Origin of the sequence: Marinomonas spartinae, assembly GCF_016461715.1 — a bacterium.
In the GTDB taxonomy this organism is placed as follows: Bacteria; Pseudomonadota; Gammaproteobacteria; order Pseudomonadales; family Marinomonadaceae; genus Marinomonas; species Marinomonas spartinae_A.
In genome coordinates this window covers 1-57,671 of sequence record NZ_JAEMUI010000004.1, presented here as the reverse complement: position 1 = coordinate 57,671, position 57,671 = coordinate 1, and the positions used below count along the sequence as shown (strand labels likewise).

Genomic DNA, 57,671 nt, shown 5'->3' with positions numbered 1-57,671 from the left:
TCAGGCCTAACAATCGATCCATGGACAACCTATCCAAATGGAAAACCAAAGACCTTGTATATGCGCCATCGTGCTGTTTTGGTCGGGCCAGATAAACATCGAGCCATCATTGCGTTCATCAATGAAGAAGTGAATTTAGGGGATACTCCAGAAAATCTGCTATTGGTTGAAGCCATGCGCTATACCAGTGTGTTAGTGACAAGCTTCAGTTTTGCTGGTGATCCAATCGTTGAAAACCCAGCTGCCACCGAAGCCTATAAGCATCTTTCTAGAGAAAATTTTCCTGAAGGACATTCTTTCTTTACCTCGCGCCTTGTCAGTTTAGAAGAAGGCCAAAGGCTATTAGCCCAGGCGATAGACGAAAAAGGCGGCCAATGGACCTGTGATGTGAACACCTCCATAGGTCCTCGTAAGCACAGTTTAGATATACGCATCACACGCCACCCTTTAACGGGGGAGTTTTTATTATTGATGTCTGAGTATGATGTTTCTGCTTTACATTCTGCGTTAGAAGCCGAGAAAACAGCACAAGATAAGTTACGGCAACTAGCGCATTATGATGCTGTGACAGGGGTTCCTTCATTGCATTATTTACTGGAAAAAGAAGCGGAACTGATCATCAAGGCCGAACAACAAAATCAATTATTGTCCATTCTGTATTTGGATTTAGATGGCTTTAAACAAGTGAATGATAATTATGGTCATGAAGCGGGTAATCAAGTGCTTACCAGCATTGCTGAAAGGCTTCATTCGCAAGTGAAAGAAGTTGGGCAAATCGTCAGAGTCGGCGGAGATGAGTTTATTATTTGGCTTGATCGCCTTGATGATCGTGATGAAGTGCTTAAATTAGCCAATATCATTTTAAATGTCGTATTGGAGCCAGTCCTGATCAGTGATACAAATAAAACAGTACAAGTGAGTACCAGTTTGGGTATTGCTCATTACCCTGAACACGGTAAAGATATGAAATCGCTTATACAAACGGCTGATAGCACTATGTACCGTGTTAAAAAACAGGGAAAATGTGATGTACAAGTGGCCATTTAAAAATGAAAGCCGACCAGAATAGGTCGGCTTTTTAGTGATTCATGTATTTTTAATTCAATTGAAAATACTATATCGACATGACAATACGCCCAGTAATTTCCCCTTTTTCCATATCAGCGAAGATGTCATTAATGTCTTCAAGAGATTTTTCTTTGATAATGGCTTTGACTTTGCCCCGAGCTGCGAACTCTAAACATTCTTCGAGGTCTTTACGAGTACCAACAATTGAACCGACAACGCTTACGCCGTTCAGTACGGTATTAAAAATAGGCAGTGGCATGTCTTCTGGAGGCAGACCAACTAAGACACACTTTCCGCCTCGGCGGACAACGTCATAGCTCTGTCTAAAGCCCGCTTTACTCACTGCCGTACAGACAGTTGCGTGGACACCATTGGTTTTTGCCAAAATATCTTCGACCACGTCATCGGTTTTAAAGTCAAAGAAACATTCGGCGCCGAGGGACATGGCTAATTCACGTTTAGCATCGCCCGTATCCACAGCAACCACTCGAAAGCCCATGGCAACGGCATACTGAACGGCCAAATGTCCTAATCCGCCCACACCAAATAGCGCGACCCAATCGCCTGGTTTTGCCCCTGATACCTTGAGGGCTTTATAAGTTGTTACGCCCGCACAAAATAGTGGTGCGGCTTCCACATAACCTAAGCCATCGGGCATTTTCACGACATATTCCGCATGAGCGGCGCAGTATTCCGCGTAACCGCCGTTGACAGAATAACCTGCGTTTTGTTGTGATAAACAAAGGTTTTCGTTACCCGTTAAACAGTATTCGCAGTGTCCGCAGGCACTGTATAACCAAGGAATACCTACACGGTCTCCTAGGGCAAGATGCGACACGGCACTGCCTACTTCGACGACTTCACCTACGCCTTCGTGACCAGGAATAAGAGGTAAGGTTGGTTTCACTGGCCAATCACCATGGCAAGCGTGTAAATCCGTATGGCACACACCACAAGCGTGTATTTTGACAAGGACCTGGTGTGGTTCAATTTTAGGTTTGACAACGTCTTCGATTTTTAGAATGGCACCAAATTTACTGGCTACAGCTGCTTTCATAACAAACTCCATCTTGTGCTTATTTTTATTAAATAGGGGTTAAGCGCACTTTCGTGGCTCACTTCTACTTTAAAAGCAAACAACAAAAAAGCTTGTCCAGTAGTCCAAAATATTTGCATCACAGTATTCTTTACCTAAAGAGAATGGCTGTTTTTTGATGGTTTCTGACTCGGTGGTTGCTACTTTTTCGTAATGGTTAAGTGTGTAAAAAATGATGAAAAAAATTCTATTTAATTATTTATATAATAAAAAATTAGGTGTAATGCCTTTATAAAGGTATTAACAAAATGTTTTTTTATTACCATTGTTATCTTTTGATTAAATTGATGGATAGATTAGAAGGTATGATGTGTTTTAAATATAGGTAATTTTTTGTTTTGTTTTGTAATATGTTGTTTTTTTTCTTGTGGTGTAAATTATTATTTTTTTCTTTTTGCCTTGTTATTTTTTTTGTAAATTAGTCTTTTTTTATGTTTTTATATTTAAATCAATGATATATGAATTTTTTGCTTTTTTACATTATAATTACATTTTTTTAGAATTAAGGAATAATATTTTCTTGTCTTGATTTTTTGTTGTGCTATTTTAGTCAATAACGGCCGTGTTAACTAAATGGAAAGAAATGGATTTTCAGTTTTAAGTGAAAGATAAAAGGTCAAATTTTAAATGGATTCAAGCGAATAAAAGGTGGTATATGAAAAATCTACTTGGTTATCTTAGAATAACCAATCTTTCCGTTAGATATAAACTGATGCTTGGTTTTGGTCTTGTTATTGTTAGTATTATAGCCTTAACGGCTCTTAATAACTATGGAAATACGGTCGTTCAGCAAAAGGTAACAGCGGCAGATACGGTGAATCGTATTGTTAAACGGTTACAAACGGCCCGTATTCAGGAAAAAAATTATGATGCCAGAGCACAAGATGAATACGTCGATAAGCTCAATAAGGCATTAGATGAGGCAGTTCGTGAGGCCCAATCCCTAAAACCTATATTTAAGGGAACAGAACATTATAAAGTAATGGATCAAATTATCCAGCAAATATCGGTTTATCGGAACAATTTCTCTGACTTTGTTCAGCTTGATAAGCAAAGCCAACAAGCGATGTTGGATATGCGAAAGGAGGCAGGAGATGCGGTCAATCAGATCTCGCAGATGGATCAAGAAAACACATCTAGTGCTAGTCAGGCTACCGATGTGGTGAGAATGCAAGGAGAATTGGCCCTCGAAATACTAAAAACACGTATTAATGAGAAAAACTTTATTATTACAAGTGACCCGTCAAATATTGCTCTCGCTAAAAAGGAACTTGAGAAAATTAAAAGTATTGCTTCTAAATTAAAAGAGATGCTTGATACACCCGAAGGAAAGTCACAATTAGTCAGTGCGATTCAGCAAGTGGGTCAGTATGAGAAAGCGCTGAATACTTATGAAGACATTAATAATAAGAAGTCGGCTGGACGAGAGGATATGATAAATGCAGCACAAGCTGCCATTTCTCTTGCTGAAGACAGCCGTGCGAAGCAAAAACAAGAAATGATTGTTTTGCAGAAAAACATCTCGACTTTATCGCTTATTATTAGTGCCATCGCCATCGTGATTTCAGTACTTGCTGCTTGGCTCATTAGTCATTTAATTGTTCCACCATTGCAAAGAGCGAAAGAAATGGCGGAGAGAGTCGCAAATGGTGATTTAACCGTTACCCTAGAAGGGAAAAACTCTGGTGATGAAGTGGGCCATCTGATGGCTTCTTTAGCGCAAATGATCGCTGGACTTCGTGATATTGTTTCCCAGCTTGGCTCAAGTGCTGATCAAGTGGCTTCTTCGTCGGAAGAGCTTTCTGTTGTGACAGGGCAAACCGCTGCGGGTGTTGAGAGTCAGCGGGAAGAGGTTGATCAAATGGCATCTGCACTGGAAGAAATGTCGTTAACCATAAATGACGTCGCCAAAAATGCAGAGAATGCCTCTAATTCTGCTAAAGAGGTGAGTGAGTTATCTGAAAAAGGCAGTGCGATTGTTATATCCAGTAAAGAAGCGGTTGCTGGATTGGCTCAGGAGATCGCCCAGTCCGCCATTCAAATTGAGGCATTGAGTGATGAGTCGAAAAATGCCGTCACGGTGATCAATGTGATTCAAAGCATTGCCGAGCAAACGAACTTACTGGCGCTTAATGCGGCTATTGAGGCAGCTAGAGCGGGCGAGCAAGGTCGAGGGTTCTCTGTTGTGGCGGATGAGGTTCGCAATTTGTCTCAGCGGACGCAAGATGCTACCGAAGAAATCTCGGTACTAATAGAAGGCTTGCAACAAAAAGCGTCTATTGCCGTTCAGGCAATGCAAAAAAATGAGAAAACCGCAGAAGAAACGGTGGTAAGGAGTGAGCAAGCAAACGACGCATTGCAACAAATTACCAGCTCTATTACCTATTTGTCTGATATGAATACGCAAATAGCCTCTGCAACCACCGAGCAAAACGTGGCAGCTGAGGAAATTAGTAAAAGCGTAGTGACCATTCGTGATATATCAAAACAAACCGCAAGTGGTGCACGAGAGACATCACAAGCTAGTGAAGAGTTATCTCGATTAAGTCAGACGCTGCAAGACTTAACGCTCCGCTTCAAACTATAAACTTGTTTTTATGCAGGGTGAAAAGTAGTTAGTCTCTGACAGATCTTATGCTGACATGGATGTTGGCTATTGGTTCTCCTCAATGGTGCCCACCTCCTCTATTTACTTCCCTAGTTTAAAAGAGCAACTGTCATAACCATCCTTTACCTTTTTGACACTATCCCTGAAAGTCTGTGATTAAGGTATAGATTAAAGGGAGTTTGTTGCTGCGATTTTTGATATATCAGGGCATGCAGTGCTTGACGTTTACAACAGCACAGCACTGTATCACGAATGATCTTTATGGAAGTTGGTATGAATGGAAGTCCAATTATCTTCTGGACATGATTGTGTTCGCAATGCGATATAGCCAGCTTCAATAATTTTTGTCTACCTCTTTGAGATCATAAATATTATAGAATATTAAATGTGACAGTTTTTTTACTATATTATCTTAAGATTAACTTAAATGAGGCTAAAAAATAAAAGCAAGTTTATTTTTTGGTTTTTTTGTAAGAAATTGTTTTCTGTAATTTGTTTTTTGCTTTGTTGGTTTTTTATTATGCTATTTTAGTTTTTAATGGCGTCTTAATTAAATGGAAAGAAATGGATTTTTATTTTCAAACGTAAGATGAAATCAACTTATAAATCGATTCATACAACTGAAATAAAAGGTGCTATATGAAAAATCTACTTGGCTATCTTGGAATAACCAATCTTTCCGTTAGATATAAGCTGATGCTTGGTTTTGGTCTAGTTATTGTTAGTGTTATAACCTTAACACTTCTTAATAACTATGGGTATCGCGTTGTCGATCAGAAAGTAACGGCAGCAGATAAGGCTAACCGTATTATAAAAATGTTACAGGCCGCTCGCATTGAGGAAAAAGATTATGATGTCAGCGGAAAAGATGAATACATCGATCGGTACAATAAAGCCATGAACGAGGCGCTTCTTCCAGCTCAATACCTTCAGAGAACGGAGCGTGATACAATAGCGGATCAAATTATCCAGCAAATATCACGTTATCAGAAAGACTTTTCTCAATTTGTTCAGCTTGATAAGCAAGGTCAGCAAGCCATATTGTCGATGCAAAAAGAGGCAGGAGATGCTGTGAATCGGCTATTAAGTATGGAACAGGAGGGTAATTCGTCTAGTGCCGCCAGTGATATTTTGAAACTTAAAGGACAATTGGCGACCCATATCCTAAATGCCCGTATTGAGGAAAAGAACTTTGTTCTTACTGGCGACCCAACGCACATTGCTCTTGCCAAAAAGCAAATTGAGATGCTTAAGAATCTTTTTACCAAGTTAAAAAACATGGTGGGTACGTCCGAAAGTTCACCCCAACTCCAGTCAGAATTAACGCAGGCGATGAAAGAAGTTAGAGAATATGAGACCGCGATGAATACTTATGTGGATCTGAATAATAGGAAATCAGCTGCGCGAAATAGTATGATTGAAGCGGCGAAATCGGTTCTTCCTCTGGCAGAAGAGAGTCGGGCAAAACAAAAACAAGAAATGATTGCCTTGCAGAAAAACGTCTCGACTTTATCCCTTATTATTAGTGCCATTGCTATTGTGATTTCAGTACTTGCTGCTTGGCTCATTAGTCATTTAATTGTTCCACCATTGCAAAGAGCGAAAGAAATGGCGGAGAGAGTCGCAAATGGTGATTTAACCGTTACCCTAGAAGGGAAAAACTCTGGTGATGAAGTGGGCCATCTGATGGCTTCTTTAGCGCAAATGATCGCTGGACTTCGTGATATTGTTTCCCAGCTTGGCTCAAGTGCTGATCAAGTGGCTTCTTCGTCGGAAGAGCTCTCTGTTGTGACGGGACAAACCGCTGCGGGTGTTGAGAGTCAGCGGGAAGAGGTTGATCAAATGGCATCTGCACTGGAAGAGATGTCGTTAACCATAAATGACGTCGCCAAAAATGCAGAGAATGCCTCTAATTCTGCTAAAGAGGTGAGTGAGTTATCTGAAAAAGGCAGTGCGATTGTTATATCCAGTAAAGAAGCGGTTGCTGGATTGGCTCAGGAGATCGCCCAGTCCGCCATTCAAATTGAGGCATTGAGTGATGAGTCGAAAAATGCCGTCACGGTGATCAATGTGATTCAAAGCATTGCCGAGCAAACGAACTTACTGGCGCTTAATGCGGCTATTGAGGCAGCTAGAGCGGGCGAGCAAGGTCGAGGGTTCTCTGTTGTGGCGGATGAGGTTCGCAATCTGTCTCAGCGGACGCAAGATGCTACCGAAGAAATATCGGTACTAATAGAAGGCTTGCAACAAAAAGCGTCTATTGCCGTTCAGGCAATGCAAAAAAATGAGAAAACCGCAGAAGAAACGGTGGTAAGGAGTGAGCAAGCAAACGACGCATTGCAACAAATTACCAGCTCTATTACCTATTTGTCTGATATGAATACGCAAATAGCCTCTGCAACCACCGAGCAAAACGTGGCAGCTGAGGAAATTAGTAAAAGCGTAGTGACCATTCGTGATATATCAAAACAAACCGCAAGTGGTGCACGAGAGACATCACAAGCTAGTGAAGAGTTATCTCGATTAAGTCAGACGCTGCAAGACTTAACGCTCCGCTTCAAACTCTAGCTATGCTCAAAGCCTGACTGACTCTACTCTATAAAGGCAATGTGCTTCTCACATTGCCTTTTGTTTGAACACCCAATTCTACGTTGTTAGCAATTCCACTGCCTTTACTTATATTGATCAACTAGAAGAACTCGACCATGCTCTAGAGAGAAACCAACCCCAAGACTGTGAGGTCACGTTGCGTCGTATTAAAGTTAAAATGCAAGAGTGCCATGATGAAATGAAAGCTCTGCAAAAAACGTCAGCTCAAGATTAAGGAAAGGTGTTAATAGGTCTAAAGGGCGATGACGAATGATACTAAACCAGTGCTAACTGATTATGTTAGCACTGGTTTTTTTGTATCTTATCGTAACAAGAGGCTCAGTTTGGGGGATCCATAAGGTTATGTACGTTACTATCCATATAAGCCTGTCAGGGCATATGGATAGGAGATCACTTTATGACCAACTCGCAGAAAACGTTATCGGGGGCAGTATTGCTGCCGGTATTTATTCCCACCGTTATTATCACTCTATTACTCATCGTCGGAACACTTAGTAACCCAGAGCTTGCTGGCGAGGCATTCAAAAGTGCGTTGTCATGGATAACAGAAACCTTTGGCTGGTTTTATATGTTGGCCACCGCGATTTTTCTCGTGTTTATGGTTTGTATTGGCTTCAGTAGCTGGGGCAATATTCGCTTAGGGCCAGATCACGCTGATCCGGAATACAGCTTTCCTGCTTGGTTTGCGATGCTTTTTTCCGCTGGCTACGGTATCGCTCTGTTGTTTTTTGGTGTTGCTGAGCCGGTATTACATTTCTCTCAACCACCTAATGCCACCGCTGAAACCATTGGGGCGGCTCGTGAAGCGATGCAAATTGCTTACTTCCACTGGGGGTTACATATTTGGGGCATATACGGTCTGATGGGGCTGGTACTTGCCTATTTTGCGTTTCGTCATGGTTTACCATTGTCCGTCCGCTCGGCACTTTATCCGCTGATTGGTGATCGTATTTATGGCCCTATTGGTCATACTGTTGATGTATTTGCCATTCTCGGTACTTTGTTTGGTTTAGCGACGACGCTTGGGTTATCGGTTACACAGATTAATGCTGGCTTACATTACCTTTGGGAAGGCATTCCTATTAGCACGACAGTACAAGTGATTGCGATTGGTTTGATTACCTTAGCGGCGATTGGTTCTGTGGTTGCTGGTATGGATAAAGGGGTGAAAAACCTATCGATTTTGAATATGGGATTAGCCGTATTCATTATGGTCATTGTCTTTTTTGTCGGTCCTAGCATTCATATTCTCGATGCCTTCGTGCAAAACACAGGGGCGTATTTGAGCAACATTGTAGAGCGTACCTTTAATCTACAGGCGTACACGCAAAGTGATTGGATTGGTAACTGGACACTGTTTATCTTCGCATGGACCATTGCCTGGGCTCCGTTTGTTGGCTTGTTTATTGCCAAAATTAGCCGTGGCCGTACCATCCGCCAGTTTATCTTTGGTGTGCTTGCTGTGCCGACCATATTTACTTTCCTATGGTTTTCTATCTTTGGCGACACCGCCTTGTATTTGATTATGGAGCAGGGCAAAGATGTGTTGATTGGTGAAGTACAGGCAGACCATTCAGTGGCCTTATTTCAGTTCTATGATTTGTTACCTTGGTCTACTTTTTTATCCGTCGTCACCGTTTTCTTGATCATCACTTTCTTTGTTACCTCATCGGATTCTGGATCCTTAGTCGTTGACTCATTGGCGTCTGGCGGTGCACTAGAAACTCCCATTTGGCAGCGTGTCTTCTGGGCTTCTCTTGAAGGTGTCATTGCTGCCACCTTGTTGTTAGCCGGCGGTTTAAGTGCATTACAAACCATGAGTATTCTAGCCGCATTGCCCTTTGCTATGATTATGCTGTTGGCGGCGCTTGGGTTATGGCGAGCACTGGTTATTGAAGGCCATCGTGAAGCCGCCGTAGAAGCGGCTGCGGCTCCTGGACGTGCGTTTAGTAATGAGGGCAACTGGCGCAAACGTCTTAGTACATTGTTTAAGTTTCCTGGACAGGCCAAGGTGAGCCACTTTATTAAAGAAGTGGTCGTGCCAGCGATGGAAGAAGTGCAAAAAGAACTGGCGATCCATGACTGGAAAGCCAACATTACCACGCAAGAGAATGGTGTTACCTTCCAACTTGAACATGACGATAAACTGGACTTTTTCTATCAAGTGTTGGCGACGGAACACCAAATACCTGAAGCCCATAGTGACAAATCAAACTATGACACCCATTGGCAAGCGGATGTGTACATTCGTAATGGGGCATTGGGTTACGAGCTTTATGGCTGTAGCAAAGATGAAGTGATTCGAGATCTTATTGATCAGTTAGAGCAGTACTTCAACTTTGTTGATGCCGCACCGGGACAACTGCCTTGGAATACCGTTTCTTAATAAAAATACTTTGCTAAACAGAGCTGTGAAAATACTGCTCCTTTAAAAAGCCAGCACCGCCTCACGGGGAGGGTGCTGGCTTTTTTGGTTTCCCGATAAAAATTGAAGCAAAGAGATTTTCCATTAAGGGCTCAATCTAGTGTAATAAGCTGTAATAGCCATCTTTTAATTTTCTCTGCATTATCCCTGAAAGCCTGTGAGTAAGGCATAGACTAAAGGGAGTAAAAGTAATGAATGCAAAATTAGATATAGCGGTGATCGGTGGTGGTGTATCAGGGGTATACAGTGCTTGGCGTTTGCAACAGGACTGTGGACACAGTGAAAAAATAGCTCTGTTTGAATACAGTAACCGGATTGGCGGTCGCTTGTATAGCCGAAAACTTCCTGGCTTGCCAAATGTGGTAGCTGAGTTAGGAGGAATGCGCTGGATTCCAGACCAACATGTGATGGTCAATAGTTTAGTAAAAACGCTAGATCTTGCCGAAAAAGATTTCCCCATGGGCTCCTCTCTTCCTCTATATCCTGAGTTAAGTGAAAAAACGGGTGACGACAAACCGTTAGCCGGGGCAGAAAATAATTTGTTTTACTTACGTGGTCAGTATTTCCGTTACCGTGATTTTGCTGAATGCCCTGACAAGATTCCCTATAACTTAGATTGGTCAGAGCGGGGTTACGGCCCGGAAAACCTTCAGGTCAAGGTGATGAACCTGATCTGTCCTGGTTTTGCTGATATGCCGCTTTGTGAACAAATGAAAGTGAAGGTATTCGGCAAAGAAATCTGGAAGTATGGTTTTTGGAATCTGCTAGAACGTGTTCTTAGCAACGAAGCTTATCAATTTATGAAAGACGCAGGTGGCTATGATGCCAATGTAGCGAATGCCAATGCGGTTACCCAACTACCGGCCACAGAATACAAAGACGATACCGTTTTTAAAACCTTGAAAGACGGTTTTCAAGCGTTACCTTTATGCTTATGCGAACAGTTTGTAACGGCTAAGGGAATGTTGCCAGAGGATGAGCGTGTGAAGATGAACATGCGCCTTGCGGAAATTAAAATACATTCTGGAAAAGAGTATCCCTATACCTTGGTCTTTCAGCCAACCACCACTTGCGGTTCAGGTAAAACGGAGGATGATGATACCCAGTCAAAGGTGAGTGTAGAAGCGAAGAAAATCATTTTAGCCATGCCTCGTCGTTCTCTTGAATTGATTAAATCAGACTTCTTTGAAAATGATTGGCTAAAAGACAATATCCCCTCTGTATTAATTCAAAAAGCCCTCAAAATGTTTTTGGCTTATGAGACGCCTTGGTGGAGAAGCCTTGGTTTAGTTGCCGGCCGTTCAGTAACCGACTTGCCTATTCGTCAAACCTATTATATGGGGACAGAATGCGAACAAGAGGGCGGCGAAAAAACCATGAACTCCTTATTGATGGCGTCCTATAACGACGTGGAGACCATTCCTTTTTGGAAAGGAATGGAAAAAGGTGCTCCATATAAGGGCTTTATGCCTAAATTTGGGTTGAAGAATACGGATAAGATTATATTGGATAATGAGTTTCCTATTACCCAAGAAATGGTCGAGTCCGCGCAGCGCCAAATAGAAGCAGTGCACAATCAAAAAGGCTTACCTATGCCGTATTCTGCTGTGTATCAAGAATGGGGTGATGATCCCTATGGCGGTGGTTGGCATGAATGGAAGTCCGGTTATCGTCTGGATGATATTATGTGCAGGATGCGACACCCTGTAGAAAGTGAGTCAATTTACATTGTGGGTGAAGCCTATTCCTATGAGCAAGGTTGGGTAGAAGGTGCCCTAAACACGGCAGAATCTACATTAGAAGAGTTTTTCGGACTAACAACGCCGACTTGGTTACGCGACAAAAATTATAGTTACCTACCTGTTCCTTGCCCTGGCGCTTGCGATCTGGAGCAACCTCAAGAGCCCGTAGAAGATGGTCATAAGACGCTAGATGAAGTGACTGTATTTGCCTATGAAGGAATCAACCATGTCCAACAATAAGGTGTTTACCGTTGCTGATTATTTGCTGACCCGCTTACAACAGCTTGGCCTAGATAAGGTGTTTCAGGTTCCAGGAGATTATGTCAGTCACTTTATGGAGGCCTTAGAGGCTTTTGATGGCATTGACGCTGTCGGTGATGTTAATGAGCTAGGTGCAGGTTATGCTGCAGATGGGTATGCGCGCTATAAAGGCATTGGCGCTGTGTCTGTACAGTATGGCGTTGGTACTTTGAGTGTGATCAACGCCACGGCAGGGTCTTATGTCGAACGGAATCCTGTCGTGGTGATCAGCGCCAGCCCTAGCCAAAGTGATCGAGAAATCATTGCCAATACAGGAGCGCTTTTTCATCACTCAACGGGTGATTTATTAGCAGACCAAAAAGTCTTTACCGCCGTAACGGTTGCGTCTGAAGTGTTAGACAGCGTGATGACGGCACCGGCAAAAATAGATGAGGCATTGCGTTTGGCGATGTTGCATAAACGGCCTATCTATTTAGAAGCTTGGTCTAATGTGTGGGGAGAGCCTTGTGTGGCGCCATTGGATCAATTGGATTTGAGGGGGCCTACTAGTAATCAAGATCAACTAGCGCATTTTGTTGATAATACCTATCTCAAACTACAGCAAGCCAAACAGCCCGTCATGATTCTGGGGATTGAAATCGCTCGTTTAGGTTTACAAGCCGATGTCATGGATTTGCTCAGCGCTTCAGGTTTGCCCTATACCACAACATCACTGGCGAAAAGTGTGTTAGATGAAGAGGCAGGGCTCCCTTTTATTGGTACCTATGCGGATGCGGCGTCATTGGAGGAGACCAATCGTTATGTGTCAGACAGTGATGTTATTTTGTCGTTAGGGGCCATTTTTACAGATGACTATTTGAATTTACTGACCAAACAATATAACCAAATGATATCGGTTGATATGGCATCCTCTCGAATAGGTAATATTGCGTATCATGATGTATTTTTAAAAGACGTTATAAGAGGTTTAACGGCGTGCTTTAAAAAGGCTCAAGGGATGTTAACGCCTCAAGATTTGCCAACTCTGGACAGCTATCCGTGGGACGATAAGGTCTTAAACGAACCATTAAGCTATGAGCACTTTTTTACCATACTCAATAAACACATTCACAATCATGCGTTGCATCCTAAATTAAACCTGATTTTAGGGGAAAGCTCCTCTTTATACATGGCGATTCGGATGAATGGTTTTGTCCAAGACAGCTTTATTTGCGATGCCGCATGGGGATCCTTAGGGCATGAAACGGGTTGTGCGACAGGGGTTAGTATGGTGAATGATCGTCGTGCCATGGTGGTCGCAGGGGATGGCGGTTTTATGATGATGTGTCAGGCACTATCCACAATAGCACGAAATAAGCTTAATTCCGTCGTGTTTGTAATGAGCAATCAGGTCTATGCCATTGAGCAGTCCTTTGTGGATATCTGTGCGTTTGCCCCTAATGGAAAATTTGCGCCGTTTGATGAATTAGCGAGTTGGAATTATGAAGGGTTAGCGACGGCTTATGGTGTGGGCTTTTTCAAAGTGGAGTTGGGAAAAGCGCTAATGGATTGTCTTAATGAGATTCACACTCATCAAGGAAAAGCCTATCTAGTGGAAGTCATTATACCGAAACAGGACCTTGCTCCCGCTGTCAAAAACCTAGCGGATTCGATCAATGAAAAGCCTTATGCAGACTGTCTGTGTCATTAATATTAAGCAAGTTTAAGGATTCAATATGCCCATGGAACCGAAAAAATTTAACCCAATGCATCAGGGAGAAAAAGGGGCTCACTTTTCTTTCTCCGTTTCATTTCTGTTCAATGTCAAATTCGATAGCTTGTTATATCAGTATAAAAAAGACGAGGTTATGACGCTGTCTTTGTTTGCGATTGACGGCGCACGCATTTCGATACGGTTGACATCGATGACAGACGATCAATTTTTCATCTCTCGACAAGGGGGACTAAAGGAAGGGGAAACACTAGCGGCAACCATTACCCATGATGGAGAAAAAATGTCTCTTTATATTAATGGTAAAGAGATTCCGTTGGACGCAAACCTGCCGATACAGGCACCTCAACCAGCCCCTCAGATAATGACTCTTCACCATCGTAAAGACCAGTTTAGTTCGCAAGAAAGTTTTTCGAACAGTGTCTTATCCCAAGAAAATGTTAATGTTCAACATGCTGATATGCTCACCAATATGGTGACCTCCGCCAGCATGTTAGACACTCGCCTGATGATTAATAATGAATCGGCTGTTGACTTGATATTGTGCCCGTCAGGGAACAACTTGCCTAGTTGCTTTCCCAACGTTATCCCAAAGGGCGAGAAGGTGTCTTTTTCTTTTAAATCCTCTACGGGCGAGTCGTCGATAGCGGCCCGTTATGAGGCGAAAGAGAATACTGACATATGGTTAGAGATAAGGCTCACCATTCCACAGGAGCGGAATAATACAACGCTGGACGTGGAGATATCTCCTTACCTTCAAAAAGATATTGATACGTCTCAATCAATCTATAAAAAGGGCGAATTAACGAGTTTTATTGCCAATCTCTATATAGCGGACAATTTGGTTATCAGCAACAGCTTGCTATTTAGGCGCTATATCGTGGAGCTAGGCAACAAAATAGGCAAAGAAAAGCTGCTAAGCCGAGGCTTGGGGTTGGATGCGAATCTGTCTGATCATCAGCAACTGACCCAGCAGGAGCAAGACTACCAGTTTGTCGCCTTTAGTGAGCAAGCACAAATCTTTAATCGCCGGATTCAAAAAGTGCCAGCCGTGATTGTTCTGTGTCAGACGGAAGACGATGTACGAGAGGCGTTTGCATTAGCCAAAGAGAAAAAACTGCCGATTAGTATTCGTTCTGGTGGTCATGATCATGAAGGGGAATGCAGTGGCACGAACACCGTGTTACTGGATTTAATGGGGTTAGACCGTTACGAGTTTGACCCTACCACAAAACGTGTCAAAGTCGGTCCGGGCAATCGTTTTGAAGTATTAACGACAAAGCTGGCTCGCGATGGGGTGATGATACCCCATGGAACTTGCGCCACTGTGGCTATCCCTGGCTTTATTATGGGAGGCGGCTGGGGGCCATGGACACGAGCGCATGGCATGTGCTGTGAAAGCTTGGTCGCAGCGAAAGTGATTTTAGGGGATGGTCAGGTGGAAACCGTTTCCTTACACAATAAGCCAGAATTATTATGGGCCTTAAAAGGCGGCGGGGGCTTAAGTTACGGTATTGTGATTGAATTCGAGATCCAAACCTTTGACTTGCCACCGTCTTTGATTAAATTTGAGTTGGAATGGAACCCTTATCAAACAGAATCCAATGGTACTGGCATTGAGCTTAGCGAACAGCACCCTACCTTGAAAATATTACAGTGCTGGGAGCAAGTGATTACGGGTCAGCATTGCGAACTGATTGGTACTAACCTGAAAATAAACGGTAAATATGGCGACGCTGAATCACCCAATTCCATGAAAACCAAAAACTTTAATGTATCGAACATTAAGCATAACTGCGTTATGTATGGTTATTGGGCAGGTACGAAAGCCGCTTTAGACGCATTCATTAAGGCGTGTTTCATACCACAGCCGGACGCGATTCGTATCGATGGTGTAGCCGGTCTTGGGCATGACTACGGTAAGCAACTAATGAGTGCCTGGGATAGAGAGTCGTTTGATCAAACCAAAGCGTTGCAAAATGGTCATCAGTCGGCCCCCTTGCCACCAGATTTAGATCAGCCAGCGCCCCATAAAATTACCTCTCGTCTAGTGGATCCTGATTGGTTAAGTGACAATAAAGCCCCTCATGCCGGCTATACTGAGCTTCTGCAGAGTTTGACTTCCCCATTGATCGGTACAAAAAACCGAGAAAAAGGCTTGTATTGTTATGTAACCCTTGGCGCGATTACAGGGCCTTATTATCAGGACAGTGACAACCAACAAAAAAGTGCCAATCTATTCTCTGGTAGTGCCTTTCCGTATGAAGACAAGCTCTATACCATCCAGTATCAAACGTGGTGGAATGAGAGTTTGGCTAACAAAGTGAAAGGCCAGGATAACTTCGTCTACACTAGGGTTAATCGTGCCATGGACTGGATTGAGGAAGCTCGTAAGTGTTTTATCCCCCACACTTCAGGTGCCTTTATCAGTTTTAAAGATGCGTCTATTCCGACGTCTGTGTACTTTGATAAAAACTATACTCAACTGGTTAACGTCAAAAAAGAGTATGTGCAAGATCCCTATAATTATTTACGAAAACGTAAAACCATTATTTAAGAGATCGACGGGAAGTAAGGAGACAAAAAAGCGCCAGCTCTGATTGAATTGGCGCTTTTTCATTTCTGTTAGCGGTGTTCTGCTTATTTGAGCCGTCTGATTGTGACTAGGCGGCTGGCATGGTTACAACAGGCTTAATGGTCACGCCTGATTCCGAGTCTTCAACGGCTTGGTTGATGTCTTGAAAATCGTACATCTTGATCAATTTATCAAAGGGAAACTTGCCAGCTTGATAGAGTCGAATCAGTTCAGGAATAAAGACATCAGGATTCGATTCCCCTTCCACGATTCCCATTAAGCGTCGACCGCCGCTCATAAAATGTGTTTCATTGAACGATATTTCCGTGTCTGGTCCAGAGGCACCGAGAATGCCACAGGTGCCTTTTGGTGCAAGGCTTTCTACTGCCCCTTTTATGACGGCAGGAATCCCTGTGGTGTCGAGGGCAAATTTCGCCCCATAACCAGTGATTTTGAGGATTTCTTCGGTACTGTTAACTTTGCCGGGGTTGATGGTGTGGGTGGCTCCTAAACTTTTCGCAAGTGCTAAGCGATCATCGTTCATATCCACCGCGATAATCGTGGTCGCAGAAACGGCATTTGCTGCCATGACAGCGGATAACCCTACTGAACCTGTACCGAATACCACAAAACTATCACCTTGAGAGACTTGCAAAGCATTTAGGACAGATCCCGCGCCAGTTTGAATACCGCAGGCTAGGGGGCCTAATAGCTCAAGTTTAATGTCGGTGGGGACTTTCACTACATTCAGCTCGTTACAAATGGCATAGCTAGCAAAGGATGATTGCCCAAAGAAGTTACTTGTAATGGGGGTGCCATCTTGGCTCAAAGCACTGGAACCGTCGCTGCGTGTTCCTTCAAAATTGCGTGGAAAGAATTCATGGCAATAGCTGATATCGTGATTTTTACAACTTGGGCAAGTACCGCATGAGTTGAATGTCATCACCACATGATCACCAGGTTTGACTTTGCTGATACCAGCTCCCACTTTTTCAACAATCCCCGCACCTTCGTGGCCTAATACTGCGGGCAGTGGTGTGGGCAGCATGCCGTCACGAACCACAAGGTCTGTATGACAAACCCCCGTAGCGACGACTTTAACAAGGATTTCGTCTTGTCTTGGTTCTTCAATATCAATGTGTTCGACACTGAAAGGTTTTCCCGTTTCACGTGCGATAGCGGCCAAAATTTTCATGATCATTTCCACCTTATTGTTGTTATTTGATGAGCAATCCAGACATGACATCTGGGGTTTTTTAATCGGTAAGGCAAACTGTATTGTTTATATATTAAACAATATGATATTAAACTATTTTTTACAACAAGTAGAAAACGAGTATCGTGGAAAAAATAAGATGATGGTTTGTCGATATGGGTCGATGGGTTCTGACCATGACAGAGCATGACATTCTTTAGCGCATATGTCGTTAGTCGTTAATGCTCATAAATGCACCAGTGCTAGGGCTTGTCGGGACAACAATGCCTCCACAAGTGACGTCGAATCTTCCACATACTGCAAGGGGATCTAGGTTCGCGCAGTCGCGTTAACTACTGACAATCAAATTGTTTATCGCGCTAGAAATCAGATCTTTTTTTACCTTAGTATGGGCAACGGGTTGGTCAAACCAAAAACTCATCGGCTGATCAAAGCCAATGCCATGCATATAATTATAGAGCGCTTTGCGCAGTCCATCCCCCAACATCTCATGGTCGGTGCCCGTTGGGTCGGTGAAATCGACGTCGTTTTCGGCAAACAAAATATTGGGTCGTTCGGCAAGGGTAATGCCATACGCATCGGGATTGATGCCAATAGGGCTATGGGCAGTGGCGGCAAAGCGGTGCCAAAAAGCAGACTGAAAACAGCCTTGCCCCATCATTTGTCGCACCATTTCTAGCGCATCAATGGTTTCTTGCTCGGTCTGCGTTGGGAAGCCATACATCAAATAAGCATGCACCAGAATACCAGCATCACTGAATGCTTTGGTCACTCGGGCTACTTGCTCGACACTCACGCCTTTTTTCATCAGTTTAAGCAATCGGTCGGACGCCACTTCCAAGCCGCCGCTCACGGCGATGCAGCCAGAATCCGCCAGTAATTGGCAGCGCTCTGGGGTGAAGGTTTTCTCAAAGCGAATATTACCCCACCAACTGATCACTACGCCCCGTTCGATCAAGCGCTTTGCCAGCGCAAATAAGGCCTTTGGTGGTGCCGCTTCATCGACAAAATGGAAACCTGTTTGCCCCGTTTCTTCTATCAATTCTTCAATACGATCCACCAGAATGTCGGCGCCAGCGGCATCGTAGCGGTCAATGTAATCCAGTGTCACATCACAGAAGCTGCACTTGCGCCAATAACAACCGTGGGCAATGGTCAACTTATTCCAGCGACCATCGCTCCAGATGCGGTGCATGGGGTTGAGCATTTCACACAGAGACAAGTATTCTGTTAACGGTAAGCCATCGTATATCGGCGTGCCGACATCGGTTTGAGGAATATCGTGCAACTCGGCGTTTTCGTTATAGTGCACGTAGGGCTCGCCGTTTTCGTTTTCTGCAAGAAAGTAAGTACGCACCAACTCATCAATTTCGCGTTTGCCATCAAAGAATTCCAGCAAAGTCATAAAAGGCCGCTCGCCATCGTCAACACAGATAAAATCGACAAATTCGAATACCCGTGGGTCTTTCAGTGCGCGAAGCTCTGTGTTCACAAAACCGCCGCCTAGTACCACAGGCAGGTCAGGGTTAATGTCTTTACAGGTTTGCGCAATGCGCAGTGCTCCCAGCATATTACCAGGGAAAGGTACGGTGAGCGCGACAACACTGGGTTGAGCTTCTTCTAGATATTGCTCAACGAGCTGTTCTAGAATCTCAGAACTAAAACTCGGCTCATCCATTAACGTGTTGTATAGATCGTCAAAACTTGGATTGGCTGCCGCCAACCGCTCACCATAACGGCTGACTTCAAAATAGGGATCAACCCCTTGAGTAATTACGGCAGACAAATCGTTGATAAACAAGGTTGCCAGATACTTGGCCTTATCTTGGACACCAAGATCACCAAAAGCGGTTTTGAGTATGTCCCCCGAGACGGCTTCCATCTGTGCGATCACATTGAAGGCTGGGCCTTCTGGTAAAAAGCGACGTGAGATAATGCGTAAAGCAAGGCTGGAATCTTTGCCTTGTAAAAAGCGAATAACCGGCTCGACACAAGTACGATAACGATCAAACTCGGCCAAAAAGGTAAAGATCACATCAGGTAGCTCATCATCCTCAAAAGACTCAAAATTGGCCTCCACATGCTGGCGGATAATATCCAACGCGGGGGCTGTCATCATCTCAAGAAACAATTCGATGGCAGGGTCTCGCTGCACCGCCTCATAGCCCCGAGAGCGCAAAAAACCAGTTAGATAGGCCGTCGCTGGATACGGAGTATTTAACTGGGTCATGGGTGGGGTCATCAGAAGAACGGTCATAGCTTGCCTTTAAAGTAAAACCTAATAGGAATGAAGTGGATTTTAGCAAATGGCCTGAATAAAAGTCTTATTAATTCGCAGGGGGACGAGAAATACACCCATAGTGAACCCCAATCTCTCCACAATTGCGCGTTGCTTTGCTGCTATTGCGTCGATATGGTAGTCAATGGGTCTTTATGTTTGTAAATATGATTGGATATCAGTATGAAAAAACAACTATTAGCCGTTTTATCTTCAACAGCTATCATGGCAACCACGACAATGGCATACGCTAGTGACAGCAGCTCTTTTTCAACAGATCAGCAAGAACAGATTGGCAAAATTGCCGCAGACTACTTAATAAAACACCCTGAAATTCTGGTTCAAGTGAGCCAAGAGCTCCAAAAGAAACAGCAGGAAGCAGAGCAGTCAGCGTTGACAATATCGGCTGTGAAAGCCCATGCCGCCTTAATGAAGCTGGACGGTATTCCGCACATTGGTCCGAAAGATGCCAAAGTGACTGTGACGGAGTTTTTTGATTATCAGTGCTTCTATTGCCATAAAATGGCTCCCGAAGTGGAACAGCTCATGAAAGCCAATCCGAATGTGAAGTTTATTTTCCGTGATTGGCCGATTTTTGCATCACGCTGGGAAACCTCCGCAACGGCCGCGTTTGCAGGCCTAGAAATTTGGCATCAAAAAGGAGCTAAAGCTTATCTTAGCTACCATAATGGCATTTTCGCAACGAATCATGATGAAGGCAAATTGACCAATGCCGATATTCAAAAAGTTGCAAAAGCCGCTCTCAAAGCGCCTTTGAAGAAAGTCTCTGACGAAGAGTATAAGAAAACCATTATGATCAACGATCAACTATCTCGTCAGGTGGGTTTCCAAGGGACACCTGGCTTTATTATTACACCCGCTAGTGGTGCCACAGTGAAAAATACCATCGTGATCGGCGGCGCAGTGGACGAGCAAACGTTGCAGCAGGCGATTGATCAAGCTAGCCAGGACTAAGCAAGCGTAAAATGAAAAAACAAAAAGAGATTTGCTAAACCAAATCTCTTTTTATTGTTTTGAATTATGGCCATTAGCATACGTAAACTGGCTTGATGTTAGTCAGATAATTCGTTACTGGCGACTAACTTAGCCGCTTGTTCCGTGGCGCTTTGTGTGCGCGAAGCAAGGTTTCTCACTTCATCAGCTACGACAGCAAATCCTCGGCCTTGCTCTCCGGCCCGAGCGGCTTCGATGGCGGCATTAAGGGCGAGTAGGTTCGTTTGCTTGGCAATATCGCTAATTATTTCTACAATTTCTCCAATTTTTAAGAAATTCTCCTTCATCTTATTTTGATATTCCATTTCTGTTTCGTGTATGTTGTCCTGATGAATTTGGGCATCAATATCTGTTAAGGCTCCGACAACACGTAGTGGGTTGCCCTGTGCATCTCGTTTTGTCTCCCCTCTTGCGTTGAACCAACGGTATTCCCCTGATTTCATCTTGAGTCGGTAATTAATCTCGTAAGGGGTTTTGCCAGTACGATCCTTGAGGTGTTTGGAAAAAGCATCCACCACGTCTTTGCTTTCATCTGGATGTAAACGAGAAGCCCAGCTATCAAGCACGTTGGGAAAGTCGTTTTCATTTTCAAAACCTAAAAGATGACGGAATTGGTCTGACCACCAGAATGGGTTATCAGGGTTCACAGGGTCGCCAGCGATAACTTCCATGTCCCATAACCCGTCAGAAAGCATTTTATTGGCCAGTTCAAAACGATCAATAAATTTACGTCTTTCTTTTTGTCCTAGCTTCTCTTCATGTACGTCCGTAAGCGCACCGGCCACGCGTAATGGGTTACCTTGACTGTCTCTAAGGGTTGCTCCTCGAGCGCGGAACCAACGATACTCACCGCTTTTTAATTTGAGACGGTATTCAATGTCATAACCTGTGCGACCTGATTTGTCGTTTAGATGTGCTGTAAAAGCATCGAATGTCGCGTTTTTATCGTCAGGATGCAATCTGTCTGACCAGCTCCTAGCAATATTTGGAAAATCATTCTCATCATGGTAACCCAGCATATTGCGGAACGCTTGTGACCACCAAAATGGGTAATTCTCATCAAACTCTCTTCCAGGAATAAACGTAAGATCCCAAAGGCCATCTGCCGTCGCTTCACACATTAAATTAAACCGTTGCTCATAATTGTTGATGGCTTCTTCAGCGGAGATGAGCTGTTGGTTAGCTGATTCGAGTTCTTTTCTTAGGGTTTGCTCGGTGCTATAGGCGGCTTGTAGCTTATCGGTTACGATTTTGGATATATGGGATATGACATCAAAACGGTCTTCCAAGTCTATTTTTGTTTCTGGAAGTACGTTCATAATAGACTGAATGGTATCATCAATTTTTTGTTTATGTTTTTTGCTCAGTAGCATAAGACTTTCCTTCACACAGGATCAGTTGATAACGTAAGGTCCGTGCAAACGTTCTGTATCAAGGAATATAACAAGGAATCATGTATAAATTAATTTCATAAGCGTTATGATTTTTAGTTAAATGTGTGTGTTATGTTGTTTGAATAGATGAGATTTGTTGCATTTATGTACTCGGTTCAGGTTCTATACAGTGGCTGGTGGCTAAGGTAGTGAGAGGATAGAGGGGTAGTCAGAGTGATTAGGGGGCATTCCCTTACCCCTAGTCATTCAGAAATTAACGAACGAGCATAATAGACTTGTCCGTATGGGACGTTAAATAGCTGCCGTGGGGATGGAAAAAGTGGTCTTTAAAACTGGGAACATGGGAGGCCATGACGATCAAATCGATAGGATTGTCATGTAGCCAGTGATTTAACACGTGATCCATATCGGCGGCAGGGTCTGTGCAAGGAACCACCACGCCAACAAACTCAACGCCAAACTCCTGTTTTTTCATTTCAGCAAAAGCATCCAGCCTACTTTTGAACTCCTCAGGATCATGGGAAACTTCATTTGCTGCAGACGTTGACACGGCAAGTAGAAACACCTTGGCTGAATACAGCTTGGCAAGATCTCCAGTGACTTTTAGCGCTTTTTCTAATTTGTCTGCGTGGGCTAAGTCCACGGGTACAGCGATATGGTCATACATAACAAGCCTCCTTTTAGTTTTTGGCTTCCTTTGAGTATAGAGCAATCAGAGTCAAGACTATGGAGTTAAGGTGGAAGGTAATAGGAGACGAGCTAATAAGGAGCTGTTATAGAGATGCTTCTATATAACGGCTCCTTGAGACGGTGAGCGTCTAGCGCCCTAAAATAGATTTAAGATAGCCCGCACCGAGCTGCTGCATTTGTTGCTCTACCCAATTGACCCTGTCGCGAAGATACGGCGTTAAATGGTTAGGATTGCGTTCACGAGGGTCGGGTAATAGCACCGCCAACCGTGCGGCTTCATCTTTGGTTAGCTTACTTGCAGACTTGCCAAAATAGTGCTGGCTAGCCGCTTCAATACCATAAATGCCTTTACCAAATTCCGCTATGTTTAAGTACACCTCTAAGATACGCTTTCTGCCCCAAATGGCCTCAAGACTGACGGCTAATATGGCTCCGAGGCCTTTACGAATAAAACTGCGCGCAGGCCATAAGAAAAGGTTCTTTGCCGTTTGCTGGGTGATGGTACTGGCGCCACGCAGACCGTCACCATCGTCATATTGGCTGATGGCATGACCAATGGCGGTAAAATCAATGCCAAAATGATATGGAAACCGTTGATCTTCTGAGGCAACGAAAGCGAGCGGCACGTAGGGTGGCAGCTTATCGATGTTTATCCACTGTTGAGTCACTGGATAAGGACTTTGTAGCATAAAGGATGTGGTCGGTGGCGGCACAAACCGAAAGACCAATAAAACGAGAAGCAGAACCAGATAAAAACGCCATACAACAAACCATACTTTACCTAAAATACTACGTTTACGCTTTGCCATTCATTGTCTCTTATCAGCTTGGATGAGGCCCATGTTGAGCAAGAGTATAAACAAAAAAGTTATCCATCTCCTGTCATTTTGCTAAGAGGGCGCTCAACGAAAGCGACAAGCGGCAAGCTGGCAGCTTAGATGTTTATGATTCCTTTACATTTTGTCGTCTTTAATTCTGAAGTCTGATTCCTGTAGTATGCGCTCACTAACGATATATCTTCTTTAAACCAATATCCCGCCTTACATCTGCGTAATAAGGAACCATCAAAATGGCTGACTTCAAAACTCATGTGACTGTGGCTGCCATACTCAGTGCGCCACTCGCCGCAAGCGCCTTTATTATGGGATTTGCGACTATGAGTGACGCTATTCTGTATGCCTTAGCTGGAACACTTGGCGGGATGTTGCCTGATATCGATTCCGATGAGTCCATTGCCATTCGGATCGTCTTTCGCTTGCTTGGCGCCTTGGTCGCAGGACTTACCGTTGTTCTATGTGTGAACCAGTTGCCCCATTGGCAAGTGCTGGCTTTAGCGCTAGTCGGCTACCTAGTGGTACGCTTCCCGATACAGTGGGGGTTTGAACAACTCACCATTCACCGAGGAACACTACACAGCTTGCTAGCCAACCTGATGTTTACCGTGATCTCGGTCGTAATCTCGTTTCATGTCTTCGATCTGAGTGCGAAAACCGCATGGGGCGTAGGAGTATTTATCTTCTTAGGGGCGACCATACACCTCATTCTCGACGAACTATACAGCATTGAATTGTCTGGAATGCGCGTTAAGCGCTCCTTTGGTAGCGCTCTGAAACTCACAGACTGGAGCGAACCTTGGACATCGCTTTTGCTCGTTCTCTGTTGTGCTTTGGGGTACTGGCTAAGTCCCAATCCAGATGTATGGCATAAGACGTTTACTTGGTTGCCTACGTTTGCTTAATAACATCACAGGGCTATCTTTAATGTGTTGCTCTTCTTGGCGATAGACTCAATGGCTATCTCAAAATCCAAATTGGTTAGCATATAAATAATTGTGTATTTCATCTATTCTGTGTTCTTATCAAAACATGATTCACAATAATAAAAATAGGAATACATCATGAATGCTAGACAGAACGTGTGGTTTACTGGGTTGATGACTGCTGAAATACTCATTGCCATTGCTTTGACAATGCCGCTCACTCTGACCGATAGTATGCCAACGCTTGCCAGCCTAATATTGGTTTGGCTACTCGCCGCCATTGCTATGTTTTCCACGTTTAACGCCCTAAAAAAAGGGCGCCAACAACATCAGGCTCTGTTGTTGGTTGCTGACAGACTGGCGAAACATATGCCTGATCACCCTCAATTTACCTTGCCTGCGGAGGTCGACGATTTCCTACTTTGGGTCGACCAAGCTATTCAGGAACTGACGCAACCGAAACAGGAAGAACGGCATGTCACAACAGCGAATACAGCACCACAGAGTAAACTTGACGCGCTACTTCAGATTGTTAATAAACAAGAGCAAGATTTGTCTGATATTCTCAAGCACCGCCAGCATAGCGCGCCGCTTATTCAAGGGGTGGCAGCCAATACTGAAATTATCACGCAAAAGGTTGGTGTCTTGGTGAGCGATGCCAATCAAGGACAGCACAATTTGCAATTGGCGGAAGGTGTCTTGAAAGAACTGACTCAGCAAGTGTCCTCTACAGCCGATGTAATCAATCTGCTTTCTAACAACTCGGAACAAATTTCCTCTGTGCTGGACGTCATTCGTAGTATTGCCGACCAAACCAACTTGTTAGCTCTTAATGCAGCCATTGAAGCCGCCCGTGCGGGCGAACAAGGTCGAGGCTTTGCTGTGGTTGCCGATGAAGTGCGTAACCTTGCCAGCAAAACCCAACAATCCACTCACGACATTCAAGTCATGATAGAAAGCCTGCAAAAGGGTGTTTCAGAAGCCGTGAACAACATTGATGGTAGTGTCCACTCCGTGCAGGATACCGTTGAGCTAACCAACAAAGCGGGTGAATCTCTGGCCGAAATCTGCACCGAAGTGAATGAAATTAACCGACTGGTTAATGAAAATTCCACTAAGCAAATCAATATTGGCAAATTGGCGGTGGAAGTGAACGAACGATTACAACACCTCAATGAACGAACCCTAGAAGCAAAAGCCCTCTCAACACAGCTTCAAGAAACCATTGTTTAGTAAAGGCAGAGGCTTAATAAACAAAGAGGCGAACGAATCCGTCTCTTGTTGTATGCCTGTTATCCTGCTATTAAGAAGCCGTCTAATCATTTAGACTGGCGATATTTCTGGAAAGCAAAGGGATGTAAAGGACATGAAGTTCATTTTTGTGATTGCTGTGTTAACTTTGATCGTTGGTTGCAACGACCCCGATGCCTCTGCCGACAGTGGTTTGGAGTTTGAGCAGCACACTATTGAGGTAGATGGAGAAAGCGTTGTTATTAATACAACTAAAGGATCAGAATTAACGGATGAAGATTTAAAAGAAATGTTCTCAAGTGAAGATATGAAGGCATTTCTAAAGGATGAACCAGTAGAGTAAAGCGCGAATTCTACTCCTTTAATGATGGAAAATAAGGAGTCATGGCTTGCTATACTCTTTATTCGTAGCGCACGTTTTTAAAAAATAGTGACGATACAGCTGATAGAAGCGTGAGACATGCAGTGGTTTCTCCCCCTTATATTGATGTAAAAAATAAAAGTGCCAATCCTTGCCGCGACATTCGGGGAGTACCCTTTGTAAACCGCCGTCTTGCAAATGCTTTTGCACTAAAAATTCGGGCAGCAGGGCTATTCCCATGTCCAGTAATGTCGCTTCAAGTCCTGTGGCTAGGCTATTTATTTTGACACAGTGGTCAAGAGAGATCATTTGTTTATTATCGAGGTGGTTATCAAACACCTCGATTTTGGGTCTATGCCATGCCGTCGCTATGAATTTGTGTTGTGCGAGTTCTTCTAAGTTTTTGGGGAAGCCGTATTGGGCCGTGTAGCGCGGTGAGGCACAGAATATCTCTGATACGGTGCTGACCGATAAAGCGCGATAGTCACAGTCTTTAATATCCCCACCAAAAATGGCGGCGTCGAGTTGATGTTCTATCAGATCTTGCCATTTGGCGGTCACCACAATCTCAGGGGTGATCAGCGGAAACTCGAGACACAATTGCCGGATGGCAGGCATCACAACTTCTTTTTCGGAAAAAGGCGGAACGGACACTTTAAAGAGCCCGCTAGGTTGCTCCTTAATTTGGTTTAATTCCGTGAAGGCCATATTAAGCTGCTCATCTAATAACTCACTGCGAGCGAGCAAGGTTTCCCCCGCTGCGGTTAGCAAGACGCCTCGTGTGCTGCGTATTAGAAGTTGCTGACCAATGGCCTCCTCTAAACGTTTGATTTGTTGACTAATGGCCGACTTGCTAATGCCTAGCTTTTTAGCGGCGGCAGTATAGGAACGTTTGGAGGCGACTTCCGCAAAGGTGAGAGCTTTATGTTGTTCATTTATATAAACACTATGTTAATTATATCGATATTGTTAAATAAACAACACAATCTTAAGCTAAGTCAACCTATTCACTTGTCTTAAGGAGACAGAAACATGACTAGCTTTGTGATTGTCGATTCAACAGTAATTGATCAAGATAAATTGGCAGAGTACAGCGCTCAAGCAAAGGCCACTATAGAGCCCTATGGCGGCCGATTTATCGCCAAGGGAGAAGCAGAAATACTGCATGGGGAATCCGAACATAGTAAAAAAGCCATTATTGAATTCCCCGATAAAGAAAGTGCTAGAAACTGGTACAACAGCGACGCCTATCAAGCATTAGCGCCGCTTCGTGAAGCTGGTATTCGCAGTACTTTCCAGCTGTTATAGTCGTCAGTAATGACCGCAAGAGAGATAACTTTCTGAAATAGGGGTAATTGTCACCTGGAGCCAATTACCCCCTAATTTAGCGTCAATGAGATTAAGCCGCTTGCTGGGTTAGCGCACTACGACGCAGCTGCAGGATGATCAATAAAATCAAAAAGCCCACCGCTAAGCAGAATGGAAACAGCACCGTGGTAATGGAGTAGGCTTGCAGCGCCACCACCGAGCAAACATTACGTAAAATCATGATAATGAAAAAAATTCGGCTTTCTTCAAAGGGACGATAGTAGGCCTTGCGAAAGGTAGGTCCAAAGCCGATCATATCGATAGTGGTCAGAATGACCACCGTCCATAATGGATCATTGGTAATGTACCACAGTGGTAGTGAAGCCAAGGCCACGATCAAAAAGCTCCAATCCAATTTGCTGATAGTGGCATCGCCGCGTTTGGTATAGGCCAATATGGCAATCAGAATCGTTACAACCCCTGATAACCCAATAGGCCATGCTCCTATGCCGCCCTCGGCTTCCAGTTGGGCAAAGAAAACAGTGGTAGTGGTAATACCCCAAATCACCCACGAAAACACATGGGGCTTCACTAGGCCTCGTAAGATCAACACAATGTAAGGCACAAATCCAATAATCGCTAATACAATGGCGATGCCACTAAAAATAAGCTTGATATTGAATTCCATGTGTCCTCTCTACACTTACGATCATAGTAAAACTCGATTCTACCGACTTCGTTCTAAAACAGACGGACAAAATACGTCAGATTTGCACCAAAATAGGTCGTTTAAGGTGAATCGCTCAGATATCCATAGTACTCGATAAAATGCTCCCAACAACCCAGTCCGCTGTAGGGTTGAGAATCAAGCCGACAATCGAGATTCTCAACGCTATTGAGATACACTACAATCCGAGCATCCCCATTATTAAACCAACGATAAAAGGCGAATAACCACATGAGCCCATTAGACATGGAAGCGGAGCGTACCCTAGTGGGAAAAGGTGTGTTGTTATGTTTAGCCGCGATGTTGGTATTCGCCTCACAAGATGCCGTGACGAAAATCCTCGTGCAGGAGATGTCGGTGGCGCAAGTGGTACTTGTGCGCTATTGGGTGTTTGCATTGTTTGCGATCATTTGGGTGTCACGTCACAGCACGGTTCGTCATGCATTACGTTCGGTGCGCCCTAAGTTGCAGGTGTTACGTTCCTTATTGTCCATTGCTGAGATTGCGATTTTCAATTTGGCATTGCGTTATCTTGGCTTAGCAGAAGCGCATTCCCTGATGGCGGTGTTTCCATTAATGGCAATTGCCTTGGCGGCACCCATCTTAGGGGAACGGGTAAGTCTGAAATGTTGGTTGGCGGTGTGCGTCGGTTTTATCGGAACACTGATTATTTTACGACCCGGGCTGGAAGTCTTTAAACCTGAGTCGCTGATACCTTTAACTGCTGCTTTGTGTTTTGCTGGTTATCATGTGGTGACCCGTCAGGTGAGTTCCGCTGGGGATGGTTTTAATACCAACATACTCTATATGGCCTTGGTCGGTTGTGTGTGTGCAACGGTTTTTGGTGTGACGGTATGGCGTGAGCCAAGCATGCAGGAATGGATTCTATTGGCCGTGATCTCTATTATGAGTGTTGCTGCACAGCTTTTACTAGTGAAAGCCCTAGAGTATGCCCCCGCCTCGATACTACAACCTTTCAATTACAGCTTATTAGTGTTTGCCACCATTATTGGCTTCTTAGTGTTTAGAGAACTGCCAGACAGATGGACCATTGTGGGAGCAGGCATTGTTATTGCCAGTGGCTTATATGTGATCTACTTACAGCATAAACGCGAGTAGATTTTTAATCTGATACAGAACTACTGATTAATCATTCTCCTGAAACCATTGCACGATCAAATCGAAGACTTTGCGAATGCGAGGGTTGGTGTGCAGCTCACGGTGTGTGACAAGCCATAAAGGCACAGTGATGGGGCAGCCAAAGTGTTCAAAGGCACGGACGAAGCTAGGTTCTTTGTCACCTATGGATTGCGGAAATAATCCCAAGCCTAATCCCTTTTTGACCAGTTCCCATTGTAATCCTTGAAACGGCGTCACGATGGGGAAGTGATGCTCTGTCAGTGGCCAGCCCAACACATTCAAGCGACGGATCAGCTCACCCTCTCTCTCAAAACCAATGATTTCAACCGCTCCAAGGTCGTTTGGTTGTTTGGGGGAGCCATAGTGCGCGATTGTCTCAGGTAAGCCGTAAAACCAAATGGGTTCGTCAATCAAACGACGTGCGGTCAAATCCAGCTCGGTTGGTTGAAAGCTTCGGATGGCGATGTCGGCGTCTCGGCGCTTGAGGTCACTGACTTTGTTGTTTACATGAATAGTGAGTCGAATGGTGGGAGCGTGTTCTCTTAAAAAGGCAGTGATCGATGGCAGTCGAAACAGCGCATCTATTTCGCTGACCGAAATGCTGACTTCCCCCTCTAAATTAGATGATAACCCTGATACGGCCAAACTCACCTGTTGCGCGGCCATGCCCATGGGCGCTGCGAAATCCAGTAAATGTTGTCCTGCTTCGGTGAGCACTAACCCCGTGCTAAGGCGTTCAAATAGGGTGACCTTGAGGGTACTTTCAAGGTTATAAATCTGTCGGCTCAAGGTGGGTTGAGTCACGCCAATGTGCTTGGCGGCTTGAGAAAAAGAGCCTTCTCGCGCAGCGACAAGAAAGGCTTTAAGGGCATTCCAATCTAATTGCTCGTATTGATTTGCCATACAAATACGCATATCCGTTCTTTAATTTTTGGTAATTTTAACAGCATATCGACCTAGCTAGACTTTATCCATACAAAAACGAACAGGTGGATAAAATGACGGTAACCAAACACATTGCCATTATTGGTGGCTCGGGCAAGCTGGGAAGATACATGATCGAAGAAGCACTCTTGCTAGGTTACCAAGTAACCGCAGTGTGTCGCCCACAAAGTGTCAAAAAACTGGAGCCATGGAAAGATACAATTCACATAGTACCCGCGTACACGGATGACCGAGAAGTATTGGGGGTTTTATTGCCCAATGTTGATGCCATATTAACCGTATTGGCACCTTGGGGCATTAAAGGCTACGCAACGAATACCGCCAAGGCTGTGCTGGATTTCGCCCCAGCCAATGCACGTTTGATCTTCTCATGTGGTTGGCACATTAGCCGTGATGGCAAAGATCAGTACTCCTTCAAGCTAAAATGTTTCGTCGCCATCTTTGATAAATTGGCGCGCTGGCTACGCATCGCCGACATTGCCGATCAAGTACGCGCGACTAATGCCATATTTGCCTCAAAGCCCCCTTGGACCGTCGTGCGCGGCTGTGATTTAGAAGAAGGCGATAGCGAAGGAATGCCTATTTGGGCAGAACATGTAGGAGATGAACGCATTGCACATAACCGAGTGCGTCGCGTCGACTTTGCTAAATTTATGGTCACTGCTATCGAGAAAGACGAACTGATACAAACTGCACCAGCGATTGCGAGTTGTATTAGAGGTTATAAAATGAGTCAGATCACTTAAAAATAACGCTAATGTAAATTACAACCTCATTTAGTGTTTAAGGGATCTGACCCTGAGGTATCCCCACAAAATCTCAATATAGATCAAAAAGTTAGTACAAGAAGGGAACGTTCATAGCCCTTGGTGATCAATTATTTCGCCAAAAACAAACTTTCACTGAGAGCTATGAGCGCAACCGCTATATTGAACAAAATCCTCCCCATTGTCAGCCCTAACATGCATAAATCTCGGCTTAAAGCCTTATCCGCTTGTGTGCTTAGCCTTGCCGAAGGGAGTTTTTGCTCTGTCACCAACATTGGCAGAGGAATTCGATCAAAGGCCTTTGAGAAGCATCGAATTAAACGTTCAGACAGGCTGTTATCCAATCATTCATTACGCCAAGAGGCCCTGACAATATATGCCTCAATGTGTCAAATATTTATCCCTCAAAAACAGCCAATCATAAGTGTCGATTGGTCAGATCTTGATGCTCGTGGAGAACATTTTTTAATTCGTGCGACAACCGCTTTTGAAGGTCGTCCTATTACGCTCTATGAAGAAGTACACGACAGGCTCACGAAAGAAAAATCAAAGACACATAAGTATTTTTTGAAAAGGCTGAAAGCCCTAATACCAGACACGGCAAAGCCCGTTATTGTTACCGATGCAGGTTTTAAGACACCTTGGCTGGATGCCGTCGCTGATTTGGGGTGGGACTATGTAGGACGAGTGCGTAAGCCACGAAAATACTATGATCAAAAGAAGCAATCGTGGCGTTGCATCTCGACACTTTATCCTAAAGCAAGCTCTCGCCCAAAAAGAATATCACTGATTCATCGCCAAACGAACCCAATCACTAACAAGTTTGTGCTCTATAAAAGTCAGCCAAAAGGGCGTCATTCAACGAATCAAAAAGGCAAAATTAGAACCTCGAAAACGTCTCTCACAGCAGCGAGAGGTGCTAAAGATCCGTGGTTATTGGTATCTTCTCTTCCTGTGAATCGACATTTTTCTAAGCGTTGTGTCAACGCATACAAAACTCGGATGCAAATAGAAGAAGGTTTTCGGGATATGAAAAGCTGTCGTTTTGGTTTGGGATTTGAGCAGAACAATACTCGCAAAATGGATCGGTTGAAAAACCTTATTTTACTGACCACATTGGCGTCGATGATACTCATTCTTATAGGAAGTGTTGTTGCTTCGATAGGCTATTCCTACCGATTTCAAAGCAACAGCACGCGAAGTCGCCGAGTTCTGTCTTACTTTTATTTAGGAAAGCGAGCGATCCATACAGACTTAAATATCCCCCAAGCAGACTGGAATACGACAGTTTGCAGATCAACTTGGGGTCTTGGAATGCTAATTAAATTTGTGGGGATACCTCAGCATCTGACCCCAATTGCTCGGATAGGCTAAATAAATTATTTATTCGGGTCTCGGTAGATACTTATCCGTTAGCATTTTTAGTCGCTCCTTAATCTGTGGCCATTCATGATCAAGGATAGAAAAATAAACCATATCTCTAGCTCTACCTGAAGTTGCAATCAAATGCTTCCTAAATGTTCCCTCTTCAATTGCTCCTAACCGCAATAGTGCATTACGTGATTTCTCATTTAAAACCTCGGTCTTAAAAACAATTCGCTGTACGCCTAAACTTTCAAATGCATAGGTAAGTAGAAGCGATTTTGTTTCAGTATTAGCGCCCGTTCGCTGATGTGATGGCGACAACCATGTTGCTCCAATCTCGAGTCTGCGATTTTGTGGTGATATGTCCATATATCGTGTAGTGCCAATTATTTTTTCATCTGCAATACTGACGATGACAAAAGGTAACGCTTCACCAGCCTGAAATTGGTTGAGTGCTTTAGCTACGTAAAGATGCATTTCTTCTTGTGAGGATATAGGTGCAGGTTGTAAATGCCACAGTTCAGGAGCTACCCCGACTAAGCTAAGTGCCTCCACATGCTCAAGTTTCATCGGTTCTAAGCGTATAATTTTACCAGTGAGAGTAATTTGCTGAACTTTCAATTTTACACCTATCGATCATGGAAGGAATCTGATCCCCTAAGACTTGACGAGGCTTAATGCGCCTCGTCCCAGTTGTTACCAACCCCAGCCTCAACAAGCAAAGGTACGTCGATTTGGCTGCTGTTCTGCATAATATCGACGATTTTCTCTTTCCTTGCGTCGAGGTCGGTGGTCTGTAGCCAGTAGTGCAAGTTGATCACGATGTATTTGATAATAATTTGGCACTTATATCTAGCCCAATTATTTTGGTATTGCGAAGAGTGAACGACTGATACATAATTAATCCCAACATGGCTCCTTCCAATGAGGCTACTTGAGGCTGATTTGCTTAGGAGTTTTTTATGCTTAAAAAAGCTTTCTAGCAGACTATTTTGGTTATTTTACACCCTCCCTGAATGTTCTTTATCACGGACTGTTTGTTGTCGGTTGCGATGCGTTAGCGTCAGTACTAAAATTGACCATGTAGAAGGGCTTAACATATGACTCATTACTGGATTGTTCATATGTTCTCGCGCTACCAATGATTCGCCAGTGACATCGTTGATGGTTAGACTAAACATTGTTTAGTCACCCTGATCCCAAAGAGCTAAAGGGCTGCCACGAACTATCATTTTTCATTATAAAAAAGAGCATTTGTCGTGCTCTTTTTTTATGTCTGTTCTATATCATTGCGATGACTGTCCCTGGGTGGGATTTTCTATCGTAGGCGCTTACAATGCCGTAAAAGGTTCTGAGAACATGTCTCAATGTGTTTATAACATTGCACAAAGCTAGCGAGTGTTTTAGTATTGCAATTAACACGGCCCCTGCCTCTTGGCTCTTCGGAGTTTACGCGGGGGTTTTTTGTGTCCACCATTCTTGCCAGTTTTCTGGTGCGCCCATGTCTTTAATCGAGCAGGTTTTCTCTGATTTTAGTTCAGGAAAGCCCTCTAGCATCTGCTTTAGTCTGGTATGCCAGTGAGTATTTGGACAAATCACTAAAATAAGGTGTCTTACAATCGCGATAAGTAGAAATGGCTTAGCGATCAAGTCTTGCTTTCCAATAAAGTTGTCGCACCATTTGATCTGACCAAGGTTCGGTAGTTTAGGCTGATCAATGATGTTGCGGTTCCAAAGCCTGCTGTGATGAGCAACAATATTCCTCAAGTAGTTTAGTGACCTTAGCCAACTGGCGAATACAGAGAAATCTTGTACTCCATATTTCTGAGCAATTTGTGTCTGATCTTTAGTTTGCATCATAGAAAAAAGCTGAGACATAGCGCCAAAATCCCAAATTTCGATCGCTATCCATATTGGTAGGTCTTCGCCTGGGTACCGTCTATGGAAGTGTTTTACGAAGTCTTCTTTAGAGCGTTTTAGTAATCCCGAGTACTTCTCTTGCCATGTCTCAAAGGCAGGTTTACCACGAAACTTTTTATTGGCAAATGTGGGGTGAAAGCGCGTTTTGTCTCGATATGCAAAAGCATCTTTAGTGCCAAGTAAGTAGGCCATATCGACCCTAAGCGCGATTTCGATTCTTTCTAGTGCATCGGTGAGGCTCAAACGCAAAGATTTATCAAATAGATATAGATTTACGACATCTAAAAAGTGGGTGTTTGGATGAAATTCATCTTGCGCTTTCAGAATGAGTTTATTGTTCTGTTTATTCGTCTCTAATTGGAAGGTGCGAAATGGGTACCAATATGCACTTAATCGATAATAGCCAATTCGCTCTAGGTATGAGCGAGCCTGATTAGGCTCGCCAATTTTCATTCCACGAACTTTGAGCAATTGCAGTTGCTCTTCAAAGGATTTCCAAGGTTTTTGGTATTTCATAAAGCATCCTTGCTTTTAAATGTTATTTTTAATGCGCCTCGTCCCAGTTATCCCCAACTCCCGCTTCGACAAGTAATGGCACATCAATCTGACTACTATTCTGCATGATGTCGACGATTTTTTCTTTGGCGGCGTCGAGGTCTTTTTCAGCCACTTCGAAGATGAGTTCATCGTGTACTTGCATGATCATTTTCACGTCTAGGTCGGTATCGGCGAGCCAGTCGTGCATCTTGATCATGGCGCGTTTGATGATGTCGGCGGCGGAGCCTTGCATCGGGGCGTTGATCGCGGTGCGTTCGGCGGCTTGGCGCATCATGGCGTTTTTCGCTTTGATGTCTGGCAGGTACAAGCGGCGGCCGTAGATGGTTTCCACGTAGCCTTTTTCTTTCGCGCCTTCGCGGGTGTTTTCCATGTATTGCTGTACGCCTGGGTAACGTTCGAAGTAGCGTTTTATGTATTTGCCTGCTTCTGGGCGACCAATACCCAGTTGTTTCGCTAGACCAAAGGCGGACATGCCGTAGATCAATCCAAAGTTGATGGCTTTGGCGCGGCGGCGTTGTTCAGTGGTGACTTCTTCTAAGCTAACGTCGAAGACTTCCGAGGCGGTAGCTTTGTGCACGTCGGCGTCTTTGGCGAAGGCATCTAATAGCCCTTTATCTTGGGACAAGTGGGCCATGATGCGCAGTTCGATTTGCGAGTAATCGGCGGCGACCAGTTTGTAACCTTTCGGTGCCACAAAGGCTTGGCGAATGCGACGACCTTCGGTAGTACGAATGGGGATGTTCTGCAAGTTCGGATCAGTTGATGACAAACGGCCTGTCGCGGTGACGGCTTGGTGGTAAGAGGTATGAATGCGGCCCGTTTTCTGGAGCATCTCTGGCAATTTGTCGGTATAAGTGGATTTCAACTTAGACAGACTGCGGTGTTCCATGATCAAACGCGGCAATTCGTACTCTTGCGCTAGTTCTTGCAAGATCGGCTCCGCTGTGGATGGCTGGCCTTTGGGGGTTTTCTTGATAACGGGCAAGCCTTGTTTTTCGAACAGGATCACTTGTAGTTGTTTCGGCGAGCTAAGGTTAAAGCTTTCGCCCGCTTCTTCGTGGGCTTTGATCTCGATCTCTTGCAGTTTGCCGGCGATCTCACCACTTTGGATATGCAAAAGCTCTGGGTCGATTAAGGCGCCAGTTTGTTCCATTTTCGCCAAGACGGGAATCAATGGGCATTCGATGTCTTTAAAAATGCTGACCAATTCGGGTGTGGTTTCGATTTTTGGCCAAATGGCTTGATGCAAGCGCAAGGTGATGTCAGCGTCTTCAGCGGCGTAGAAAGCGGCTACTTCTAAATCGATTTGGTTGAAGGTTTTTTGTTTCGCGCCTTTGCCGGCGATGTCTTCAAAGCTGACGTTGGTGTGGCCGAGGAACTTGCTGGCAAGGGTGTCCATGTCATGACGGGAACTCACGGAGTTGTAGACGTAGGATTCCAACATGGTGTCGTAAGCGATGCCGCGTAAGGTGATGCCATAGTTATTGAGGACGTTGGCGTCGTATTTTAGGTGTTGGCCGACTTTGGCTTGGCTGTCGTCTTCGAGCCAAGGTTTGAGTTGTTCTAACACCCAATCGCGATCCAGTTGTTCGGGGGCGCCTTCGTAGTCGTGGGCGACGGGAACGTAAGCGGCTTCGCCCGCTTCTACTGAAAAAGACAAGCCCACCAGTTCGGCGGCCATGTAGTTCAGCGAGGTGGTTTCGGTGTCGAAGGCAACCAGTTCGGCGGTTTGGATTTTCTTTAGCCAAACGGCAAAGGTCTCTTTATCCAATACCGTGGTGTAGTTGGCTTCGAGGTCGGACTTAACGGGTGTGTCCACTTGGCCGTCTTTTTGTTCAGAAGAAATATTACCAACCGTATCGCTGGCGGTTTCGACGCTCGGCGCTTTGTCCAGATCAGATAGCCAGGTTTTGAATTCCAGCTTGGTATACCACTCGCGCAGTTTTTCTTTGTCCGTTTCGCCATTTTTCAGGTCTTGCGGATCAAAGGGCAGTTCCACGTCGCATTTGATGGTCGCCAGAGTGTAAGACAGCTCCGCCATTTCTTTGTTGTCTTCCATCTTTTTCGCCATGGTTTTGGAGCCACGGAAGCCCAAAGCGGCAATCTCGTCTAAGCGGTTGTAGATGTCTTTGATGCTGCCTAACCCTTGTAGCAAGGCTAGGGCGGTTTTTTCTCCAACCCCTGGTACGCCAGGGATATTATCGACTTTGTCGCCCATCAGTGCGAGGTAATCGATGATAAGTTCAGGTGGAATGCCGAATTTGTCTTTGACGCCTTGGATGTCCATGACGGTATTGTTCATAGTGTTCACTAGGGTGACTTTTTCGGTGACCAGCTGGGCCATGTCTTTATCCCCCGTGGAAACAACAACCTCACGGCCTTGCTCGCCCACTTGCTTGGCAATGGTGCCGATGACGTCGTCGGCTTCGACGCCATCAATAATGACGAGTGGCAAGCCCATGGCTTCCACCATACGGTGAATGGGCTCGATTTGCGGGCGAAGGTCATCAGGCATGGGCGGACGGTGTGCTTTGTAGTCGCTGTAGATCTCGTCGCGGAAGGTTTTGCCCTTGGCATCAAAGATGATCACCATGGGGGAATCAGGGTAGGTTTTGATAAGGCTGCGGATCATGCTGATTACACCGCGGGTGGCGTTGGTCGGATGACCATCGCTGGTATGCATCGGTGGAATCGCGTGGAATGCTCGATAAAGGTAGGATGAACCGTCTACCAAAACCATAGGTGGTGTGTTTGTTTTAGAATCCGTAGCCAAAATAGAACCTCTTTGTGAATCGGCAAATATGAGGTCTATTCTAAGCGGTTGAGATGATTTTTACAGTCCAAACTGGAATTAAGTGCTTTAGCTAGGCCGTGTCTTGGGTGAGACACAATCTAAGAGAGCGTGTTATTGTAAATAATGGCCTGATTTCGACCGTTATTTTTGGCGTAGTAGAGGGCTTTATCGGCTTGTTCAAGTAAATCCATAAAGTGTTCACAGGAGTGAATTTCGGATTGACCTACACTAACGGTTAATTTTCCGACCGTTTTATAGGGCAGGTTACTCAGGGCGACCTGGAACATGGAGCCAATATTGGAGGCAGACTGCTTCTTTGGGTTCACCATGATGACGATAAACTCTTCTCCACCCCAACGAGCAATGGCGTGTTTTTCAAAATAGATGGAGCGCATTCTGGACGCGACTTCGATTAGAACTTTGTCGCCAGTCGTATGCCCGTAGCGGTCATTGATGCTTTTAAAATGATCCACATCGATCAGTATCACACAGATTTGATCGTTTTTTGTGAGTTGTTCCAGCCAATGTTGTAATCCGCGACGGTTGAATACGTCGGTTAAAAAATCACGATCGGCTTCTGCTTCCGAGCGTCGTAAATTAAAGGTAATTTCATCCATATGATGACGGATGCCACTTTGATAAGGGTAGATGACATAGAGTATCAAGCAGGCAGGGCCAAACAATGAAACGAGTTCGTAGCCCCGTTCGGTATGCAGTTCAGCCGGATGGTAAATAAGGTAATGAAACGTCGGGATGGCGATCACTGACCATGAGAGCACGACGTATTTTTTTTGTTTTCTTGGTAGCATCATTAATCCTAGAATTAACAAGGATAAGGTAATGCCGGATGTTGGGGGAAGCCTTTCTATTAACAGCCATTTGCCTTGCCATGCCATGACAATAAAATAAAGACTCGGTGGAACAAAGGACATTATCACTAGGGCAATGAAGGCTCTAACCGTATTTTTGAAGTGTGCCCTAGGGTTGACATAAAAATAGATCAATAGCGCTAGGCAGGACAACATAATGAGCCGCGGAGCGATGGTATCGAATAGGTATTTAGAAGGAAAATAAAAAAAGAAAACGTTATAGAATAGACAGCACACAAGGGAGGCTCCAAGAACCCTATATAAAGCGGCGATGGCTAGTTTGCTTTCCTCTGCTTTTAGTCTCAAAGGGTGACTCCGAGTGTTGCTTATTGAATTGGATAAAAAAGACCGTGTTTATATGGACTGATTTGATTAATTGACACTTCTGCTTCCTGTTTTCACCTAATCTATAGTGAGCGTTAACCTTTAGCTTTGCTTCTTTATGGTGTCTTTATTGACGCCGTCCTCTTGATTTTGTTCATAAGGTTGTCTCTTTAGTATAAGAAGGTTCTATTGGAATTGCTATTTTGTTTGGGCTAAGCCGCTCTAGCCCGTTTAGTCGCTAAACCTGAAAAGTAAGTTTAGATGCCAAATCGACAAATTGCTCAGATAAGAAAAATTTTTTAGGCAAACGACAGAATTACATAGAACAAATTGACCTTTTGATGCTTATTGTGGAGCATAGGCGTGTTGAGACCTTTGCTCTGTAACCGTGTTGGTAAAAACGGGGCGAACAATGGATTTGAGCAACGTATTCATCGAGTCGGACATGGCTCTAATAGGATAAAAAGGTCTCTTTATGATGTTCTTCGACTTCTTTTTAACGATTTATAGGTAGAAACTTGGCTGTTTACACTTCCCTCTCGGACTCTGACATGCGCGGCCTTGTGGCTGATTATTATTTAGGTGAACTGGTTTCCTTTAAAGGAATTGCTGGTGGTGTAGAAAACACCAATTACTTTCTTACAACCACCACAGGAAAGTATGTGGTGACTTTGTTTGAAGAGTTCGAATTTGAAGAGGTGCCGTATTTCTTGAATGTGGTGGCGCATTTAAAGCATAAAGGCTTTAACGTACCAGCGGCATTGATCGATATTCATGGGGAACGTTTGCGTGTGGTGAAGGGGCGCCCCACTATTATTGTTGATTGCTTCCCCGGGAGTGAATTAAAAGAAACGGATGTGGATTCGTGCCGCTTGATGGGGGCGGCGTTGGCCAAGCTGCATGTGGCCGGAGAAGATTTTGCCGAGCATCGTGAAAGTCATCGTGGTATCAACTGGTGGCGCGAAACGAGCAAAGCCATTGAACATGAGTTAGAGCCTGAACAAGCCACGCTGTTGATGGCGCAAGTGGCGGAGTTTGACGTGTTTATTGCTCAGCATGACCATTTACCGAAGACGACCATTCACGGCGACCTTTTCTACAACAACACATTATTTGAGAATGGGCAGTTATCCGCGATTATTGATTTTTATAATGCCTGCTATGCTTGGACCATGTACGATTTTGCGATTGTAGTGAATGATTGGTGTTCTGACATGGCTACCGGTGAGCTGGATATGGAAAAGTATCGCTCATTAGTGAACGCTTACATACATGAGCGAGAGCCGAGTGCTGAGGAGATTGCCGCTTGGCCTTATATGCTACGCATTGCCGCATTGCGTTTCTGGTTATCTCGTTTGGAAGCTTGGCATAAGGCAAAGCATGATCCTGAACGCTTGGCTCAGCAACACGATCCGCGCGAATTTCAACGTATTTTAGAGGCGCGAGTGCGCTATGCACCTGCCTTGATGGAGTAGTAACCTTGTCTTCATTGTCGGTGTTGCGCGGTATAGTGCTTGTTTTAGGGACGCTGTTAGGGGCGAGTCAGGCACTGGCTCATCCCCATATCTGGGTGGATTCTCAATATCAAATCACGGTGGATACTCCAACGATCCAAACGTTTAACGCGACCTGGTCAATGGATGCGTTTACCTCTGTTAGTTTGCTGGAAAACTACGATACGAATGGCGATGGTCAGTTAACGGGTGAGGAGCGCCAGGAGTTATTAAAAGGCTTGCAGAACCTTAAGAAAAACGACTATTTTGTCCATCTCAAAGTGAACAAAAAAGACGTGAAGCCAAAAGAAGTAAAGATCACTGATTTTGGTTTTAAGAATAAGCTGCTCTGGGTGAATCTCAAAGTGACGTTAAAGACGCCAGTGAATCTCAATCAGTCCACCTTGAGTATCGCTTTTGGTGATCCAGAATATTACTTTGCCATGGTGCCGTTGGAAGAAGGATTACTGCGTCTTTCTGGCAAATTGGCAGAGAGTTGTACGCCCATTAGTCACGATGGCAAAGAGCGAGGCATTGAGACTTGGGTGGATTTAACCTGTGAACCGTCGCAGTAACATTCTATACGATCATCCTATTGTACGTTGTCTGAAGGGCTTGTCTTGATGTTAGAACATTTCCAATGGTTGCCTTTTCTGGTCGCAATCACACTGCTGACCTTAAGTCCTGGTGTGGATACGATTTTGGTGATGCGTAATGCCGCATCCGGGGGTTGGCGTTTAGGATTTTTGACAAGCTTAGGTATTTGTATGGGATTGTTTGCCCATGCGACGGTATCTGCATTGGGGTTGTCGGTCATTCTACTGGGGTCGGCTGAGCTGTTTACCGTCTTTAAACTGCTTGGCGCAGCTTATCTTGTGTACTTGGGGGTACAAGCCATCCGCAGTGCGTTGGCTCCGAAGGGCATGACGTTTAAGGAAGTAAAATCCCCTAGAGCTCTGACGCGCTGGGGATGTTTTCGCCAAGGCATTCTGTCGAATGTATTGAATCCGAAACCGATTATTTTTTACATGGCATTTTTGCCGCAATTTATTGACCCGGCTCATTCAGCCTTGGTTCAATCGCTTTTTATGGCCTCCCTTCACTTTATCATAGCGATGGTGTGGCAAACGTTTCTCGCGCTTATGGTTCATCGAGCGCGAGTGTGGCTGGCGCGACCAAAAGTGGCGCAAGTCTTGGATAGTCTAACGGGAGTATTGCTGTTGGGCTTTGGTGTGAAACTCGCATTGTTTCAAAGGTGATCCCTTTCTAAGCAATGCCGATCTTGGACAACTCTCTTGATAAGCTTATTAATTACGACTTGGATTAAATTCTTTTTCCTGTTTGCTCCCTTTTTTGTGCTGTCTATGTTTCTCGCGTTAACGCGAGGTGAGTCTGCGGCCTCACGACGACAAGTGGCTAATAAGGCACTGATTGCCTCATTAGTCATTGCTATGGTGCTGCTATTTTTTGGTGGGGCGTTATTTAATGTACTAGGCATTACTTTGGATGCATTCCGCATTGGCTCCGGTGTGTTGCTATTTTTGTCCGCTTTAAGCTTGGTCAAAGATGGCACACGTAACCACGCCGTGGGCATGCCGAGTGAAGAGCGTGACGATGTATCAGTCGTTCCTTTGGCAGTGCCTATTATTATTGGTCCGGCCACCATCGGTACTATTTTGGTATACGGTGCTGAACTCCATGGTTGGCAATTAGTCATGGGGATCATGGGGTTGCTGCTCGCCCTCTTATCTTTGGCGGTGATTTTGTATTCTGGCTCGTTAATCGAAAAGATGCTTGGGCGAACAGGATTAAATGTCTTGTCTAAAATTACGGGCTTGATTCTGGCGGCAATGGCATCGCAAATTTTAATGAGTGGCGTGATGGGCTTTTTGCATCCGGCTTAACCGTCAGTATTATTGTGCCTCCTAGGGCCTGTTTTACAGCGAAAAGTCATTTTTTGAAACGGCGTATTGGTGCGTCGACTTCTTCTTGTCTCCGTCCTGTTATAGTATAACGGGATTGTGGTGACTAAGTGAGAAGTTGATGGCTAAGAACGCCGTTTTTTTGTTGATGTCCTGTGTATGTCTGTCGATGCCGATTGATGCCTATGCTGCTTGGGATTGGAGCGATTTTGGTTATACACGCTTTCTTAACTGGGTGGTCTACGAGCAGGTGGATTTACACCGTCAGTTGGTGATGGCGGTGCAAAAGCTAAGTTGTCACGATAGCCCAGCGCTGCTGTGGTCTTTAGTCTCAGGAAGCTTTATTTATGGCATTTTCCATGCGGCGGGGCCGGGCCATGGTAAAGCCGTCATTTCTTCTTATATGTTAGCCAGTCGCGCGCCACTGCGCCGAGCCATTAGCCTGTCTTTTTTGTGTGCGGCCGTACAAGGCTTGATGGCGGTGGCCTTGATTGTGGTGTTGGGGCAGATATTTTCCCTAGTTGGTAAGGCCATGCGCATCAGCCAATTTTTCGAGATCGCCAGTTTTGCTGCCGTGGGCTTAATTGGTGTCTGGATGTTGGTGCGTTTACTACGAGGTAAGTCCAGCTGTGGGCACGATCATTCCCATGATCACAAGCACATAGAGGCTCATCACACTCATACTCATACTCATACCCATGATCATGGTGGTGAGCATAAAGATTGTGACCACTCGGTTTGCCAACATCATCAGGGTGAAGTCAAGTCTACCGAGCAGGTTGTGTTGGATGACCAAAAAGCGGACCGTCGTAGTATTTGGGCTATGGTGGGAGCCGTGGGGATACGTCCCTGTACTGGCGCCGTGCTGGTTTTGGTGTTTTCCATGAGTGCCGGTATTTTTCATTGGGGACTCGTGGCGACAGCAGCGATGTCTCTGGGGACAGCCATCACGGTGGCAGGGTTGGCGATCATTAGTGTTATGATACGCGACAGCAGTTTTGCAATCACAGGTACACAAGGCGTCTGGCAGAGACGGCTATCCGTTGGCTTTGGGTATTTTGCAGCGATTGCTCTAATTATTATCAGTATTTCCATGATTTGGACGTACGCAAGCTATGCAGGAAGGCCTTTTTAATGAGTGAAAAACACAATCATCCTAAGGATGAAGAGCATCACGATCATGACCATTGTGTTGAATCGGCGCTGCAGACGGCGGAAGCATTGTGTCTGGAACAAGGGCAGCGTTTAACCAAGGTACGTCGTCGGGCATTGGAATTGATCTGGGAAAGCCACCGTCCACTAGGGGCGTATCAGTTATTGGCAAAATTGGCGGAAGAAGGATTTAATTCGGCTCCTCCGACGGTTTATCGTGCACTGGACTTTTTACTCGGTGCTGGCTTAATCCACAAGGTGGAGTCCATGAATGCCTATTTGGGGTGTGCCCATGCGGACAGAGCCCATAAAGGGTATTTTTTGATTTGCGACGAATGCCACAATGTGATGGAGTTCGATTATCAAGACATTCATGCCTCTTTGATCGATAAAGCGAAAAAACAAGGCTTTGAATTGCGTGCGGAAACCATCGAGTTAACGGGGTTGTGCGCCACCTGTAAAAGTGCGGGTGAAGCTGCCAAAAAAGCCGCTAAGGATAAGTCGTGAGCACCCGTTTAGTCACGTTCGAAAACATCGGCATTACGTTCGACCGTCGTATTTTATTGTCCAGTATTGATATGACCATAGACGAGGGGGAGATTGTCACCCTGATCGGTCCAAATGGTAGTGGCAAAAGTACCTTGATTCGTACTTTGTTGGGGCTGCAAGAACCGACCTCCGGTAAAGTAATACGCAATAAAGCATTACGCATTGGTTATATGCCGCAGAAATTGCACATTGATCCCACCTTGCCGCTGACGGTGAAGCATTTTTTGGCGCTGGTTCGTAACGTCAATAAACGTGATATTTTACCGACACTGGAAAAGGTTGGTGTTGAGCATCTGTTGAATTCACAAGTACATGTGCTGTCAGGAGGAGAAACGCAACGGGTATTGTTAGCTCGTGCTTTGTTGAATCGTCCGAATTTATTGGTTCTGGATGAGCCAGTACAAGGTGTGGATGTGAATGGCCAGGTGGCGCTCTATAATCTGATAGAAAATATTCGCAATGAGTTGCATTGCGCGGTGCTGATGGTGTCTCACGATTTGCATTTAGTCATGGCCAAAACCGATACGGTAGTGTGCATTAATCAGCATGTGTGCTGCTCGGGTACCCCCCAGCAGGTGACTGGACACCCTGCTTATCAGGCTTTATTTGGCATTCCTGGCGCAGATGAGTCCATCGCCATTTACGCCCATCAACACGATCATGTTCATGATAAGCATGGCGACGTGCTCGACGCTGATACCCCGCAGGATGGTGATCATCACGATCACACCCATTGCTCCCACCATTAATGTCGTTATATCTATGTGTCGTTTTCTACGTGCCAGTTTGGAGTATTCTGTAATATGATGGATTTTTTAATCAGAGCCTTAATCGGGGGGCTGGGCGTCGCGGCGGTAGCAGGGCCATTAGGCTCCTTTGTTGTATGGCGACGTATGGCGTATTTTGGCGATACGCTTGCCCATTCGGCCTTGCTCGGGGTGGCATTGGGCTTTTTGCTGAATGTTAATTTGAACCTTGCCATTATCGTTTTGTGTGTGGGCTTGGCCGCTGTTTTGGTGACGTTGCAAAAGAAGCATATTATCGCTACGGATACCTTGTTGGGCATTCTCGCCCACTCTTCTCTTTCTCTTGGTTTGGTGGCCGTGAGTTTTCTCGATAATATCCGCATCGATTTAATGGCGTATTTATTTGGCGATTTGCTGGCGATTAGTCAAACCGATTTGTATTGGGTATATGGTGGCGGTTTGCTCGTTATTGCTTTACTGGTGGCTTTTTGGAAGCCATTATTGGCCATGACGGTGAACGAAGAGTTAGCAAAAGTGGAAGGCTATCCAGTGGAATCGATCCGGTTGCTTTTGATGTTGCTAGTGGCGCTGGTTATTGCGGTGGCGATGAAAATCGTTGGGGTGTTGCTGATTACCTCTTTGATGATCATTCCTGCTGCGACCGCTCGCAAGGTGTCTGCTACGCCGATTCAAATGGCGGTAATGGCTAGCTTTATTGGTTGTTTGTCCGTATGCGGTGGCTTGTGGGCATCTTATCATTGGGATACCCCAACCGGACCCAGTGTGGTGGTGTGTGCTGCCATGTTGTTTTTGATTACTTATAGTTTACCGTTTAGGCGGCGTTAGCGAGTGGTATACTTTTTTCATCGATAAAAAAATGGCGTTAAAAAATGAAAGATCTAAAAGACACTGTCTGTGTCGACCCAGTAACACCTCCGCAGATGGGGCGTACAAAAAGATTGGCTTTTCAGATCATCGCCGTCTTGAGCTTGATTATGGCGTTTGTCGGTATTTTGGTGCCTGGGATTCCTGCCACTGAGTTTATTTTGTTGTGTGCTTGGTCTTCTTCTAAAGCATCGCCGCGTATTTATCGATTTTTACATGAAAACCGTTTTACGGGCCCTCTGTTATATAACTGGCATCATGGACGTGTCGTCTCTCGAAAAAGTAAAATCGCTGCCACCATCAGTATGCTGGTCTGCGCGATTTTATTGTTACTAAGTGCCTTGCATACTTTACTGATTGCTCTGTGTATCGGGTGCATGTTGTGCGCCAATATATGGATATGGTCTCGCCCCGAATCCGTAAAAAAGGCGACTGTTTAGCTTGGCGGTTATTTCGTATTGTTTCTACCATTAATGACATTAAATACTGAATGAGACAAAAAATGGCCGTTACCTTGGATGAAAAAGATCAACACTCCCTCGCTAAATTTTTAAAACTGTCTACCCGAGGAGACCACGATGGGGTAGACCAGATGGTGATGTCCTCTAAACCCTTCGCCAGTCAAGAAAATTATGCGAAGTTTCTAACGCTGCAGTATCTTTTTCATCTTAGTGTTGCTCCCTTGTATCACCATGAACCATTGCAAGCTATGCTACCAGGGCTTAGTACATTATCGCGTTTGGCTGCAGTCGAAGCGGATTTGGCGGATCTTGGGTTAACGCCACAGGTTGATGCCAGTATGGTGGCGAGAGTGGATGATGTATACGAGGCCATTGGTTGGTTATATTGCAGCGAAGGGTCGAACATCGGCGCCGCTTTTTTGTATAAAGAAACGCAAAAACTCTACTATGATAAAGATCATGGTGCATGGCATTTAGCGTCGCCCATTGAAGGACGAGCGCTCCATTGGCGTCAATTTGTTGCGCAGTTGGATGCTCTGGAACTGACTGATGAGCAATCCCATCGCGTGTTAAAAGGCGCTGTTGACGCCTTTGAATTTTATAAAACCACATTGCGACGTATTTTCTAATAGGTCGGCTCAAATTGGGCTGGAAAATGTAAAGTATCTCAGTCGGTTTGTTCATCGCCAAACGTAAGAATCGACCTTCATTCCATGTTTACCCTTCCTGTGTCTAAGCATTAACCTTTGTTAATCCAATGATCCAAAGAGAGTTTGCCTGCCCCTTTTACCATCAGCAGTAAGGTAATAGCTAACCAAGTAGCATGGGTTGGGTAAGCATCCGGGTAGACGAAAATCTCAATCACCAGGGTCATAAAGGCTAAGCCAAATGCCGCTAAACGCGTAAATAAGCCAAATAAAATCAAGGTCGATAAAATATGCTCAGCCAAGGCCGCCATCACAGCGGCAACCACAGGGGTGAGGAGTGGCAGCTTGTAATCGTTCTCGAATAAATAAATCGCGGTGTCTGACAGGTGCGGCCAGCCTAGATGCATATGTCTGCTGATAATGTCTAGAGAGAATCCTTCGATTTTAGTCTGACCGGATTTCCAAAATACCGCAGCGATACCAAAGCGGGCTATGAACAAAATCACGGACTCCGGAATCAGATGAAACAGACTCTCACTTCTAGATAGTATGAAACGCACCATAGTGTTTTCCTTATTTTTCTTGTTGGTGAATGGCTGGTGGTTGGTTCGAAATACGGCTAATCAGCTGCCATTTCATCAATTTGGCCAGCATGCTGCCTAGATCAAAATCGGCTTCATCTGGAATGGCGTCTTCCAGTGATTTGTGTTGTAAGAGGTTCTTTAAAAAACAGGCTTCGCTAAAGCGGATAACATGCAGTTGTGCATAAAGAAAAGACTTACATAAAAGTAAATACTCACTTCCATAAATATCCACCTCGTCTAAGCGTAATTTTCCATCACTCTGATGGGCCTGATACAAAGAGCCAATGGCAAAGGGTGAGGCTAATAGTTGCGTATTAGGCGGTAGACTCAGATACAAAGTACTTGGATCTTCAACCTTGGCAAACACCGTAGCAACGTCTTCTCGGGTCAGTGTGTCGTGTTCTCTCTCATGAGTCAGAGTAAGCAAATTACGCTCCAACGCGGCAAGGTCGGCTAAAAAAGGCAGACTGTTAGCGGCTTCAAAACCACGAATAAAGTCTGAAAAGTGTTGTCCGTACTCGCGCAAAATAGGTGAACTTGGTGGATGCTCAACAATGTAAGCCCGAGCCATAGCACGAAAAAAATCATCCCCTACTACAGAATGGGTAACCGGAAAAATGTCACTCAGTGCTTCAATCAAAGAGACAAATACATTATTGCGATAGACGTTTAGACGAGTTTCTTTTTCTGCTAAAGAGCCTGCTTTAATCTCGTTATAGAAGCGTGAGTCTTGGGAGAAAAGGGCGGATTTAAAGTGCGAGTTCATGATGTCTCTCCTGAATCACCGCTTGTCGAATCTCATCTGCAAACTGAGCTTCTTTCAACAATTCGGTAATGGACGGCAAGTTGCCGTCGCGCTCAATCAAGGTTGGAACATCGCCTGCCAGTCTCAGGGTGTGCTGATAAAGCCCCCAAACATTTTGGCTCACCGTGTCATCGTGACTGTCGATTTTCAGCGGAAGTTCTTGATTCGTATCCATGGTGTGGCCCGCTAAGTGAATTTGCCCCACAGCGTCCATCGGAAATGCGTTCAAATACTCGTAAGGATTTCCTCTACGATTAAAACAAGACACTTCCACGTTATTCACATCTAGCAAGAGGCCGCAGCCTGTACGTTTAGCGATGGTGCTCAAAAACTCGACTTCACTCATATTACTGCGAGCGAATTCAAAGTAGGTGGAAGGATTCTCCAACAGCATAGGGCGCTGTAAGCGCTCTTGAACTTGATCTATGTGCCGGCAAACGCGATCCAGTGTAGCTTGATCGTACGGTACAGGAAGTAAGTCATTCAAATACTGCGAATAATGGGACGACCACGCAAGATGTTCGGAGAACACCTCTGGTTGTACCGTCTCAACCAGTGTTGCGACGCGTTCTAAATGGTCTACATCCAAAGGTGATTCTCCACCAATGGATAATCCCACACCATGTACGGTAATCGGGTAATGTTCACGAATTTGCGCTAAAAAGTAGGGCGCAGGGCCGCCTTTACTCAGATAGTTCTCAGCGTGAATTTCAAAGAAACCTATCTCAGGAAAATCGGTCAAGATGGTCTGATAATACACGGGTTTTAGGCTGATACCAGTGCGAGATAAAAAGCCCGAAGATGCGCTAAGCGCACCTTCGGCTTTGTTTGCTAAACAAGACATGAGAAGGCTCCAAATGTCTGCTTAGAAGGCTTTTAACTGGCCGTGGCCAGTGGGAGAGGTAGACGATTTCATGTCCATGCAAGTGCCAGCTGGAACGAGTTTGAAGGCATTGCCTTGATCGTCCACTTTTGATGTTCCTGCGCAGGTTGTGCCTGGGCCTGCTTTACAATCATTTTGGCCTGCCATAGCAACACCAAAGCATTTTTCTTTGCTAGCCGCTTGCGCTGGCATCGCAACAGCAGATAGGGCAACGGCAGTACCAAGGGCTAGTGCTAGAGTCGCTTTTGTGTTTTTCATGGGTGTATCCTCTTTTTTCGTTATTGGATTGTATAAACAAGGTGGGCCAACGGCCTTTCCTTGTAGTGACATTCCTTTGTCGAAGTGAGGAAGGGATTTCTTACACAAAAACAGGAAAAAATTTTAAAAAATTATTCGCTTTTTGATTCTTCAACATAACGCTTTGAAATTGTTCGCAATTCTTCTACTTGATGAGAGAAGCGTCGGCATGACACACAGATGGTGGTATGCACACCTAAGGACACTTTTTCTTTGGCGTTCAGTGGACGATCAAGTTTTTCAGAAAGTAGTTGTGTGGCTTGTTTGCAATTCATGATGTTGGCTCCGCTGCGTACCAGTTGTCTTCTAAGCATTCACGTAAACGCAAACGTGCGCGGTAAAGGGTGACGTTGAGGTTAGTGATGGTGAGTTCTTCGTTATAGCAGATCTCGCTGGTTTCCATTTCCAGAAACTCACGCATCATAAACAATCGACCATATTTTTCTGGCAAAGCGTTTAGGCAGGCATCAAACACGCGCCAGAAATGTTCGTTTTCCACGCCGTGGTCTGGGTCATCCCATTTTCGTGGTCGTTCACTTTTCTGCCAATGGCCATTTTCAGTAAATAGTGCATCGATCAACGCTTCGCCATTGATATTCGGGCCCTCTTCTAATTGGCTGGCGGCAGTATGGCGTTTTTCTTTGCGCAGTAAGTCGATCACCTTGTTTTTCAGGATAGAGAAAACCCAGGTCTTCAGTGCCGCTTGGCGTGCGAAGCGATCAATATTTTGATAGGCGGAGATCATGGCTTCTTGTACAGCGTCTTCAGCAAGTTGCTCGTCGCGCACTTGCAGAAGGGCGAATTTCAACATTTGCTGACGCAGTTCTTGGGTGAATTCGACGTCAAAAAACACGCCCATATTGGGCGACGGCGATGAGCCAGGTGAGGTGCTAGCGTTTGTCATGTAAGCCTCTGCTTGTCGTTTTTTCATAGTTTAGACGTCAATAGCAGAGTTTTTCTTACAAAATTTAGGAATATTTTTTTTAAATGAAAAAGCCCTTATTTATTAAGGGCTTTAAACGCTTCTTCAATTTTTTGTTGGCTGTAAGGTGGTGCAATGCTACCAGCAAATTGACCTTTGGGGTTCACCAATAAGAGCAGTCCTTGGCTCTCGTGATAACCTTCTTTTTCCATAATAAGGGCTATTTGTTTATACAAAGGAGACGAAGGGCGAATTACCACCTGACCACTTTGTTCGAAGGCCATGGACTCACCTTGGCAAATGGCATCACAAATCGTCGGTTGCAGTAGCAAGCCAAACCAGCTGCCAATATTCGCACCAGACTTACCCTCTAAAGAAGGCAAGGCTTGTGGGTTTGAGAGCAAAGTAATATCAAGGGCCGCTTGCTGTGGTTTGGATAAATGTGGCTCTTCTGAATAAAACTGATAATGTGCGCTGATTCCCCAAATAATGAAGATACCGAGACACAGAGAACCTAGCCAGATGAGATTAGACCGTTTCATTCTTGAGGACCTGATGCTAATGGTGAGGTCTCGGCTAAGTACTCATCTTTGAGTTTGACATAGTTCAGGCCAGCGTATTGGAAGTATTCAATTTCTTTTGCTGTTAATGGGCGAGCTTGTTTGACTGGCGAACCCATATACAAAAAGCCAGATACCAAACGTTTGCCAGGGGGTACCAAAGAGCCAGCACCAATGATCACTTCCTCTTCGATCACCGCACCATCCAAAATGGTGGTGCCCATTCCCACTAAAACCTTGTTGCCGATTTCGCAGCCGTGGAGCATCGACATATGACCCACAGTAACATCATCGCCAATGGTTAAAGGATGGCCTTCTGGTTTATAGGAGCTGGCATGGGTAATGTGCAGACAGGAGTTGTCTTGAATGCTGGTTCTGGCACCGATGCGAATACGATGCATGTCACCACGAATAGCCACCAAAGGCCAAACGGAGCTGTCTTCGCCAATTTCCACATCGCCAATGATAACGGCGCTCTCGTCGACCCAAACGCGTTCCCCTAGTTGTGGTGTGTGACCACGGAAAGATTTCATCACCATACAGACTCTCTTCTCATCATTTCGGTATTAGTGTGTAGTAAACAAGAACTATCGCTATGATAGCGATTCCAGCATTGAAAAAACACAAACACCACATATCTTATAGGCATACATGAGCTTTTTCATTAGGCAGTCTTAGTTCTGCTTAATCCACTTACATGAAGTCAGACAAGGTGCCGTAATATGGCAGATTGCCTGTCTATTTTGCGTAGAAGGATAACACGATATGCCACAGTCCGTATGGGATGCGACCCGCTTACCTACCTTTTCCTCGATTGATGTTTCGTCGATTGAGTCGGAATTAGAGCAAAGACTAAAAGACACCACAGCCGCGATTGAAGCTTGCGTCAGTCAAAATGCCCAACCAACTTGGGAAAGCTTAGTTCTGCCATTAGACCAGCTTCACGACGACTTAAATAATTTTTGGTCTCCGATTAGCCACTTAAACTCAGTGAAAAATACGCCCGAGTTACGTCAGGCCTATAATGCCTGTTTGCCTAAGTTGACTCAGTTTTATACGGATTTAGGGCAAAACAAGGGTCTTTACCAAGCCTATAAACGCTTAGCAGAAAGTGATGCGGCAAAAGAGTTAACACAAGCGCAGAGCGAAGCGCTCAAGCAAACCATCCGAGACTTTGAGTTGTCTGGCGTGGCTCTCGAGGGTGAGGCCAAAAAGCGCTATGGCGAGATCAGTCAACGCTTGTCTGAGCTGAGCAGCCAGTTTGGCGAAAACGTTTTAGATGCGACGCAGGCGTGGAGCAAACTGATCACTGATGAAAGTGAGCTAGCGGGGCTACCAGAGTCGGCACTAGCGCAAGCGAAACAAATGGCTGAAGCCAAAGAAAAAGACGGATGGTTATTCACTTTGGATTTCCCATCTTACATGCCTGTGATGAGTTACGCTGATAATGCCGCTTTGCGCGAGGAAATGTATCGCGCTTTTGCGACTCGAGCATCAGATCAAGGAGGCGACATTAAGTTCGATAACGCTCCTTTAATTGACGAGATTTTGGCGTTACGCCATGAGATGGCCCACATTCTTGGGTTTGATAACTACGCTGAATTGTCAGTTGCGACCAAAATGGCTGATAACGGGCAACAGGTTATCGACTTCTTAGAAGATCTAGCCAAAAAATCAAAAAGCTCGGCAGAACAAGATCTTGCGCAATTAAAAGCCTTTGCTAAAGATCAAAATGGCGTGGAAGAGTTGAACGCTTGGGACATGATGTACTATGGGGAAAAATTGCGTCAGCACCAGTACAGTATATCTCAAGAGGCACTGCGTCCTTACTTCCCAATAGATAAGGTATTGTCAGGATTGTTTCACGTGGCACAAACCTTATTTGGCGTCGATATTCGTGAAGAAAAAGAATTTGATAGTTATAACAAAGACTTACAGCTATTTACTATCAGTAAGGATGGTGAAGACATTGCACGCTTTTATTTAGATCCTTATGCTCGCGAAGCAAAACGCGGTGGCGCTTGGATGGATGCTTGTCGTACGCGTCGTCGTTTGAGTGATAATCGTTTGCAGTTACCAGTAGCCTATTTAGTGTGTAACTTTACGCCACCGATTGGCGATAAACCTGCGTTGTTAACTCATGACGAAGTCACGACTTTGTTCCATGAGTTTGGTCACGGCTTGCACCATATGTTGACTCAAGTAGATGTGTCATCCGTTTCTGGTATTAACGGTGTGGTGTGGGATGCTGTCGAGTTACCCAGTCAATTTATGGAAAACTGGTGTTATGAACCCGAAGCGCTCGCGCACATTGCGGGTCATTTTGAAACGGGTGAACCGTTACCGCAGGACTTGTTAGATAAAATGTTGGCCGCGAAAAATTTCCAATCGGGTATGCAGATGGTGCGCCAGCTAGAGTTCTCGTTATTCGACTTCCGCTTGCATAGGGAATATCAAAAAGGCATTTCGGTTCAGTCCGTTATTGACGATGTGCGCAGCAAAGTGGCAGTAACGACGCCGCCGGACTTTAACCGCTTCCAAAATGGTTTTTCGCATATTTTTGCTGGTGGTTACGCTGCAGGTTACTACAGCTATAAATGGGCAGAAGTCTTATCGGCCGATGCCTTTTCGAAATTCGAAGAGGATGGCATCTTTAATCAAGACACTGGTGCACGCTTCCGTGATACCATATTAGCCAATGGTGGTTCGCGTCCAGCGGCAGAGTTATTTGCTGAATTTCGCGGTCGTGAGCCAAGTACCGATGCCTTATTAAGACACAGCGGCATCGCGGCATAAACTTTCGTTCTGCAAGGAAACAGCGCCTTGCTTGACGATGGTCAGCACAAGACGCTGTTTTTTTTATAACGTTGTTTGCAGACGTTACTTTTAAAGGTATTAGGGTTATGACAGTAAAACGCTTTATCGCAGGGGCAGTGTGTCCTCGTTGTAATGAAATGGATAAGATTCGTGCTTGGCGCGATGATGACGCAGAAAAGCAATATCGTGAGTGCATTGCTTGTGGGTACACGGATGAGCAATCCACCTCAATACAGGCACAGCCAACAGAGATTCCTACTCGTGTAAATACGCCCCATAGCAGCGCCCCACAAGCGGATGAAATGGTGATTAACTTTATACCAAACCCTGGCTCGACGAAGCATTAATCAAGAATACAAAAAAGCGGATCGACTATAAAATAACGTCGATACGCTTTTTTGTGGCGATTTTCATCTCAATGTTAATGATGAGACGAAACTAACTAAGCCTTGGTTAACCACAGCAAATCCAATGGTTCAATCAGACTGAAAGACGATAAATCAATCTGTTCATTGTTTAGCAAGTTCATTGCGGTTTGGTTGCCGATAAGTTCACCGAGTGTGGAGGTAATCGGTACGTAATGTTCGCTAATATTGGCGATGACCAACAGAACCTTATCACCGCTTTGTCGTTTGAAGGCGAAGAGATGTTCGCTGCCTAGGGAAATCAGTTCGAATGCCTTCGCGGCAAAAATGTCATTGGCCTTACGAATCTGAATCATTTCGCGAATCAACTGAGCGACTTTTCCTTGTGGTGTGGTGAGGTCTTCAGCTAATACAAAATCGGCTCTGGTGAGTTTTTTACGATGCACCCAGCGGCTATCGTCTGCTTTTGTCGGGTCGTTCAGATAATCGTTGTTATTAAGTACGCCAAGGTCGTCCCCTTGATACAACAAGGGAATGCCTGGCATGGCAAAGTTGATGCCATTGAGCACTCGTATACGCTTGATGGCGTGATCAAGCAGCAGTGGATCGTCAGCCGCAATGGCTTTTTCAACGCCTGCTAAAGACGCCAATGTGCCACACACGCGACAGTCGCCATTGACTGGGTTTTCTTGAAACGGTACTCCAGCAGCAAAAGAGCCGGCAAATTGTCCTGTATAGAATTGATTTAAAAAGTGACGATGACCGATGCCATCAATGCCAAGACGGTCTGAAATGGTGTCATCCCATAACCAGCCAATGTCGTCATGGCAACGAATATAATTGACCCAGCTGGTGTGCTCTGGAATCTGAAAACTGCGCTCAAGGGATTGATATAACAAATTCGTTTGGCGTGTCGCTAAACTTTCCCATAACAAGGCCATCATAAGTGGGTTGTAAGAGAGCGTACACTCGTCGGTCGCAATGTATTTGTTTACTTCATCAGGGTGGACAATGGCTTCCGATTTAAACACAACATGCGGTGCTGCAATGTCTAAGCAGGCTTTAAAGGCTTTGATCAGGTTATGTGCTTTGGGGAGATTTTCACATACGGTGCCTTTTTCTTTCCACACAAAGGCTAAGGCATCAAGCCGTAGCACATCACAGCCGTTTAGAATCAAGTGCAGCATTTCTTCTACGACCGCGACAAAAACGGCAGGATTGGAATAGTTAAGATCCCATTGAAATGAATTAAAGGTTGTCCAAACGTGGCGATCTAATTCTGGTAAATAGGTGAAACTCCCGCGTCGAATTTGTGGGAATATTTCGCGTACGGTTTGGTTGTATTCTATGGCGTCTTGTTCATCCATAAAATAGTAATAGCCTTGGTATTCTTGATCGCCTGCTTTTGCTGCTTGTGCCCAGCGATGCTCATCTGACGTGTGATTAAATACAAAGTCCAGCACCATACGAATGCCTTTTTTATGCAGTGCTGACGCTAGGTCTTTTAAATCTTTGTTCGTGCCAAGCTTAGGGGACACCGTACGGTAATCCGAAATGGCATAACCACCGTCACTGTTTCCTTCTGGTGATAAATAAAGCGGCATGAGATGCAGATAATTTACCCCCAAAGCTTCAAAGTAAGGGATCTTTTCGATCAGAGAACTCAGATCATCCGCCAGTAAATCCACATAGACGGCAATGCCAATATTTTGATTGGACTCGAACCAGAATGCAGATTTATTTTTGATTTGAGCAGGGCACTTTTTTTTATGAAAATCGATAACGGATTGCAGTAATACCTTTAAGTGGTAATGCAGGTCAAAGCGTTGCCCATAGAGTGGAAAAAGCTGGTTGAACAGGGGCTGAAACCCATTTGTTAAACGCTGAATAAGGATGGATTTTTTTTGCGGCGTGAGTTGGCTGAAATCGAGTTCAGCCAATAAACGTTGCAGGGTTTTTTGTGCTTCAAACGTGATGTCCATATTAATGCCTTATAAAGACGTGCTCGTAACAATGGCGAGAATAGATTTGTATGAATTAAATTAAAAGGTTTGGCGAGAGAGGGTTCGCTTCCACGAAAAAACAGCGCTCTACGTTTTCCAAACAGAAAACGTAGCCTAAAGGGATAGGAAGGGTCAATATGGGAGCTTTCTAAATACTGACTTAATTTTTTTAGGGATCTGGTGGCTATTTATTCTGCTTTATCGGCGTAGCCACTACCAATGGCACGAAATGGCATGTCTAGTTCAAGCTCAGGCACCTGTAAACCTATCCAAGCGGGAAATGTATTACTGTTTGGACCAGGGAAGACGACGTATTCATTGGCCCAAGGATAGCGTTTGACGGCAGCGGTTATTTTCGGGATAAGGCGTTGGGCTTTTTCTCCTTGAATAGATAAGATTTTCTCAGGCTTGGCGCCAAACCAATAACGGTCAGGAGTGGTGGTCTGGTACGTCTCTAAGGCAGGTAGCCCTCGCTTTACCCGCCATCCTACGACCTCATAGACGGTATATTCTTGGGCATTTTCTTCTTTTACTGCGATCCAGGTATGAACGGCAAACCAACCTCGCCAACTGAATGCATCAGCGGCGTAAAACTCTATGATCGCTTCTCTGTTTTTCTGGGGATCGGCGGCAAGACCCGCTGGTTCACGGCTGGCAGTGCGCCAATTATCGCTAGAACAGGCACTAATCAATAACGCGAATAATGTAATAGTGAATAACCTCATGCAGGCTCCATGTATTTTTGAGACATCTAGCGACTGAGTATAGATCGTTTATGAAAGATTGCGTTCGAGTTATTTCCTTAATATCACAGGGAAGTAACAAATATAAACATCTCGTTCATATTGTTTGATTTTTTAAAGGGTGATAAGGGAGCATTTTGCTCTGATTTGATTGTTTATCTGGCGATTCTTCTTTTATGCATAATATGTGTTTAATTAAATTAAAGGTGCGCTTTTTTATTCAAAAATGAATAGAAAGAGATACTGTAAGCGATTCTATTTTATTTTTTTAAATGAGTGTTATTATTTAAAACATGACATGAACAGGCGATCTTTTAAATTTATTTGATGTTCTTTTTAAAAACTATCGCCTCTTAAATACGGAATACCTTAGGAGGTAAATATGAATTTGGTAACTAAAAGCGCATTAGCATTGTTTGCAGCGGTCTCTATTTCTTCTGTTGCGATGGCAGCACCTGGAGACGCTTCATACGGCTCTAAAGTAAAAGCACAAGCGGATGTACAACAGCTAGAAAGTGAAATTCAACAGTTAGGTGCAACGCCAAATCTTGGTGTGAATCTGAGCACAGCGAAAACCGTTAATACGCAAGCTAAACTATTGAACACAGCAGCTGAAAACCTACAACTACAACTTAATGAACTGAAAAGCCAAAACTCTTAAGTTGTCGTGAATCCGTGACCGTTGCATCGATTTTTTGAGTAGATGCAACTCTTTTATCAATGGGCTGACTTAATCAGGTTAGTCCAATATAAAGTTCAAGCAGGTCATAAATCTGTTGGAACTCGCTACAAAGGAGATGTTTTATGAATACTTTAACAAAAGTAGCACTGACTCTATTAGCAACGACTTCTTTTGCTTCTGCGGCGTTTGCAGCCCCAGGTGATGGTACATACGGTTCTGTTGTCAGAGCCCAAGAGAAAGTCAACAATCTTGAGCAACAGCTTGAAAGCAGAGGTGTTAACGTTAATACCAGCATTGATATGAGTACTGTTCACACGTTTCAAGATAAAGCAGCGGTATTAAATGCAAAAGCACAAGACCTGCAATTGAAACTGAATGA

Annotated in this window: 53 protein-coding genes (1 of these 53 running past the window's edge); 29 read left to right on the top strand and 24 right to left on the bottom strand. The window is 44.7% G+C overall.

Annotated features, from left to right (window positions below; genetic code table 11):
• A protein-coding gene (locus tag JHD45_RS05570) for a GGDEF domain-containing protein (RefSeq protein ID WP_199475522.1) crosses the window boundary here: on the top strand, positions 1–1,047 show its 3' portion. The gene continues 243 nt to the left of window position 1, outside the view; only the last 1,047 of its 1,290 coding nucleotides appear in the window; its start codon lies off the left edge, out of view; it ends in the stop codon at positions 1,045–1,047.
• Between the two features lie 67 nt (positions 1,048–1,114).
• On the opposite strand, the gene adhP is transcribed toward JHD45_RS05570, so the two are convergent.
• Entirely contained in the window at positions 1,115–2,125 is a 1,011-nt protein-coding gene (adhP, locus tag JHD45_RS05565; protein ID WP_199475521.1) for an alcohol dehydrogenase AdhP, read from the bottom strand.
• A 694-nt stretch (positions 2,126–2,819) separates the two neighbouring features.
• Here adhP and JHD45_RS05560 point away from each other — a divergent pair.
• The 6 genes from JHD45_RS05560 (at position 2,820) to JHD45_RS05535 (ending at position 16,078) form a co-directional block, all read left to right on the top strand.
• A complete protein-coding gene (locus JHD45_RS05560; protein WP_199475520.1) occupies positions 2,820–4,751 on the top strand; it encodes a methyl-accepting chemotaxis protein in 1,932 nt (643 codons plus the stop codon).
• Between the two features lie 660 nt (positions 4,752–5,411).
• Entirely contained in the window at positions 5,412–7,340 is a 1,929-nt protein-coding gene (locus JHD45_RS05555; protein ID WP_199475519.1) for a methyl-accepting chemotaxis protein, read from the top strand.
• Between the two features lie 439 nt (positions 7,341–7,779).
• Positions 7,780–9,768 (top strand): BCCT family transporter, encoded by a 1,989-nt coding sequence (locus tag JHD45_RS05550; RefSeq protein ID WP_199475518.1) that lies wholly within the window; start codon positions 7,780–7,782, stop codon positions 9,766–9,768.
• 230 nt (positions 9,769–9,998) lie between these two features.
• Positions 9,999–11,789, top strand: coding sequence for a flavin monoamine oxidase family protein (locus JHD45_RS05545; protein ID WP_199475517.1), 1,791 nt, complete (start codon positions 9,999–10,001; stop codon positions 11,787–11,789).
• Positions 11,776–13,500 (top strand): alpha-keto acid decarboxylase family protein, encoded by a 1,725-nt coding sequence (locus tag JHD45_RS05540; protein WP_199475516.1) that lies wholly within the window; start codon positions 11,776–11,778, stop codon positions 13,498–13,500. The genes JHD45_RS05545 and JHD45_RS05540 overlap by 14 nt, the downstream gene beginning before the upstream one ends.
• A gap of 31 nt (positions 13,501–13,531) precedes the next feature.
• Complete coding sequence (locus tag JHD45_RS05535; protein ID WP_199475515.1) at positions 13,532–16,078, top strand: FAD-binding oxidoreductase; 2,547 nt, start codon at positions 13,532–13,534, stop codon at positions 16,076–16,078.
• Between the two features lie 106 nt (positions 16,079–16,184).
• Here the strand turns inward: JHD45_RS05535 and JHD45_RS05530 are convergent, their stop codons facing one another.
• Both JHD45_RS05530 and JHD45_RS05525 read right to left on the bottom strand, forming a co-directional pair.
• Positions 16,185–17,291 carry an NAD(P)-dependent alcohol dehydrogenase gene (locus JHD45_RS05530; RefSeq protein ID WP_199475514.1) on the bottom strand — a complete coding sequence of 369 codons (1,107 nt, stop codon included), beginning with the start codon at positions 17,289–17,291 and terminating at the stop codon, positions 16,185–16,187.
• A gap of 349 nt (positions 17,292–17,640) precedes the next feature.
• Positions 17,641–19,542: a B12-binding domain-containing radical SAM protein gene (locus JHD45_RS05525; protein ID WP_233407606.1), complete on the bottom strand. Its 1,902-nt coding sequence runs from the start codon at positions 19,540–19,542 to the stop codon at positions 17,641–17,643.
• Between the two features lie 231 nt (positions 19,543–19,773).
• On the opposite strand from JHD45_RS05525, the gene JHD45_RS05520 reads away from it, so the two are divergent.
• Entirely contained in the window at positions 19,774–20,565 is a 792-nt protein-coding gene (locus tag JHD45_RS05520; protein WP_199475512.1) for a DsbA family protein, read from the top strand.
• A gap of 98 nt (positions 20,566–20,663) precedes the next feature.
• Here JHD45_RS05520 and JHD45_RS22500 read toward each other — a convergent pair whose 3' ends face one another.
• From JHD45_RS22500 to mtgA, 3 genes are all read right to left on the bottom strand, one after another.
• The gene (locus JHD45_RS22500; RefSeq protein ID WP_199475511.1) at positions 20,664–21,977 is read right to left on the bottom strand and encodes a PAS domain-containing protein; all 1,314 of its coding nucleotides are present in this window, start codon (positions 21,975–21,977) and stop codon (positions 20,664–20,666) included.
• A 274-nt stretch (positions 21,978–22,251) separates the two neighbouring features.
• Entirely contained in the window at positions 22,252–22,665 is a 414-nt protein-coding gene (locus JHD45_RS05510) for a universal stress protein (RefSeq protein WP_199475510.1), read from the bottom strand.
• A gap of 151 nt (positions 22,666–22,816) precedes the next feature.
• A complete protein-coding gene (gene mtgA / locus JHD45_RS05505) occupies positions 22,817–23,497 on the bottom strand; it encodes a monofunctional biosynthetic peptidoglycan transglycosylase (RefSeq protein WP_199475509.1) in 681 nt (226 codons plus the stop codon).
• 260 nt (positions 23,498–23,757) lie between these two features.
• Here mtgA and JHD45_RS05500 point away from each other — a divergent pair, with 260 nt between their 5' ends.
• The 3 genes from JHD45_RS05500 to JHD45_RS05490 all read left to right on the top strand — a co-directional run bounded on the left by JHD45_RS05500 (position 23,758) and on the right by JHD45_RS05490 (position 26,041).
• On the top strand, positions 23,758–24,426 hold the full coding sequence (locus JHD45_RS05500; protein ID WP_199475508.1) for a metal-dependent hydrolase: 669 nt from the start codon (positions 23,758–23,760) through the stop codon (positions 24,424–24,426).
• A 159-nt stretch (positions 24,427–24,585) separates the two neighbouring features.
• On the top strand, positions 24,586–25,680 hold the full coding sequence (locus tag JHD45_RS22495) for a methyl-accepting chemotaxis protein (protein WP_199475507.1): 1,095 nt from the start codon (positions 24,586–24,588) through the stop codon (positions 25,678–25,680).
• A 133-nt stretch (positions 25,681–25,813) separates the two neighbouring features.
• The gene (locus JHD45_RS05490; RefSeq protein ID WP_199475506.1) at positions 25,814–26,041 is read left to right on the top strand and encodes a hypothetical protein; all 228 of its coding nucleotides are present in this window, start codon (positions 25,814–25,816) and stop codon (positions 26,039–26,041) included.
• Between the two features lie 39 nt (positions 26,042–26,080).
• On the opposite strand, the gene JHD45_RS05485 is transcribed toward JHD45_RS05490, so the two are convergent.
• On the bottom strand, positions 26,081–26,917 hold the full coding sequence (locus tag JHD45_RS05485; protein WP_325097263.1) for a LysR family transcriptional regulator: 837 nt from the start codon (positions 26,915–26,917) through the stop codon (positions 26,081–26,083).
• A gap of 174 nt (positions 26,918–27,091) precedes the next feature.
• Between JHD45_RS05485 and JHD45_RS05480 the strand changes: the two genes are divergently transcribed.
• The gene (locus JHD45_RS05480) at positions 27,092–27,367 is read left to right on the top strand and encodes a DUF1330 domain-containing protein (protein ID WP_199475505.1); all 276 of its coding nucleotides are present in this window, start codon (positions 27,092–27,094) and stop codon (positions 27,365–27,367) included.
• Positions 27,368–27,458: 91 nt separating this feature from the next.
• Here the strand turns inward: JHD45_RS05480 and JHD45_RS05475 are convergent, their stop codons facing one another.
• The gene (locus JHD45_RS05475; RefSeq protein WP_199475504.1) at positions 27,459–28,055 is read right to left on the bottom strand and encodes a hypothetical protein; all 597 of its coding nucleotides are present in this window, start codon (positions 28,053–28,055) and stop codon (positions 27,459–27,461) included.
• Between the two features lie 270 nt (positions 28,056–28,325).
• Between JHD45_RS05475 and JHD45_RS05470 the strand changes: the two genes are divergently transcribed.
• Positions 28,326–29,213: a DMT family transporter gene (locus JHD45_RS05470; protein WP_199475503.1), complete on the top strand. Its 888-nt coding sequence runs from the start codon at positions 28,326–28,328 to the stop codon at positions 29,211–29,213.
• A 27-nt stretch (positions 29,214–29,240) separates the two neighbouring features.
• Here the strand turns inward: JHD45_RS05470 and JHD45_RS05465 are convergent, their stop codons facing one another.
• Positions 29,241–30,137 (bottom strand): LysR family transcriptional regulator, encoded by an 897-nt coding sequence (locus JHD45_RS05465; protein WP_199475502.1) that lies wholly within the window; start codon positions 30,135–30,137, stop codon positions 29,241–29,243.
• 95 nt (positions 30,138–30,232) lie between these two features.
• Between JHD45_RS05465 and JHD45_RS05460 the strand changes: the two genes are divergently transcribed.
• Complete coding sequence (locus JHD45_RS05460; protein WP_199475501.1) at positions 30,233–30,925, top strand: NAD(P)H-binding protein; 693 nt, start codon at positions 30,233–30,235, stop codon at positions 30,923–30,925.
• Positions 30,926–31,090: 165 nt separating this feature from the next.
• Positions 31,091–32,320: an IS4 family transposase gene (locus JHD45_RS05455; protein ID WP_199475500.1), complete on the top strand. Its 1,230-nt coding sequence runs from the start codon at positions 31,091–31,093 to the stop codon at positions 32,318–32,320.
• A 9-nt stretch (positions 32,321–32,329) separates the two neighbouring features.
• On the opposite strand, the gene JHD45_RS05450 is transcribed toward JHD45_RS05455, so the two are convergent.
• From JHD45_RS05450 to JHD45_RS05430, 5 genes are all read right to left on the bottom strand, one after another.
• Positions 32,330–32,932 carry a GNAT family N-acetyltransferase gene (locus JHD45_RS05450; protein WP_199475499.1) on the bottom strand — a complete coding sequence of 201 codons (603 nt, stop codon included), beginning with the start codon at positions 32,930–32,932 and terminating at the stop codon, positions 32,330–32,332.
• 380 nt (positions 32,933–33,312) lie between these two features.
• Complete coding sequence (locus tag JHD45_RS05445) at positions 33,313–33,492, bottom strand: hypothetical protein (protein WP_199475498.1); 180 nt, start codon at positions 33,490–33,492, stop codon at positions 33,313–33,315.
• A gap of 268 nt (positions 33,493–33,760) precedes the next feature.
• Positions 33,761–34,747: an Abi family protein gene (locus JHD45_RS05440; protein WP_199475497.1), complete on the bottom strand. Its 987-nt coding sequence runs from the start codon at positions 34,745–34,747 to the stop codon at positions 33,761–33,763.
• A 28-nt stretch (positions 34,748–34,775) separates the two neighbouring features.
• Positions 34,776–37,529, bottom strand: coding sequence for a DNA polymerase I (gene polA, locus JHD45_RS05435; RefSeq protein WP_199475719.1), 2,754 nt, complete (start codon positions 37,527–37,529; stop codon positions 34,776–34,778).
• A gap of 152 nt (positions 37,530–37,681) precedes the next feature.
• Entirely contained in the window at positions 37,682–38,758 is a 1,077-nt protein-coding gene (locus JHD45_RS05430; protein WP_199475496.1) for a GGDEF domain-containing protein, read from the bottom strand.
• 536 nt (positions 38,759–39,294) lie between these two features.
• Between JHD45_RS05430 and JHD45_RS05425 the strand changes: the two genes are divergently transcribed.
• The 10 genes from JHD45_RS05425 to JHD45_RS05380 all read left to right on the top strand — a co-directional run bounded on the left by JHD45_RS05425 (position 39,295) and on the right by JHD45_RS05380 (position 46,613).
• On the top strand, positions 39,295–40,251 hold the full coding sequence (locus tag JHD45_RS05425) for a homoserine kinase (protein WP_199475495.1): 957 nt from the start codon (positions 39,295–39,297) through the stop codon (positions 40,249–40,251).
• 5 nt (positions 40,252–40,256) lie between these two features.
• Positions 40,257–40,844, top strand: coding sequence for a DUF1007 family protein (locus JHD45_RS05420; protein WP_199475494.1), 588 nt, complete (start codon positions 40,257–40,259; stop codon positions 40,842–40,844).
• 48 nt (positions 40,845–40,892) lie between these two features.
• The gene (locus tag JHD45_RS05415; RefSeq protein WP_199475493.1) at positions 40,893–41,528 is read left to right on the top strand and encodes a LysE family translocator; all 636 of its coding nucleotides are present in this window, start codon (positions 40,893–40,895) and stop codon (positions 41,526–41,528) included.
• A gap of 39 nt (positions 41,529–41,567) precedes the next feature.
• Positions 41,568–42,173: a MarC family protein gene (locus tag JHD45_RS05410; protein ID WP_199475718.1), complete on the top strand. Its 606-nt coding sequence runs from the start codon at positions 41,568–41,570 to the stop codon at positions 42,171–42,173.
• Between the two features lie 139 nt (positions 42,174–42,312).
• Positions 42,313–43,326 (top strand): nickel/cobalt transporter, encoded by a 1,014-nt coding sequence (locus tag JHD45_RS05405; protein ID WP_199475492.1) that lies wholly within the window; start codon positions 42,313–42,315, stop codon positions 43,324–43,326.
• Entirely contained in the window at positions 43,326–43,850 is a 525-nt protein-coding gene (locus tag JHD45_RS05400) for a Fur family transcriptional regulator (protein ID WP_199475491.1), read from the top strand. The genes JHD45_RS05405 and JHD45_RS05400 overlap by 1 nt, the downstream gene beginning before the upstream one ends.
• On the top strand, positions 43,847–44,641 hold the full coding sequence (gene znuC, locus JHD45_RS05395; protein ID WP_199475490.1) for a zinc ABC transporter ATP-binding protein ZnuC: 795 nt from the start codon (positions 43,847–43,849) through the stop codon (positions 44,639–44,641). The genes JHD45_RS05400 and znuC overlap by 4 nt, the downstream gene beginning before the upstream one ends.
• A 54-nt stretch (positions 44,642–44,695) precedes the next feature.
• On the top strand, positions 44,696–45,484 hold the full coding sequence (gene znuB, locus JHD45_RS05390) for a zinc ABC transporter permease subunit ZnuB (protein ID WP_199475489.1): 789 nt from the start codon (positions 44,696–44,698) through the stop codon (positions 45,482–45,484).
• Between the two features lie 44 nt (positions 45,485–45,528).
• Positions 45,529–45,963: a YbaN family protein gene (locus JHD45_RS05385; RefSeq protein WP_199475488.1), complete on the top strand. Its 435-nt coding sequence runs from the start codon at positions 45,529–45,531 to the stop codon at positions 45,961–45,963.
• A 62-nt stretch (positions 45,964–46,025) separates the two neighbouring features.
• Complete coding sequence (locus tag JHD45_RS05380; protein ID WP_199475487.1) at positions 46,026–46,613, top strand: biliverdin-producing heme oxygenase; 588 nt, start codon at positions 46,026–46,028, stop codon at positions 46,611–46,613.
• Between the two features lie 110 nt (positions 46,614–46,723).
• Here the strand turns inward: JHD45_RS05380 and JHD45_RS05375 are convergent, their stop codons facing one another.
• From JHD45_RS05375 to JHD45_RS05340, 8 genes are all read right to left on the bottom strand, one after another.
• Complete coding sequence (locus tag JHD45_RS05375; RefSeq protein ID WP_199475486.1) at positions 46,724–47,194, bottom strand: DoxX family protein; 471 nt, start codon at positions 47,192–47,194, stop codon at positions 46,724–46,726.
• 10 nt (positions 47,195–47,204) lie between these two features.
• Entirely contained in the window at positions 47,205–47,981 is a 777-nt protein-coding gene (locus JHD45_RS05370; RefSeq protein ID WP_199475485.1) for a DNA-binding domain-containing protein, read from the bottom strand.
• The gene (locus tag JHD45_RS05365) at positions 47,965–48,864 is read right to left on the bottom strand and encodes a DUF692 domain-containing protein (RefSeq protein WP_199475484.1); all 900 of its coding nucleotides are present in this window, start codon (positions 48,862–48,864) and stop codon (positions 47,965–47,967) included. The genes JHD45_RS05370 and JHD45_RS05365 overlap by 17 nt, the downstream gene beginning before the upstream one ends.
• A gap of 21 nt (positions 48,865–48,885) precedes the next feature.
• Positions 48,886–49,161: a DUF2282 domain-containing protein gene (locus JHD45_RS05360; protein ID WP_199475483.1), complete on the bottom strand. Its 276-nt coding sequence runs from the start codon at positions 49,159–49,161 to the stop codon at positions 48,886–48,888.
• Positions 49,162–49,292: 131 nt separating this feature from the next.
• Positions 49,293–49,475, bottom strand: coding sequence for a zf-HC2 domain-containing protein (locus JHD45_RS05355; protein WP_233407604.1), 183 nt, complete (start codon positions 49,473–49,475; stop codon positions 49,293–49,295).
• Positions 49,472–50,104 carry an RNA polymerase factor sigma-70 gene (locus JHD45_RS05350; protein WP_199475482.1) on the bottom strand — a complete coding sequence of 211 codons (633 nt, stop codon included), beginning with the start codon at positions 50,102–50,104 and terminating at the stop codon, positions 49,472–49,474. The genes JHD45_RS05355 and JHD45_RS05350 overlap by 4 nt, the downstream gene beginning before the upstream one ends.
• A gap of 95 nt (positions 50,105–50,199) precedes the next feature.
• Positions 50,200–50,664, bottom strand: coding sequence for a hypothetical protein (locus tag JHD45_RS05345; RefSeq protein WP_199475481.1), 465 nt, complete (start codon positions 50,662–50,664; stop codon positions 50,200–50,202).
• Complete coding sequence (locus JHD45_RS05340; protein ID WP_199475480.1) at positions 50,661–51,221, bottom strand: gamma carbonic anhydrase family protein; 561 nt, start codon at positions 51,219–51,221, stop codon at positions 50,661–50,663. The genes JHD45_RS05345 and JHD45_RS05340 overlap by 4 nt, the downstream gene beginning before the upstream one ends.
• 226 nt (positions 51,222–51,447) lie before the next feature.
• On the opposite strand from JHD45_RS05340, the gene prlC reads away from it, so the two are divergent.
• Both prlC and JHD45_RS05330 read left to right on the top strand, forming a co-directional pair.
• The gene (prlC, locus tag JHD45_RS05335; protein WP_199475479.1) at positions 51,448–53,478 is read left to right on the top strand and encodes an oligopeptidase A; all 2,031 of its coding nucleotides are present in this window, start codon (positions 51,448–51,450) and stop codon (positions 53,476–53,478) included.
• A 107-nt stretch (positions 53,479–53,585) separates the two neighbouring features.
• A complete protein-coding gene (locus JHD45_RS05330) occupies positions 53,586–53,846 on the top strand; it encodes a YheV family putative zinc ribbon protein (RefSeq protein ID WP_199475478.1) in 261 nt (86 codons plus the stop codon).
• A 95-nt stretch (positions 53,847–53,941) separates the two neighbouring features.
• Here the strand turns inward: JHD45_RS05330 and JHD45_RS05325 are convergent, their stop codons facing one another.
• The gene (locus JHD45_RS05325; RefSeq protein WP_199475477.1) at positions 53,942–55,846 is read right to left on the bottom strand and encodes an alpha-amylase family protein; all 1,905 of its coding nucleotides are present in this window, start codon (positions 55,844–55,846) and stop codon (positions 53,942–53,944) included.
• A gap of 209 nt (positions 55,847–56,055) precedes the next feature.
• Positions 56,056–56,592, bottom strand: a complete 537-nt coding sequence (locus JHD45_RS05320; protein ID WP_199475476.1) for a DUF3750 domain-containing protein — start codon at positions 56,590–56,592, stop codon at positions 56,056–56,058.
• Between the two features lie 400 nt (positions 56,593–56,992).
• Here JHD45_RS05320 and JHD45_RS05315 point away from each other — a divergent pair, with 400 nt between their 5' ends.
• Both JHD45_RS05315 and JHD45_RS05310 read left to right on the top strand, forming a co-directional pair.
• A complete protein-coding gene (locus JHD45_RS05315) occupies positions 56,993–57,271 on the top strand; it encodes a hypothetical protein (protein ID WP_199475475.1) in 279 nt (92 codons plus the stop codon).
• 143 nt (positions 57,272–57,414) lie between these two features.
• Positions 57,415–57,671, top strand: a 257-nt coding sequence (locus JHD45_RS05310; RefSeq protein ID WP_199475474.1) for a hypothetical protein, incomplete at its 3' end; no start/stop codon positions are given.

Coding starts and splice junctions, on each gene's coding strand:
- adhP (WP_199475521.1), bottom strand. CDS start 2,125: ATGAAAGCAGCTGTAGCCAGTAAATTTGGTGCCATTCTAAAAATCGAA.
- JHD45_RS05490 (WP_199475506.1), top strand. CDS start 25,814: ATGAAGTTCATTTTTGTGATTGCTGTGTTAACTTTGATCGTTGGTTGC.
- JHD45_RS05350 (WP_199475482.1), bottom strand. CDS start 50,104: ATGACAAACGCTAGCACCTCACCTGGCTCATCGCCGTCGCCCAATATG.
- JHD45_RS05545 (WP_199475517.1), top strand. CDS start 9,999: ATGAATGCAAAATTAGATATAGCGGTGATCGGTGGTGGTGTATCAGGG.
- JHD45_RS05415 (WP_199475493.1), top strand. CDS start 40,893: ATGTTAGAACATTTCCAATGGTTGCCTTTTCTGGTCGCAATCACACTG.
- JHD45_RS05315 (WP_199475475.1), top strand. CDS start 56,993: ATGAATTTGGTAACTAAAAGCGCATTAGCATTGTTTGCAGCGGTCTCT.
- JHD45_RS05465 (WP_199475502.1), bottom strand. CDS start 30,137: ATGGCAAATCAATACGAGCAATTAGATTGGAATGCCCTTAAAGCCTTT.
- JHD45_RS05550 (WP_199475518.1), top strand. CDS start 7,780: ATGACCAACTCGCAGAAAACGTTATCGGGGGCAGTATTGCTGCCGGTA.
- JHD45_RS05440 (WP_199475497.1), bottom strand. CDS start 34,747: ATGAAATACCAAAAACCTTGGAAATCCTTTGAAGAGCAACTGCAATTG.
- JHD45_RS05385 (WP_199475488.1), top strand. CDS start 45,529: ATGAAAGATCTAAAAGACACTGTCTGTGTCGACCCAGTAACACCTCCG.
- JHD45_RS05510 (WP_199475510.1), bottom strand. CDS start 22,665: ATGTATGACCATATCGCTGTACCCGTGGACTTAGCCCACGCAGACAAA.
- JHD45_RS05475 (WP_199475504.1), bottom strand. CDS start 28,055: ATGGAATTCAATATCAAGCTTATTTTTAGTGGCATCGCCATTGTATTA.
- JHD45_RS05400 (WP_199475491.1), top strand. CDS start 43,326: ATGAGTGAAAAACACAATCATCCTAAGGATGAAGAGCATCACGATCAT.
- JHD45_RS05455 (WP_199475500.1), top strand. CDS start 31,091: ATGAGCGCAACCGCTATATTGAACAAAATCCTCCCCATTGTCAGCCCT.
- JHD45_RS05375 (WP_199475486.1), bottom strand. CDS start 47,194: ATGGTGCGTTTCATACTATCTAGAAGTGAGAGTCTGTTTCATCTGATT.
- JHD45_RS05500 (WP_199475508.1), top strand. CDS start 23,758: ATGGCTGACTTCAAAACTCATGTGACTGTGGCTGCCATACTCAGTGCG.
- JHD45_RS22495 (WP_199475507.1), top strand. CDS start 24,586: ATGAATGCTAGACAGAACGTGTGGTTTACTGGGTTGATGACTGCTGAA.
- JHD45_RS05325 (WP_199475477.1), bottom strand. CDS start 55,846: ATGGACATCACGTTTGAAGCACAAAAAACCCTGCAACGTTTATTGGCT.
- JHD45_RS05520 (WP_199475512.1), top strand. CDS start 19,774: ATGAAAAAACAACTATTAGCCGTTTTATCTTCAACAGCTATCATGGCA.
- JHD45_RS05525 (WP_233407606.1), bottom strand. CDS start 19,542: ATGACCCAGTTAAATACTCCGTATCCAGCGACGGCCTATCTAACTGGT.
- JHD45_RS05405 (WP_199475492.1), top strand. CDS start 42,313: ATGGCTAAGAACGCCGTTTTTTTGTTGATGTCCTGTGTATGTCTGTCG.
- JHD45_RS05460 (WP_199475501.1), top strand. CDS start 30,233: ATGACGGTAACCAAACACATTGCCATTATTGGTGGCTCGGGCAAGCTG.
- JHD45_RS05340 (WP_199475480.1), bottom strand. CDS start 51,221: ATGGTGATGAAATCTTTCCGTGGTCACACACCACAACTAGGGGAACGC.
- JHD45_RS05380 (WP_199475487.1), top strand. CDS start 46,026: ATGGCCGTTACCTTGGATGAAAAAGATCAACACTCCCTCGCTAAATTT.
- JHD45_RS05530 (WP_199475514.1), bottom strand. CDS start 17,291: ATGAAAATTTTGGCCGCTATCGCACGTGAAACGGGAAAACCTTTCAGT.
- JHD45_RS05445 (WP_199475498.1), bottom strand. CDS start 33,492: ATGTTTAGTCTAACCATCAACGATGTCACTGGCGAATCATTGGTAGCG.
- mtgA (WP_199475509.1), bottom strand. CDS start 23,497: ATGGCAAAGCGTAAACGTAGTATTTTAGGTAAAGTATGGTTTGTTGTA.
- JHD45_RS05360 (WP_199475483.1), bottom strand. CDS start 49,161: ATGAAAAACACAAAAGCGACTCTAGCACTAGCCCTTGGTACTGCCGTT.
- JHD45_RS05540 (WP_199475516.1), top strand. CDS start 11,776: ATGTCCAACAATAAGGTGTTTACCGTTGCTGATTATTTGCTGACCCGC.
- JHD45_RS05320 (WP_199475476.1), bottom strand. CDS start 56,592: ATGAGGTTATTCACTATTACATTATTCGCGTTATTGATTAGTGCCTGT.
- znuB (WP_199475489.1), top strand. CDS start 44,696: ATGATGGATTTTTTAATCAGAGCCTTAATCGGGGGGCTGGGCGTCGCG.
- JHD45_RS05480 (WP_199475505.1), top strand. CDS start 27,092: ATGACTAGCTTTGTGATTGTCGATTCAACAGTAATTGATCAAGATAAA.
- JHD45_RS05560 (WP_199475520.1), top strand. CDS start 2,820: ATGAAAAATCTACTTGGTTATCTTAGAATAACCAATCTTTCCGTTAGA.
- JHD45_RS05345 (WP_199475481.1), bottom strand. CDS start 50,664: ATGAAACGGTCTAATCTCATCTGGCTAGGTTCTCTGTGTCTCGGTATC.
- JHD45_RS05555 (WP_199475519.1), top strand. CDS start 5,412: ATGAAAAATCTACTTGGCTATCTTGGAATAACCAATCTTTCCGTTAGA.
- JHD45_RS05470 (WP_199475503.1), top strand. CDS start 28,326: ATGAGCCCATTAGACATGGAAGCGGAGCGTACCCTAGTGGGAAAAGGT.
- JHD45_RS05365 (WP_199475484.1), bottom strand. CDS start 48,864: ATGTCTTGTTTAGCAAACAAAGCCGAAGGTGCGCTTAGCGCATCTTCG.
- prlC (WP_199475479.1), top strand. CDS start 51,448: ATGCCACAGTCCGTATGGGATGCGACCCGCTTACCTACCTTTTCCTCG.
- JHD45_RS05330 (WP_199475478.1), top strand. CDS start 53,586: ATGACAGTAAAACGCTTTATCGCAGGGGCAGTGTGTCCTCGTTGTAAT.
- JHD45_RS22500 (WP_199475511.1), bottom strand. CDS start 21,977: ATGCTACTGAGCAAAAAACATAAACAAAAAATTGATGATACCATTCAG.
- JHD45_RS05355 (WP_233407604.1), bottom strand. CDS start 49,475: ATGAATTGCAAACAAGCCACACAACTACTTTCTGAAAAACTTGATCGT.
- JHD45_RS05370 (WP_199475485.1), bottom strand. CDS start 47,981: ATGAACTCGCACTTTAAATCCGCCCTTTTCTCCCAAGACTCACGCTTC.
- polA (WP_199475719.1), bottom strand. CDS start 37,529: ATGGTTTTGGTAGACGGTTCATCCTACCTTTATCGAGCATTCCACGCG.
- JHD45_RS05535 (WP_199475515.1), top strand. CDS start 13,532: ATGGAACCGAAAAAATTTAACCCAATGCATCAGGGAGAAAAAGGGGCT.